This window comes from Hathewaya proteolytica DSM 3090 (genome assembly GCF_900142225.1).
GTDB classification, from domain to species: Bacteria; Bacillota; Clostridia; order Clostridiales; family Clostridiaceae; genus Hathewaya; species Hathewaya proteolytica.
In genome coordinates, this window is the sequence record NZ_FRAD01000009.1 from 57,672 (window position 1) to 115,342 (window position 57,671).

Here is a 57,671-nt window from a genome sequence, read left to right on the forward strand (position 1 = left end):
AGTAAAAGGTACGATTAGTACTATATTTTAGGAGGGAAACTATGAAAAGTAAATTATTATCTTTATTTCTTTCAGCTTTTGTTGTCATAGGTACAATGTTTTTTTTAACTAAACCTGCTAGCGCTGTTACTGCAGAAGACATCTATTATAAGAATGCCTTTGATGTTACAGCTAATGTTGTTGGATACAATTTAAAAGAACAGTGGCAGTTATCAGAGTTGCAGCAAATGATAAGTGATGCTAGAATAAAAATTAAAAAGTTAAATCCAAAATCTGATGCAATCCCTGTATTTAGTCAATTATTGGATGAACGTCAGCAAGAGGTTTTTGTGCTGTTAAAAAAACGGGTAGATAACCTTTCTATGGTGAATGAACCATATATATGCTACTATCAATATGAACTTGATGAGATAAGAACTATAATGAATGAAATAATCAAGATATGTGACAAATATCCTACTGATATTCTTGAAAAAGTTGAACAATATCAAGAAGAAAAGATCCAGAAAGCTTTAGAAGTTTTTAACCTTTGCAAAGCTAACCCTACTGAAGATAATATAAACTATGCTTCATGTGCAATATATGATTTATCCAACATCAATGAAAATCATCCTAAAAAAGCTTTTGTTGATAATTTACTTGTTGAATTTCAAAAAATACAAGAAGAATTCTACTCAAATACAAATAATAATATTAAGGAAATTTTAAAAGGTGTTTTGGATAATCCAATACTTCGAGAGGAGTTCGGGAAATACTTTGATAAAGATACCATGGGAAAACTTGCTGGTTCCTTAGAAGAAATAAAGAAATTCATAGATGACCACGACGTAGAATATATAATGGACCTAATTGAAAAAATTGAGATGAACCATTTCATCATGAAATAAATAAGTTAATAAAACAACACTGTTTAAGGTAATAACCTAAGGCAGTGTTGTTTTTTTGAATATTTTAATTCATATAGTTTTGAAATAGAAGGATATTAATTAATACTATTTTAAAATACTTATTAGAAAGGTTGGAAGTAAATGATATAATGATTGAGTAAATTATATTGACAATAAAATAACAGGACTCGGTTAATGGGAAGTAGAAAAAAATTCATTTTAAAAATGAGGAGAGGGGATGGCAAAATGGTAACAACTTGCAAGAATTGTTGCAAATTTAAGGGACTAGAAGAATTTATATCACAGCAGGATAATAAAGAGGCTGCATTGATAGCAGTTCTACACAAGGCTCAGGGCATGTATGGTTATCTGAGTGAAGAACTACAACTTTTTATAGCTGAGAAATTGGGTGTTCCAGCTTCAAAGGTGTACGGCGTGGTAAGTTTCTACTCATATTTTACTACGGAGCCTAAGGGTAAATATGTTATTAGTGTATGTACAGGAACTGCGTGCTTTGTAAGAGGAGCGGGGGATATCGTTGAGGAATTTAAGAAAAAACTTAACATTAATGTTGGACAAACTACACCAGACGGATTGTATACCCTAGATACTTTAAGATGTGTCGGCGCTTGTTCCATAGCTCCGGTAGTGCTAGTGAATGATAAAGTTTATGGTAATTTTACTAAATCACAAGTTGAAACGATTTTGAATGAGTTTAAGGAGTGATAAATAGCTATGGAAAGAATTAAAAATTATGATCAATTATTAGAAATTGTTGAAAAGTACAAAAATAATGTAGAAGTAAGAAGAGTAGCAGGAAAAATCACCATAGATAAGAATATTAAAGAGAGACAGATTCTTGTGTGTGGTGGGCCAGGGTGTAAATCTGCTAATTCATATGCCATAAAGGATGAATTAAATAAGGAAATAGAGAAAAATGGATTACAAGAAAATGTAAAGGTAATTCCAACAGGATGCTTTGGATTCTGTGCAGAGGGACCGGTTATAGAAATGGTTCCTGATAATGTTTTTTACGTAAGAGTAAAACCAGAGGATGCAGCTGAAATAATCAAAAGCCACATTATAGATGGAAAAGTGGTTGAAAGACTTGTATACGTTAATCCTGAAACAAAAGAAAAAATCGAAAATAAAGAGGAAATACCATTCTATAAGAAACAGGTTAAGATTGCTCTTAGAAACTGTGGTGTTATTGACCCTGAAAATATTGAAGATGTACTTGCTACAGGTGCCTACACTGCTTTAGGTAAAATAATCGGAAAAATGACAGCTGAAGAAGTTGTAGAAGAAGTCAAAGCTTCAGGACTTAGGGGAAGAGGGGGCGGAGGATTCCCAACAGGTAGAAAGTGGGAAATGGCTCTTAAGATTGAAAACGATACAAAGTACGTAATTTGTAATGCAGATGAAGGAGACCCAGGTGCCTTTATGGATAGGGCTATTCTAGAAGGAGACCCTCACAGTGTTCTTGAAGCCATGGCCATATGTGGATATGCTACGGGATCTAATCAAGGATTTATATACATTAGGGCAGAATATCCTTTAGCGGTTCATAGATTGAGAATAGCCATTGCCCATGCTGAGGAATTAGGTTTATTAGGAGAAGATATATTAGGAACAGGATTTAATTTTAAAATAGATATAAAATACGGTGCAGGTGCATTCGTCTGCGGTGAAGCTACAGCTCTTATTCATTCTATTGAAGGGCAAAGGGGCGAGCCAACTATGAAACCACCTCGTACATCACACAAAGGATTATGGCAGAAACCAACCTGTGTAAATAATGTTGAAACATTTGCCAATATTCCCGCTATAATTAACAAGGGAGCAAAATGGTATAGTTCCATAGGTACAGAGAGATCAAAGGGAACTAAAGTTTTTGCCTTGGCTGGTAAGGTTAATAATGTTGGCCTAGTGGAAGTTCCTATGGGAATTTCTTTAAGGGAGATTGTTTATGAAATTGGTGGAGGAACCATTGGCGGAAAGAAACTAAAAGCTGTTCAGACAGGGGGACCTTCCGGAGGATGCATTCCAACTGAGTTTATAGATATTCCTATTGAATATGATACGCTAACTGAAATTGGCTCTATGATGGGTTCTGGTGGAATGATAGTTATGGATGAAGATAACTGCATGGTGGATGTGGCTAAATTCTATCTAGATTTCACTGTGGAAGAATCTTGTGGAAAGTGTACCCCTTGTAGAATAGGGAATAAGAGATTACTTGAAACTCTAACAAAAATAACAGAGGGCAAGGGAGAAGAGAGTGACTTAACAGAGTTAGAAGAGCTTTGTGATCTTATACAAAATGCTTCTCTTTGTGGTCTTGGAACATCAGCGCCAAATCCAGTTATTAGTACACTACAATATTTTAGAGAGGAATATGAGGCACACGTTATAGATAAGAAATGTCCTGCAGGTGTCTGTAAAAATCTTTTAGCTTATAATATTACAGATAAATGTATAGGATGTACAAAATGTGCAAGAAGTTGCCCAGTAGGATGTATTACAGGCAAGGTGAAGGAAAAGCATATTATTGACCAAGATAAATGTATAAAATGTGGGGCATGTAAGGCAGCTTGTCCTGTTAATGCCATAGAAATAAAGTAAAGGAGGCGAAGGGCATGAGCATGATTAAATTAACTATAAATGGCGAGTCTGTAGAGGTTGAGAAGGGTAGTACAATTTTAGAGGCAGCCGCAAAATTAAATATTAAAATACCTACTCTTTGCCATATGTATATGGGTAATGATAGGACTAGGAATTGTAAGGGAACTTGCAGGGTTTGCCTTGTGGAGCAGGAAGGAAAGAACACACTTATACCTTCATGTTCCGTAGAAGCATATGATGGTATGGCGATTAAAACTAATACTCCTAGAGTTGTAAATGCTAGAAGAAGAATGGTAGAGCTTATACTATCTGACCACCCACAGGATTGTCTTAACTGCAAGAAAAACACTCATTGTGAACTGCAAAAGCTTGCTGCTGATTTAGGTATAACTGAAGTAAGGTACAAGGGTGAGATGTCACAGTATCCTATAGACGATAGTACAAAGGTTATTGTGAGAGATATGAATAAATGTATACAATGTAGACGTTGTGTAACTATGTGCAATGAAGTTCAGAAGGTACATGCATTGACTATGGTGGATAGAGGTTTTGAATCTACAGTATCCACCTTTTTCAACATGCCATTGTCAGGAACGGAATGTACTTATTGTGGTCAATGTATTGCAGTATGTCCAACAGGGGCTCTTGTGGTATCAAGAGATTATGACAAGGTATGGGATGTATTAGATGACCAGGATAAATATGTGGTAGTTCAGACTGCTCCTGCTGTTAGAGTAGGATTAGGAGAGGATTTTGGACTTCCTGCTGGTAGTGTTACTACAGGGAAAATGGTAGCTGCCTTGAAAAAGCTTGGATTTAGTGCAGTTTACGACACAAACTTTGCGGCAGACCTTACTATTATGGAAGAGGCAACAGAATTTATTGACAGATTCACTAAGCAGGAGAATCTACCGGTTATAACTAGTTGTTGTCCAGCATGGGTTAAATTTGCGGAAGACACATATCCAGAACTTTTAAACCATATTTCTACGTGTAAATCCCCACAACAAATGTTTGGTGCTATTGCAAAAACATATCTTGCAAAAAATTTAAATATAGATCCCCAAAATATAGTAGTTATATCCATAATGCCTTGTACAGCTAAAAAACATGAAGCTACAAGACCGGAAATGGGTAGAGATGGCATCCAAGATGTGGATTTAGTTATTACTACAAGAGAATTTGCAAAGATGGTAAAAGAAGCAGGTATAGATTTAGTTAACATAGAGCCAAAGGAATATGACGATTTGCTTGGACAATCTTCTGGAGCTGGAAACCTCTTTGGAGCTACTGGCGGAGTTATGGAAGCAGCTCTTAGAACTTCTTATGAATGGGTTACAGGAAATGCACTTGATAATGTTGAATTTAAAGATGTAAGAGGTCTTAAGGGCATCAAAGAAGCTACCATTGAGTTGTCAGGAAAAGAAGTTAATGTAGCAGTAGCAAGTTCTCTAGGTCATGCTAGAAAAATTATGGATGATATAAAGAGTGGTATATCTAAGTATGATTTTATTGAGATAATGGCGTGCCCAGGTGGATGTATAAATGGAGCGGGACAGCCATTTATTAAATCTAATTTTGATATAGTGGAAAAGAGAATGGGCGGCATTTATACTACAGATTCTGAAAAAACTCTTAGAAAAGCTCATGAGAACCCAATGATAAAGAAGTTATATGATGAGTTCCTTGAAAAACCAAACAGTGAAAAGGCTCATGAATTGCTGCATACAAAATTTGTATAAAGTAAGGTGATACTCCTTATATAGATAAATAACATAGATCGATTTTCTTGAAATAGTCTGGAAAGTCGGTCTTTTTTATCTTATGGAGTTAAAACTCCACTGAAGGTTCGAAGTCTGTTTATGACTCAATTTTTGTTTGAAGATGCCATGATTCAGCCAGTTCGTGATGTAATGGATATTTGTCCAGGAAAATTTGCAGCTGGTAACAGATATTAGTGAATTGATGATGAATATCATAGAAATAGAAAAACTTAATGAAATAGATTTATATTTATCTGATGACAACCTCATTTAATGAGGTTGTATTTCTTTATATAAAAGAAAAAATATATTGTAATGCAATAAAACATTATTGCATTATTCAAATAGAGGTGATAAACTAGCTTTAGGGAGGTGGAGAATTTCATGAAAGAAAAATTAATGAAGCATTTGGTATTATACTCATTTCTTTTAGCGGAACTAATTGGATTTACAATAGTTATTATTTTTATAGTATATAAAGATGGAAATTTTAAGGTTACACTGGAAGAAGTTAGATTTTTTTTGTTGTCAGTTTTCATTTTTGGAACTTTTATAATATACCCCATGGTACTGACCTTAATAAACTTTATTTTTCTATTCATTAAAGGGAGAAATCCAGAGGTAATAAGATGTGGTAGAATATTTGAGTATATAACCATAAGTTTAGGTATTATATTTAGTCTTTTAGCTTTCGGCATGTCTCAAATAAAGTTTGATTCTGATTGGATGGTGGTGTTATATAAAAATGAACAACACACGCCTATATTTACACAAAGCTATGTCACTATAATAGTTATTGCCATAGTTGCCATGACAGCATATTTTGTGCTTTCATCCATAAGTCTTGAAAAGATGCCGCCTTTAGTTACAGTGTGTTGTATTGCAGCTATGTACATTGGTATAATTGAATGCATTGTGTGGATTGTGCAAATAATGAAATGGGATATAATTGACATAATGCTATGTTTGTTTCCGTTAAATGGTATTATTATAGCCATAAAAATTATAAAAAATAAGGTGATTCAATGGAGAAACATGCAACATGATGAGATAAAGCTTTATAAATACAATTTTCTTAATGTGCTAAATAAAAAACTTATGAATTCTGCAACATGGCCCCTTATGGCTTTTATAATAATGTGGCCTCTTCTTGGATTTTTAATATGCATTTTATCGCTTTTTGGACAACGTCCGGATGCAGCCATAAGAGCGTGGACAGAAACTAGCGATTGGAGGTTATCACAAAGGATCTCACCACCATCTGTTTATCCTGATGGTCATTATTTATGTACTGTAGCAGCAGGCGGACATAAGGCAATAGTAAAGCCTTTACGACGGGGTATACGGCATGGTCATGAAGACATTGTGGTAAACCGTCAGCTTTGTGTAGCCAATGCTTTTGAACAAATATTAGAGGAAAAAACTCCAAGGCTCCACAGAATCATTAGAAATTTCTATGATAAGTATGGCTTCCCACTTTCAAAGTTAATTCATTCACCGTACACTGCTGATCTTATATATATGCTTATGAAACCCTTGGAGTGGATATTTTTAATAGTATTATATTTATGTGATGTAAAACCTGAAAATAGAATTGCAGTTCAGTATATAATAAAGAAATAATAGATTGATATTATTCATAATATATGATAAACTTAGTAAGAAATTAAATTAAAATTTATAGGAGGATATCAATGACTAATATGCTTTATTCTTAAATTCAGTCTTAACGTATAACAAAGAGAGTGTGTTTGCTGTGCCTAAAATTTTTTATAAGGTATGGTTATTTTGTTATATTCGTTGGTTGAAGAAGAATAAAAGCATAGTTGATACCCTACTAATTCGCATTTAAATATATTCCATATTATGGATGTATAATTGTGACTGGTGGCGTTGTATGTTATACAACACTTTTTGTTTGCAAAAAATACTAAAGGGTATAGGTGAACGATTGTTTTGCTATGCCCATTTTTTTATGCAAAAAAGAAAACATAAGGAGTGACATGGATGAAATCAGAAATAAAATCTTATTTTAAATTATTATCAAAATATCTAAAAGCTATGAAGCTACAGGTTATATTTCTAGGTGTTGTATTAGCTTGTAGCGTTGGTCTGCAGCTAGTTATACCAAAGATAACTGGTTATTTCATAGACTCTGCTACAAAGGGAGCCCCTATGAAAATATTAATATTTGCAGCCACATCATTTATTGTACTTGCCATAATTCAGCAGGTATTGGCTTTGGTATCCACTTACGTAGCACAAGTTGTAGGATGGAATGCTAGCAATGAGCTTAGAATAGACTTGATAAGGCAGTGTTTGAATTTAGATAGTAGTTTTCACAAAAGTTATAAACAGGGTGAGCTTATAGAGAGAATAGATGGAGATGTAACGGCTTTGTTCAATTTCTTTTCAAAGCTTATGCTGAATTTATTAAATAATATAGTATTAATACTGGGTATACTAGTTATGTTATTTTTTGAGGGCATATCTGTGGGAATTTCAATTACAAGCTTTGTAATAATCTCAGTAGCTATATTTATAAAAATACAAAAAAAAGCCGTGCCTATATGGACTGAAAATAGAAAAATAACATCGGAGCTTTACGGCATGCTAGGAGAAAGTATAGGAAGTACAGAAGATATTCGTACCAATGGAGCTGTTTCCTACTTTATTAATTGCTATGATAAATTTCTAAAGAAAAATTATAAAATAGAAAGAAAATCAAGCATGATGTATTACTACATGTGGAGTTCATCTATAATCCTATTTGCCATGGGAACAGCGGTGGCTTTAGGTTTGGGCGGCGTATTGATGATGAAAGGTTCTATAACCATAGGTTCGGTGTATATAATTTTCCAATATACAGAACTTTTAAATAGACCGGTTAATCAGATAAGGTTTCAGCTAGAGGATCTACAAAAGGCAGGTGCTAGTATAAAAAGAATTGAAGAGCTGTTTAATAAAGAATCAAAATTGAAAGATGGCCATTGCGAAGTTATTATGGAAGATAAAATATCCTTGGATTTAGAGAAGGTGTCTTTCAGTTATGAGGATGGTAAAAGAGTTCTTTATGACATTTCTTTTAAAGTTCCCTCGGGAAATATACTTGGCATACTAGGACGAACTGGCAGTGGAAAGACAACCTTAGCTCGTTTAATAGCAAGATTATACGACCCTGAAAGTGGAAATATAAAATTTAATAACTATGATATTAAGGATATAAAACTAGAGAACTTAAGAAAAAATATAGCCTACGTGACACAGGATGTTCAAATCTTTTGCGCTACGGTAAGAGATAATATTACATTGTTTAATCCTAATATAGAAGATGATAAAATTATGGCAATAATAGATGATATGGGATTAAGAGGTTGGGTAGATAAGTTGCCACAAGGGCTAAATACTATGTTACAAGCTGATGGTGGTGGTCTTTCCGCGGGGGAAGCTCAGTTGCTGGCATTTGTAAGAGTGTTTTTGAAGGATCCTAAAGTTGTAATATTAGATGAAGCATCCTCAAGACTAGACCCTGTCACAGAGGGACTTATGGAAAATGCGTTAAAGAAACTTTTAGATGGTAGAACTTGTATAATCATAGCTCATAGATTGGCTACTGTTGAGAGAGCAGACCAAATTATGGTTTTATCCCAGGGTAGGGTTGTAGAAAATGGGGATAGAGAAGAGTTACTTAGAGATAAAAGTTCAAAATTTCATGAGCTTTTGGAGAAGGGCATAGAGGAGGTTCTGGCATAATGGAATTAAAACAAAACTATAAAAGTATGAAAACCTACCAATTTTTGTGGGAACTAATAAAATATAAACCCTTAGTATATTTGTGCAATACTTTTTGCTGGGTGCTTGTACATCTATCACCTTTGGTGCCAGGATTGATAATAGAAAAAGTATTTAATGTTTTAGGTGATAATGCACAGGCGGTAGATAAGATATGGATGCTATGTGCTATTCTTGTAGTATTTGCTGTGATTCGTTCCTGTATAACTTATGCAGGGTTTAGGTTTGATGTGTATTATAGGTTTTCTGTGGGTGCCTTACTTAGAAAAAATATGTTGAAGGCCATTTTGGAGAAACCAGATGAAAGTAAGGTATCAACGTCTCTAGGCGAGACCTTAAATTGTTTAAGAGATGATGCAAATCTTGCAGAAGATGTAATCAGCTGGATGATAGATAGTGTAGGGGTTACGGTATTTGGTACAGTTTCTATGATAATACTTCTTGGCATAAATGTTAAGATGACTTTATTTGTATTTATGCCCTTATCCTTAATACTCATGATTGCCAAATCTCTTAGCAAAAAGATTGAGAAATACAGAAAAATTTCAAGAGAAACCACGGCTAAAGTTACTGGTGCCATGGGCGAAGTATTCAACTCGGTACAAGCTATACAGCTAGCTTGCGAAGAGGAGAATGTTCTTAATCATATAAAAAAGCTTAACAATGATAGATATAAAGCAACTTTAAGAGACACATTGCTAAATCAAGCTATGATTTCAGTGTTTGATAATGCTGTAAATATAGGTACAGGAATTATATTGCTTTTGTCTGCAAAATTGATTACAACAGGTGATTTTACTGTGGGGAATTTTGCATTGTTTGTATATTTTTTAAGTCATGTGACAGACTTCACAATGTTTCTTGGAGAAATTATGGCATATTATAAACAGGCAGGTGTTGCGTTTAGAAGGATGACCTCCGTAATGAAAGGGGAAGCAGAAAAGGAACTTGTAAAACATAGGGATTTGTATTTAGACAGGGAAGTTCCTGACATAAAAAATGATTACAAAGTTAAAAATCCACTTAAGGAATTAGAGGTAAAAGGGTTATCTTATGTTTATGAGAGCACTGGAAGAGGTATAAGGGATATTAGTTTTACAGTAAAGAAAAATACTTTTACTGTAATAACGGGCAGAATCGGTTCAGGGAAAACTGTGCTTATTAAGAGTTTGTTAGGAGTCTTGCCGAGCCAACAGGGAGAAATATATTGGAATAATCATAAGGTACATAATCCAGCTACGTTTTTTGTGCCGCCTATGGTTTCTTATACTTCTCAAATACCTAATTTGTTTAGTGATACCGTTAAAAATAATATTCTGCTTGGTATAGATGATGGGCAAGTAGATATGGATAAAATAATACATGAAGCTGTGTTTAAAGAGGATTTAGAACAGTTAGAATGTGGTATGGACACCCTTGTGGGTCCAAAGGGTGTAAAGTTGTCAGGGGGACAAAAACAAAGGTTAGCTGTGGCAAGAATGTACGCACGTAGTTCTGAAATATTTGTATTCGACGACATTTCCAGTGCCTTAGACGTAGATACAGAACTGAAATTATGGCAAAGATTGTTTGAAAGAAAAAATGCTACATGTATAGCCGTTTCTAATAGGAAGATTGCCCTTCAGAGAGCAGATAACATAATCGTACTGAAAGATGGAAAAATTGAAGCACAGGGAAAATTGGAGGAATTATTAAAAAGTTGTAGGGAAATGAAGCAAATATGGAATGACTAACCTTATTGCATGAACAAATTGATTCTTTGGAAACCATTGATAAAAACCATGTGTTAAAACCTTGACTATTATTGTAAACTGAGAGCAAAAGTTATACAATCTATGTGATAGTGTTTATTATATGTACAGGGAGAAGATTTGTATGGATATAACACAGGCAATGAATTATATAGAAAAGATGTCCTCACTGGGAAGTGTACCTGGGCTTGAAATGACCATGGAGTTATGCAGACGCCTTGGGAGCCCTCAGGAACAATTGAAATTTGTTCATATAGCAGGAACCAATGGAAAAGGGTCTACAATGACATACTTATCATCAATTTTGCAAAAACATGGTATGAGGGTAGGAAGGTATTCTTCACCAGCTGTTTTTTCCTATTTTGAAAAGTTTCAGATCAATGGAATTAATATAAATGAATCAACCTTTTTAATAATTTTAGAAAAAGTAAAAGAAGCTGCAGAAAGTATGGCATGTGAAGGACTAGGTCATCCCACAGTTTTTGAAATGGAAACTGCGTTGGCATTTCTGTATTTTAAAGAAGAACATTGTGATATTGTGCTTCTTGAGACGGGTATGGGTGGAACTTTAGATGCTACTAACATTGTAAAAAATACTTTAGTTGCGGTGATTGCCAAGGTATCCATGGATCATATGGACTTCCTTGGCAATACCATAGAAAAAATTGCGGAGAATAAGGCGGGAATTATAAAAAAGGGCTGCCATGTGGTTAGTGCAGCTCAAAGTGTGGAAGCTGAAAAAGTTATTACAAAGAAAGCCCAACAGGAGAAATGCAAAATTTCATACGTGGCCAATAAAAAGATAACTTTATATAAGTGTGAATTAAACAAGCAAGTATTTTCCTATGATTCCTACAGTAAATTAGAAATCTCTATGAATGGCACTTTTCAATTAGAAAATGCTGCGCTTTCTTTGGAGATTTGCAAAGCATTAAAGGATGAAGGCATAAATATAAGTGAGCAATCTATTAGATATGGTCTTTTAGATGCTAAGTGGCCAGGGAGATTTTCATTAATTTCAAAAAATCCTACGTTTATTGTAGACGGGGCCCACAATGAGGATGCCTCTGTGAAACTAGCTCAGTCCATTGATAAATATTTTAAAGGAAAAAAAGTAATTTATATTATGGGGATATTAAAGGACAAGGAAGTAGAAAAAATCGTGCAAAATACTGTTAGATATGCCGATATTATAATAACTGTAACTCCTCCCAATAACTTACGGGCTTTGGATGGTCATGAGCTTCAGAAAATAGTGAGTAAATATCATAAGCAGGTTATAGTGGCAGAAAGTGTAGAAAAAGCTGTTTCCATGAGTTATCATATGGCAGAAGATGATGGCGTTATAATCGCTTTTGGATCTTTGTCATATCTAGGAGCTTTAACAGAAATAGTTGAGAACATAAGGAGATAAAAATAATGATAGATAAGGAAAAAATAGAAAACGCCGTTGAAATGTTATTGCAGGGCATTGGTGAGGATCCAAATCGTGAAGGTCTTAAGGATACGCCACAGCGTATTGCTAGGATGTTCCAAGAGATTTTTGCTGGTATGGAGGAAGAGCCATCAAAGCATCTTTCAAAGACATTTCAGGTAGAAAATAATGAAATGGTAATGGAAAGGGATATTACCTTCCATTCTATGTGTGAGCATCATCTTATGCCTTTCTTTGGCAAGGTACATATTGCGTATGTACCAAATGGGAAAGTGGTAGGGATTAGCAAGCTAGCTAGAACTGTGGAGGTATTTGCTAGACGACTTCAAATTCAGGAAAAAATGACTGCCCAGATAGCCCATGCTATTATGAACGAATTAAATCCTAAAGGTGTTATGGTCATGGTAGAAGCGGAACATCTATGTATGTCCATGAGGGGAATTAAAAAGCCAGGTACTAATACAGTTACAGTGGTAAAACTAGGCGAATTCGAAGAAAATAGAGAAAAGGTAGAGGATTTCTATCGCATGCTAAGATAGCGTAGTGGAGATAAGACATGGAGAGAATTAATAAATTACTAAATCTTGTTGCATATAAAGATTATGTGGGACAGCTTGTGGATTACGAGAAGGATCGCAAATTCTGCAAACACAACATGGACCACTTTTTAAGTGTGGCCAGGATAGCGCAGATTTTGTCCTTAGAGGAGCAATTAAATATTAATGTGGAAGAAATATATGCCACAGCTTTAACTCACGATATAGGACGGCTTCAACAGTATTTAGATGGGACACCTCATGAAATAGCCAGTGCAGACATTGCTCATGGTATATTGCGTCAGGTTGGTTTTTCAGAGGAGCAGGTTGAAAGGATAAAGGAAGCAATTTTAAATCATAGAAATGAAGAGATTGCTAGAAAGCGTAATTTGTCTGGCATTATATATAGAGCAGATAAAATGAGCCGTTTTTGCCATATGTGCCAGGCGTTTCAAGAATGTCACAGAAAGGATAAGGGTATATTTTATGATTATTGGCGGTAAGCAATTTAATGTTGGTGAAAAAGCATATATTATGGGGATTTTAAATGTTACACCGGATTCATTTTCCGATGGAGGCAGTTATAAGAACATGGATGATGTATTGTACCGTGTAAAGGAAATGATAGAACAAGGAGCGGATATTATTGATATAGGTGGAGAGTCCACAAGACCTGGTCATGTACAAATATCTCAAGAAGAAGAAATAGAGAGAGTTTGTCCAGCTATAGAGGCTATAAAAAAAGAGTTTGATACTGTCATATCTCTTGATACCTATAAAGCGATGGTGGCTGAAGCTGGTATAAAATCTGGTGCAGATCTTATAAATGATATTTGGGGATTAAAGTATGATAAAGATATGGCAAAAGTCATTGCAGATTACAACGTATCCTGCTGCCTTATGCACAATAGAAATAATAAGGATTACAAGGATTTTGTAAGTGATGTTATAAATGATTTACAAGAGTGTGTGGATATAGCAAAAGAATCGGGCATAAACAGTGATAAGATAATTTTGGATCCTGGTGTGGGATTTGCTAAAAATGTAGAGCAGAATCTTAAGATTATTAACAATGTGGACAAAATAGTGCATATGGGTTATCCAGTTTTATTAGGTACATCTAGAAAGTCTTGTATAGGTCTTACTTTAGATTTAGATGTAACTCAGCGTGTGGAAGGGACCTTGGCTACATCTGTCATAGGAATCATGAAAGGATGTGCCTTTGTGCGTGTTCATGATATAAAGGAAAACGTAAGGGTTATTAGGATGACAGAAGCTATAATAAATTCAAGAATATAAGTATGTAAATATAAGTGTTTAATGGAGGAAAAGGATGAGAAATGACCATATTATTATAGATAGGCTAAAGGTCTATGGATTTCATGGAGTTTTTCAAGAGGAAAATGAGAAGGGGCAATTTTTTTATATATCAGCAGATATGGAGACTAGTCTTAGAAAAGCAGGAAAAAGCGATGAATTGGCTGAATCTACTCATTACGGTGAGGTTAGTGAACTTATAAAGAAAGTTGTAGAGGGCAGTACTAGGAAGCTCATTGAAACTGTGGCAGAGGAATGCGCTGAAAGTATCCTTAAAACCTTTCCTTTTGTGAAAAAAGTTGTGCTCTCCATATCCAAGCCTAGTGCACCCATGGCTATACCATTTTCCGATGTGCTTGTGAAAATTGAAAGGGCATGGAATAAAGTATATGTTGCTTACGGTTCTAACATGGGTGAAAAAGAAAAATACATCGAAAATGCTATGAACTCTATAAGTGAAAATGCATGCTGCAGGAATCTTAGAAAATCTAAAATATATGAAACAGAGCCCTATGGTGATGTAGCACAGGACAACTTCCTAAATGGGGTGTGTGAATTTGAGACCTTGTATTTTCCAGAGGAATTATTGCAGTACCTTCATGAGTTAGAGGAAGCTGCAGGTAGAGAAAGGATAATACATTGGGGTCCCAGGACGTTAGATTTAGATATCCTTTTTTATGAAGACTTAATTATGGAAAGTGAGGATTTAATAATACCTCATCCAGATATGCAAAATAGAAAGTTTGTCCTAGAACCCTTGAATGATCTTACACATTATTTCCAACATCCAGTGTTTCATAAATCTGTTATGGAGATGCTGGAAAGAGTTAAGTAGATTTAAAAATAATTTTTATTCCAGAATTGTACATTTTGTGTACAGGTCTATGTAGGTAATATTATTTTTGATTGCAATATCATATCTGGATACTGCAGTACAAGATGTGTTAAGTGGAGAGTTATGAATTATGTACTTGCTATTATTATAATCTCCAAGGTACATAACTACATGTCCATCTATAAATAATATATCGCCTGGTTTTAAAGTGCTTATTTTTTTTGTTTTATCTTTTGCACTTAAATCTCTGAGGTTTATACTTTTGAAATTTACTAATTCTTGTTCATCAGTATTCCTAGGAAGATATATCCCCATGGTTTTAAATGTGGAGGCTATAAAACTGGAACAATCTCGGCCATTATTAGCATCACCCCAACAGTAGGGTGTTCCTAATTGTTTAAAGGCTTGTTTAATAACATTTTCTCGGGTGTAGTCTAGGTATCCTATACTATAATCTAGATCTTTGCTTAAAGTGACAGGTTTCTTACATAGCTTGCCCTTATCATCCACCACGGGAATGTAAACTAAAGGTTTATTTTTATCACCCATAGTGTATTCTATGGGTAATTTTGTTCCCATAAAGTATTTGTATTGCATTCCTTCCTTAGTTAGCTCAGCGGCGTTTTGAAGAATCATGATAAAATCTTTGGGATTTGCAAAATAGTTTATAGAATTCAAATCTGATACGCAAATATCTTTATTTTTTACCCATCCCATATAATTGTAGGCTATTATAAAACTCCACTTTTTATCCTTACTTTCGTGCAGAATAATAATTTTCTCACATGAATCTATGGCTGTTTCTTGGAATCTATCGTGAATTATTGGTTTTCTATAATCGGCCTGAATTTCGCTGGGAAATCTTTTTAGTGAAGTTCTAGTAAGGGTAATTCCGTATTTAATATCCATGGTAGATGGCATTGAAGTCAAGGACATATTTTCTTTAATCTTATTATATGTTGAAGTTTCTATGGTATTGTTGGATTCATCATACATTGTTGAGTTTGGGAAAGTGTATTTATTGATATAGTTGAGTACGGTATTGCTAGACAAAGTATGAGGGAATTCATCTAGGTCATATAAACTTTCTATATTATCAGTATTATTTTTATTAAATATTCCTATTTGATCTTTAGTCATTATCAGTTTATTTTTATCTGAAAGAAGGTTTGTCCAATAATCATTGTCTTTTAAGTAGGAATCATGATTATTTGATTTAACTGGTTTTTCTATTGAAAGTGGTTTGATCTCAGCAAAATAATTAATAATATCATTTTTAGGTGAAGCCCTATTTGGGGTTGCTGTGATTTTTGAAACTTTTACTGGTTTTTTGTGATAAAATAAAAGATATACTACTAAAAATGAAAGTAATATAGCAAAAATACATATTATAAAGATGATTTTTTTGTGTTTGTTGGATTTTAGTTTAATCATATTATCAACGCTCCTTGGAATGTATTTAGTATAATTAAGGCTTGTTGTAAAGTCAATATGTAATATAGCCTTAACATTTCAAGCGTGTAAAGAAAATATAATTTATAGGAGGTAACTTGGCAATTTTTTTGCTAAATACGGCATATGGAAAATGGAAAATTTCAAATTTATACAGGTGATGGTAAAGGAAAAACTACAGCTGCCATGGGACTTGCTTTGCGAGCAGTAGGCGCTGGTATGAAAGTGTACATTGGTCAATTTATAAAGGACATGGAGTACAGCGAAATAAAAATAATGAAGTCATTCCCTCAGGTTACTGTGGAGCTGTATGGTACGGGGAAAGGCTGTCTAATATTTCGTGAGCCAGATAAAGAAGATATAAATTGTGCACAGCAAGGGCTTGAAAAAGCGTGTGAGGCTATGATGTCGGGTAAATATGACATGGTCATCATGGATGAGATAAATGTGGCTTGTTCATTAAACCTTTTGACACCTACTGAACTAATGGAAACAGTAAAAATGCGACCAGACAATGTGGAACTGGTGTTTACAGGAAGAGGTGCTACAGAGGATATTATAAAGCTTGCAGACCTTGTGACAGAAATGAAAGAAGTAAAGCATTATTATAGAACGGGTCTTATGGCTAGAGATGGTATAGAAAGATAGATAAAATAATAAAACAGCGTTTTGTCTTTTAGTAGATGAAACGCTGTTTTTAGTGTTGCTAACACAATTATATATTCTCAATTTGCCAGTCAATAGGTGTTTTTCCTATGGAAACTAGAAAATCATTGGTCTTGGAGAAGGGCTTACTAGCGAAGAAGCCTCGGCTAGCTGACAAGGGGCTAGGATGCACGGACTTTATAATAAGGTGCTTTGGATTTGTTATTAATTTTATTTTTGACTGTGCATTATTTCCCCACAAAATAAATACAATGGGGTCTTCACGCTTGTTTAGAAGTTGGATGATTGCATCGGTAAACTGTTCCCATCCTTTGTTTTTGTGAGAGTTTGCTATGCCGCCACGGACTGTAAGCACTGTGTTTAAAAGCAGAACTCCCTGATCTGCCCACTTCTTTAAATATCCGTTGTTTGGTATGTAACAACCAAGGTCGTTGTGAAGTTCTTTGTAGATGTTTACAAGAGATGGGGGAGCAGGCACACCTGGTTTTACAGAGAAACTGAGACCATGAGCTTGACCTGGGCCATGATAGGGATCTTGGCCAAGTATTACTGCCTTTACGTCCTTGTATGCTGTGTAATTTAGTGCATTAAAAATATCGTACATATCTGGGTAAATAGTTTTAGTTTTATACTCATTATACAAGAAATTGTGAAGGTTAATATAATATTCCTTATGAAATTCATTTTTTATAAGATCTTGCCAATCATTTTTAAAAGTTATCATTTTTCATCACCAATTTAAATTATATCAGCAATTTGCAAAAAGAAAAGGGAAAGTATATTATTCCTATTCATATAATGCATATATATTGAAAAATTGGAGTGGATAATTGAAATGAAGAGAATACTTATTATAACTACTTCTCTAACGGGAATGGGGCATAAAAGCGCCTCAGATTCCATTGAAGGTGAGTTGTCATCATATAAAGATTTGTATGTCAAAACTATAGAAGGTTTTGAACTGGGCAGTGAATGGTACAAGGCGCAAAGTCAGATATACAGTAAATCTGTCAAGTTATCCTATGATTTATGGCATTTCTTATGGGTTACTAGTGATATAGGGTATAAAGAAATAAATATGTATATTTCAAAAAAAATAGAGAAAAAATTTTTAGCCACAGTAAAAGAAGTAAAACCCGATTTGATTCTTACAGTACAGCCTATGTTTGTAGGTTCTATTTTAAACATTATGGAACATTATTATATGGACATCCCTTTTGGCGTTTGCATCACTGACATTGTGAGTATATCGAACTTTTGGACAGATAAAAGGGCCAATTTTGTCATTTGTCCCACAGAGGAATGCAAGGAAGCCTGCTTGGTTAGAGGTGTGGATGAGAAAAGAATTCAATCCTTGTCTTATCCATTAAGGCCTCAATTTTTGAAAGTTCTAGATAAATCTATGGATTTTAGAATACAATTTATGAAAAGATGTGAATTGAAAAATCAAGTAAATATTCTCATGGTGGCAGGTGGAGATGGCACTGCAAATTTCTACGATATTTGTGACAAAATAAGAAAAAAGCTTTCTCATAAGTACAAATTCTCCATTACTATTGTTACGGGAAGAAATATGGTTCTTAAAGCTGAATTAGAGAAAAAATTTAAAGTTTGGGGAAAGGATAAGAGGTTTTATATTACAGTTAAAGGATTTGTGAAGAATATGGAACATGAATATATGAATAATAACATAGGAATTTTAAGAGCAAGTCCTGGTGTTATGATGGAAGGCGTTGCGTGTAGACTACCTATGATTTTCTTTGATTATATTCCAGGTCAAGAAAGTGGCAATGGTGAGTTTGCCCAAAAAAATGGTATAGGAACTTTGTGTAGTTCTAGTGAAGAAATTATAAATAAAATCGAAAATTATATAGGTGAGGATTTTAAAGTTATGAAAGATATGATTTATAGGCAAAATGAATTTTATCACAAGTATTTAAACAAACCCCTAGGGAAATATCTATATGATTTTATAAATAATAAAACTACACTTTAATTAATTTAGTTATAATATTTAAAATATTATAAAGACGTGATATAATAGTAACCGTAATTATAATTAGAATTTATTCAAAAATAGGGAGGAAAAGGAATGATAACATGTAATAAGTGTGGAAAACCCATAGAAGGTAATGAAGAAAAATGTCCTCACTGTGGCAGTGACATAGACGCAATGGATGTATACAAACAGTGGAATAGTAATGATGAGAGTTTTGTTTTGGAAGGTCAGGGCAAGGGTAAAAAAGTTGTAGTTATATGTATTGCTGCTGTGGTGTTTGTAGCTATCGGTATATTTATGGTGATTTTCATGCAGAAGTCATCCTTAAACCAGGATAACATTAAAAAAACATCTTCTACTGTAGATGGCAATTATAAACCTGGAATGGATTTTCAAATGGGAAATGAAAAAAAAGATGATGGAAAAAAAGTTGAGGAAGACAAAGGCCATGAGGTAACCGGTGAAACTCCAGAAGAGGGTGGTAAGGGTAAGGTTGAGAAAGAGCCACAAAATGACATGATTATGAAATACAAAGGTATATCCAATAAAAATATAGTTGAAACAATTTACAAAGCTGATGATACATTGAGACAAGTCGTATTTTCAACGTCTCAAGTTTCTAAAGAAGGCAATACATTAGAATTTGATGGTATAGAGTATGTTAAATTAAGTGATAGTTTTGATACAAGAACTAAAGCTAAGGGAGTTTTGTCTCAATTCATATGTTCAGAGAAAATAAATGAGATTTTAGGATCTTATATTTTTAAGGAGAAAGATGGAAAATTATATGCTATATACGGCAACAATAGTTCTCTTATGGATATTTTAAAAACTACTGTGGTTGAGAGAAAAGAGTTGGAAGATGGAATAGATGTTAAGCTTAATGGCAATGATGATACAGATGAGAATAGAAATTTTGAAGGAAAGGTATCCTTGGAAAATGGAAAACTAGTAGTATGTAAATGGAACTTTTTTTAATTAATGTAACACTTGAAACAGTTATTCACATATAGTATGATAAATTAATAAAAGATATTATGATGAGGAGGAGCAAGCGCTTGTTTGCATAATGTGAATATGAAGCACGATGACAGTTTTTTTATAGGTTTGTTGAAAAGTGAAGTTGTTCCGGCGCTAGGATGTACTGAGCCCATAGCTGTTGCATTGGCGTCTGCCAAGGCCAGGGAAGTACTTGGTTACGAACCAGACAGAATAGACGTGGTGGTGAGCCACAATATATTGAAAAATGGCATGGGAGTTGGGATCCCCGGAACTGGCATGGTTGGTTTGCACATAGCAGCGGCTTTAGGTGTTATTGGAGGAAATGCTGATGCAGTACTAGAGGTGCTTAAGGATATCAGCCCTAAACATATCGAAAAAGCAAAGGAATATGTAAAGGAAAGCAAGGTAACGGTGAAATCTCAGGATACTGAGAGCAAGTTGTATGTTCAAGTTTCATGTTATTTTAATGAACATTCAAGCTGTGTTACCATAGAGCAATGTCATAGCAATATAACATCTATAGTTGTAGACGGCAAGGAGATGTTAAAAAGGCAGTGTTCAAAAGATAAAAATCAAGGTAGTAAAGATGTAGAAGTTTATCATGAGGACACCTCTCATACTAATATCAAGGAAATATACAATTTTGCAACTGCAGTAGAGTTTGAAAAAATAGAATTTATCCTTCAGGGCGCTGTTATGAATAAAACCGTGGCTCTTGAGGGATTAAAAAATAACTATGGTTTAAAAGTTGGAAAGACTTTAAAGGATAAAATTGATAAGCACATCCTTAGTGATGATATCCAAAATAGAGCAATGGCAATGACAGCTGCTGCTTCCGATGCAAGAATGGCTGGGTGTATGCTTCCTGTAATGAGCAATTCAGGTAGTGGAAATCAGGGGATTACGGTGATGATGCCGGTGGTGGTTGTTGCAGAACATCTAAATGTTTCAGAAGAAAAATTGGCAAGGGCACTTGTAATCGCAAATTTAGTTGCTATACATATAAAATCCTATCTTGGAAGGTTATCTGCTTTGTGTGGGTGCGTTGTAGCATCTTCAGGAGCCAGTGCTGGTATAGTGTATCTTATGGATGGTGACGAAACAAAAATAGAATACGCTATCAAAAATATGACTGGAAACATAGCTGGAATGATTTGCGATGGTGCTAAAACAGGATGCGCTCTAAAGGTTTCAACTGGTGTAAGTGCTGCTATTCAGTCGGCATTGTTAGCTATGGATGGCATTGAAATATCATATAACGATGGTATTATCGACCGTGACATAGAGAAAACCATAGAGAACCTTGCCAAAATAGGCAGGGATGGTATGACTAAAACTGACGAATTAATTTTAGACATTATGACTTGCAAATAATAATATCAATTGACATAAGGAGGATGTATTGTGAGTATTCGTATTGGAATATTAGGTTATGGAAACCTTGGAAAAGGTGTTGAATCGGCTATAAAACAGAATGATGATATGGAATTAGTTGCGGTGTTTTCAAGAAGAGGCGACAAGGGAATAGACATAAGGGACGAAAATGCAAAGGTTTGTTCCACTGAGGAAATTTTACAGTATAAAGACAAAATTGATGTACTTATAATCTGCGGAGGGAGTGCTACAGACCTTCCAAAACAGACACCTGAATATGCAAGGTATTTTAATGTAGTTGACAGTTTTGATACACATCACAATATACCTTCTCACTTTAAAGTTGTGGACGAAGCGTCTAAAGAAGGTCATAATATTGCCATTATATCTGTGGGATGGGATCCAGGTATGTTTTCAATAAATAGACTTATGGGAAATGCCATATTGCCGAAAGGAAGAGACTATACTTTTTGGGGCAAGGGTGTAAGTCAAGGGCATTCGGATGCTATAAGGAGAATCGAAGGTGTTAAGGATGCAAAACAGTATACCATTCCGGTGGAATCTTCCTTAAAATCTGTGAGAAGAGGAGAAAATCCTGAGCTTACTGTAAGGCAAAAACACACTAGACAGTGTTACGTTGTAGCTAAAGATGGCGCGGACAAGAATGAAATTGAACAGGAAATTAAAAATATGCCAAACTATTTTGTTGAGTATGATACAACTGTACACTTTATAACAGAAGAAGAACTTAAAAGGGACCACAGTGGAATTCCACATGGTGGATTTGTCATAAGAAGTGGCAGAACAGGGTGGAAAGATCAAAATAATGAGATTGTGGAGTACAGTCTTCAGCTAGATTCAAACCCAGAATTTACAGGCTCTATTCTTGTAACTTATGCTAGAGCTGCCTATAGATTAAGAAATGAAGGTCATATTGGTTGTAAAACTGTTTTTGATATAGCTCCAGCATATCTTATCAATTTAACTGGGGATGAAATAAGAGAGAAATTATTATAAGCAACCACCTTGTGTATTTTACACAAATGAATTAAAATAATAAACAGTGTGAAATTATAAGAGACTAGAAGGGGGAAATTTAGGATATGATGAAATACAAAGAAGAATTTATAGAGCTTATGGTAGAAGCCAATGTTTTAAGATTTGGAGATTTTACAGCTAAAAGTGGCAGGAAAACTCCTTATTTTATAAATACTGGCAATTATAAGTTTGGTGCTCATATTAGTAAACTTGGAGAATTTTATGCAGATTGCTATCATGAATTTTTAAAGGATGATGTGAATCTGTTATTTGGACCTGCATATAAGGGTATACCACTTGTAGTATCTGCTTCTGTAGCATTGTCCAACAAATATAAAGTAAATGCCCCAATATGTTTTAATAGGAAAGAAGCAAAGGATCACGGTGAAGGTGGAATTTTTGTAGGTAAAGCCCCTGAAAGTGGTGACAATATCGTTATAATTGAAGACGTAATTACTGCAGGAACTGCCATAAGAGAAAGTATGGATATCTTTAAAAACGTGCCAGGAGTAAATGTGACAGATTTGATAATTGCTGTGGATAGAAAAGAAAAGGGTAAAAAAGGAAATAAATCTACTCTTCAAGAGTTAGAAGAAGAATTCGGTATAAAGGTACATCCTATTGTAACTATAGATGACATTCTTGAATATCTATACAATAAGGAGATAAACGGAAAAGTGTATATTGATGACACTATGAAGGCTAGAATTGAAAAATATCTTAGCGAATATGGTGCAGTATAGGTTTTGAGGAGAATAAATATGGCACATTATTTTATTAATGACGAATTATTGCCTCATGATTACAAGGAAATTAGATACGGCTTTAAAGGTAATGGTCTTTGTTTTATCACAGATTCCGGTGTGTTTTCAAAGGATCATGTAGATGAAGGTACGGATATTCTCATAAATAATCTACCACTGTTAGATGGTAAGGTACTGGATTTGGGATGTGGATATGGATGCGTGGGAATCACATTAAAAAAAGCCTACCCAAATATAGATATTACCATGGCAGATGTGAATAAAAGGGCTATAGAGCTAGTAGAAAAAAATTGCCAAATAAATAACATAGAAAATGCCCAAATAATTCAAAGCAATTGTTTTGACAGTATAGAAGGTGAATTTGATTATATAATACTTAATCCACCAATAAGAGCTGGTAAACAAGTAGTTTTTAAAATGTACGAGGAAGCCTTTTCACATTTAAAAAATGGTGGAAAGTTTATATTTGTTATGAATAAAAAACATGGACTTGCAAGCTCACTAGAAAAAATAGAATCTCTGTTTGGAACATATGATTATTTATATAAAAAAAAGGGATGGAATGTAATTCAGGCTAAGAGGCAATAAGAAATAGTCATGGCATAAACTAAAAAGGAAGCATAACTACTTATAGGTTATACTTCCTTTTCGTATATACAAAAATATTTGAAGGAAAGGTGATATAAGATGAGGTACCCCAATTTTTTAAATAAGGGTGATACAGTGGGAGTAACAGCTACTAGTGCAGGTGTTGGATACAAAATTAATAATTATAATAAGTCCATAGAGAATATAAGGGCACAAGGCTATAACATTAGAGAAACTGAAAATGTAAGAAAAAATGATATTTTCAGTTCAAGTCCCAAGGAGAGAGGGCTGCAACTTAAAGATTTATTTCAGGATCCAAAGGTTAAAATCATAATCTGTGCCACAGGTGGAATGTTTCAATTTGATATGATGCCTTATATTGACTATGAAGTTATAGACCGAAATGAAAAATGGGTAATGGGTTATTCAGACCCCACATCTCTTTTGTATACAATAACTACAAAGTTAGATATAGCAACACTTTATGGCAATAATGCATCCTCCTTTGATCAAAATAAAATTCACGAGAGTCTTGAAAATTGTTTTGAAATAGTAAAAGGTAATATGGTAAAACAATATAGCTTTGAACACTATGAAAAAAAAGGCAGTGGGAAAGATGATTTTTCTGGATACAATTTAACAGAAAGAGTGGAGTGGCTTAAATTAAGGGGTCATGAGAACTTTAAGGGAAGATGTATAGGTGGATGCCTAGAGGTATTGTGCAACTTAGTAGGTACTGAATACGATTATACAAAGGTATTTCTTGAAAAATATAAGGATAATGGCATAGTGTGGTATTTGGATGTGTGCGAGATGGACAGTGCCCATTTATACCTTGCCTTATTGCAGCTAAAGTACGCTGGTTGGTTTAAACACAGCAAGGCCTTTGTCTTTGGAAGGGTAGCAATTAAAAATGAAGTGTTTGGAATGACATACAGTGAAGCAATATTAAGAGCTCTCTATGATATAGAAAACATATCAATAATAATGGATGCTGATATTGGGCACGTAGCTCCTAAAATGACCATGATAAATGGGGCAATAATTCAGGTAAATTGGAATGAGGGAAAAGGGGATATTTCATTTAGTCTAAAATAAAAATAAAGCTTGAAAATATTATTTTCAAGCTTTATTTAAAATCTAAGTAAGATAAAAGTTATGTGAAATGTATAAAAGTATAAGTGCTTATCTATTGTTTCCAAAATAACATAAAAGTATTACGTCTGGGCCAGCATGGGTACCAATAACAGGTCCTATGGTGGTTATGTGGAATTTAACATCTGGGTATTTTTCTAAAAGCAAGCTTTGAAGATATACTGCATCTTCTTCACAATCTCCATGAGCAATAAATACGTAATTTGATTTGTCGCCATCCCAACCTTTTTCAAAGGTTTCTACGATTTTATGAATAGAATTTTTCCTTCCCCTAACTTTTGTAACTGGGACAAGGTGACCTGTAGGATCTACGTGAAGTATTGGGTTGATTTTAAAAGCTGTTCCGAGAAATGCTTGTGTAGATGACAATCTTCCACTTCTTTTAAGGTACATAAGGTCTTTTACACTAAACCAATGGCATATTTGGTTTTTTGCATGCTCTACCCATTGGTATAGTTCATCTATACTCATACCCTCAAGTTGTTTCTCAACTGCAGTTTGAACCAAAAGTCCTTGACCTGCAGAGGCACAAAGCGAGTCGCATATATATAATTTCCTATTTGGGTATTTCTCTTTAAGTTCCGAAGCACTAATGCAAGCTGAATTGTACGTTGAACTTAACGCCGATGAAAACGCTATATATAATATATCTTGCCCCTCACTCAGGTATCTTTCAAATACTTCATTGTATGTATTTGGAGATATCTGAGAAGTGTTGTAAGCAATCCCTTCTCTCAAATCATTGTAAAAGTCGTGAATATGAAAATCTTTGTTATCTACGTAAGAGATTTCGTGCTCTTTTAATGTAAGAGGTATAGACATAACGTGTAGATGGTTACACTCTAGTAAAGAATCTTTTAAGTCTGCTGTGCTATCCGTTATAATTTGGCAGATGCTCATTTATGGTTCCTCCTTAAAATTGCCTAATATACTTATATTATAATATTAATAATATAGCAATGTAAATCAAATATTAAACATTGCATATATTATTAATGTAAGCGTCAGATAAATTGGGGGTAGTTCAATGGAAATTATTATGAAACACATTAATAGAAATTATTCTGTTGGCAGAAAAATAAAGGCTGAATTTATTGTTATACACGAAACTGACAACAAAAGAAGAGGGGCTGATGCTGAAGCCCACTATAGATATTGGAATAGTAATACTTCAGCCAATACAAGTGTTCACTATGTAGTTGATGATAAAAAAGCAATACAGCTGCTACACCATGATGAGAAAGCGTGGCATGTGGGGGACAATGTTGGATACTCTAAGATTACTAACAATAATTCTATTGGCATAGAAATTTGCGTTAATGAGGATGGTGATTTTGAAAAGGCATATCTTAATTGTACTGAATTAGTTGCCATTATAATGAAGCAAAGCAATATACCCATAGAAAATGTGGTAAGACACTTTGATGCCAGTGGGAAAAATTGTCCGAGAAATATTATAAAAAATAATTTGTGGGAAAGGTTTAAAGAAGAAGTTCTAAGAAAATTTAATAAGACGGAGAAAATTCATTTTAATCAGCAGACTAAGTGGATACAAATCCTTGCAAACCAATTAAATATAAAAGACATGAATAATCAAAGTCTAGTTGTGGACGGAATATTAGGAGAGAGGACTTTGCATGCCATAAAAAAGCTTCCAGTGCTGAAAAAATGGTGTAGCTATGCTGTGGCAGTGAAGCACATTCAAAATCTGTTAGGCATAAATGCTGATGGAATTTTCGGAGATAAAACTGAACAGAAAGTAAAGGCTTGGCAAAAATCCAAATTGCTAATTGAAGATGGGGTTGTAGGCTATGACACGTGGAAAAGCTTTTCAGAATAAAATCAACTAAATAAATTGCATTAAATTAAAAATATGGCTACACATTCATACAAAATAGGATATGTAGTCATATTTTGTAAAAAGTACAGAAAAAATAGTAGTCTAATTTAAAAAAGTGTTAATGTTTACAATAATGTATTGAAAAAAACTATAGTTTAAGTCATAATTATAAGGATATAGGAGGTGGTAAGTGTGAGGAAAATTACTTTGAAAAAATTATTTAATATGGAATTGGATATTACAGAAGGCGTTATATGGAAACAAATAATGATATTTTTTATACCTATCTTATTTGGAAGTTTTTTTCAACAGTTATACAATACGGTAGATGCCATAATTGTAGGTAATTTTTTGGGAAAGGAAGCATTGTCCGCTGTGGGAGGAGCTACAGGAACCCTCATTGATTTAATGGTAGGATTCTTTGTTAGTTTGTCTGCAGGTGCTACAGTGATAATTTCTCAGTATTATGGTGCTAGAAAAGACAGAGAAGTTTCTCAAGCTGTCCATACGTCTATTGCCCTGGCAATTGCAGGTGGATTTATACTTATGATTGTAAATTTCTTTGTTACTCCATTTGCCTTGAAAGTCATGAAAGTACCAGAGGAAATTATGGATTATTCACTAATATATATAAGAATTTATTTCATAGGATTAATACCCAATCTTATATACAATATAGGTTCCGCAATATTAAGAGCTGTGGGGGACTCAACTAGGCCTTTAATATTTTTAATTGTAGCATGTCTTACAAATATAGTATTGGATCTTCTTTTTGTAGTAGTTTTCAAGTGGGGCGTTGCAGGAGTTGCTATTGCAACTATTGTTTCACAACTTGTTAGTTCAGTCCTTGTTATATTGGTCCTTGCAAGGTCACAGCAATGTTATAGACTTTATTTTCATAAAATTAAATTTTATAAGAACAGATTTAATGAAATAATAAGAATAGGGGTACCAAACGGCATACAATCTATTATGTACAGTTCGTCTAATATTCTAGTTCAAGTGGCTATTAATACCTTAGGAACTAATACCATAGCAGCGTGGACAGCCTTTGCGAAAATGGATAGTATTTTCTGGATGATGATAGGAGCTTTCTCAGTTTCCATAACCACTTTTGCTGGTCAGAACTTTGGTGCAAAAAAATATACCAGAGTTAAAAAAGGAATAAACCAATGTTTAGGACTTACTGCTTTGGGCACAATAATTATGAGTTTAATATATGTATTTTTCGGCAAGTATATATTCTATATATTTAACCAAGATGCTGAAGTTATTGAAAAAGGCATGATAATTCTAAGGTGGATAAGTCCTACGTATATAACCTTTATTTGCGTTGATATTATAGCAGGAGGATTGCGTGGAATGGGTATTTCAGTAATACCTACTGTAATGACTGCCGTAGGAATATGTTTATTCAGAGTTGTATGGGTATTTTTTGTAGTACCTCTTAACAGAACTATACCTACTATAGCTTTGTGCTACCCACTGAGCTGGACATTGACATCAATAATGTTTATTGCATACTATATTTACTTTTGGAAAAAGAATAAGAATAAGTACGTAGATATAAACTAGTCTTTTTAATTTAAAGCAATTGTTACTTTAAATTATCATGATATATTATATAATAGAGTTATGTAATATTAGTGAAGAAAAATATAGTTAAACATTTATATGTGATAAGAGGAAAATTGATGGATAATATAGAAAACAAGTGTGATTTTATAGATGTTAAGAGTATGTCCTTGGAAGAGTTAAAAGAGGAAAGTAAAAGAATACGAAATTTCCTTGTAAATGAAGTCTCCAAAACTGGTGGCCATTTGGCTTCTAATCTAGGAGTAGTAGAGCTTACATTGAGTCTGCACAAGGTGTTTGATTTTGACCAAGATAAAATTGTTTGGGATGTGGGTCACCAATCCTATGTTCATAAATTGATAACTGGTAGAAAACAAGGTTTTAAGCAATTAAGAGAATATGGTGGAATGAGCGGATTTCCTAAAACTTGCGAGAGCCAGTATGACTTTTTTAACACGGGCCACAGTTCTACTTCTATTTCCGCTGCTTTAGGCATGGCACGAGCTAGGGATCTAGAAGGTAAGGATCACGACGTTATAGCTGTTATAGGAGATGGAGCTTTGACAGGCGGTATGGCCATGGAGGCGCTAAATGACGTTGCGTACAATAAGACTAATATGATTATAGTTTTAAATGATAATCAAATGTCTATATCAAAAAATGTGGGAGGAGTCTCTGCATATCTTTCAAAACTAAGGTATGCACCTCGATACAATAGATTTAAAAACAATTTCAACAAAACTCTTAACAAAATACCTGTTATGGGGAAAAAGATAATATCAGGCCTGGAAAAATTAAAGGGTGGCATTAAACAGATAGTGGTTCCAGTGATGTATTTTGAAGATTTAGGTGTTAAGTATTTTGGTCCAATAGATGGCCACAATGTGAAGGATTTGGTGGAGGTTTTCGAAAGTGCAAAGCTGATAAATGGACCTGTAGTTATACATGTTATAACAAAAAAAGGCAAGGGATATGAGTTTGCAGAGCTGAATCCTAATAAGTTTCATGGTATTGGGGCTTTTAATCCTGAGGACGGTGAAATTATTGGTAAAAATCACAATACATACTCAAAGGAATTTGGAAATTATATAATAGAATGTGCCCAAATCAATACTAAATTAGTTGCCATAACTGCAGCTATGCCAGACGGTACTGGTTTGTCAAAGTTTTCTAAGATTTTTCCTAAAAGATTTTTTGATGTGGGTATTGCAGAACAACATGCTGTAACTTTAGCTGCTGGCATGGCATCACAAGGGCTTAGACCGATTTTTGCTGTATATTCTACTTTTCTTCAGCGCTCCTACGATCAGATTCTCCACGATGTGTGTTTGCAAAATCTTCCTGTTATATTTGCCATAGATAGAGCCGGGATAGTAGGTAAAGATGGAGAAACTCATCAAGGTATTTTTGATTTGTCCTACCTAAACAATATACCCAATATGGTTATTGTATGTCCAAAATGCGTAGAAGAAATCAGTGTGCTGTTGGATTGGGCGTTGCAGCATAATGGTCCAGTTGCCATAAGATACCCTAGAGGTGGCGACTGCAGCTCGGTAAAGCTGACTCCAAGAGCTACTGTAGAGTTGGCAACTTATGAGAAAATATGTGGTGCATCAGCAATTAAAGTTATTGCCACTGGGAAAATGGTGGAATTAGCTGTAATTACAAAGCAGTTATTAGAGAAGGAAAATATAGAGATAGAGATTATAAATGCTAGCTTTGTGAAACCAGTAGATAAAAATATGATTAGAGAGATTAGCAAATCATCCACTCATGTCATAACCATGGAGGACAACGTGATAATAGGAGGTATGGGATCTCTTATACTTCAAGAACTCAATAACTGTAGGTACGAAGGTCAATTTATGAGCTTTGGATATGAAGATACATTCATACCTCACGGTTCTCCGGAGTTGCTGTACGATTTGTATGGATTGAGCCCAAAAAAGATGGCGGAGAGAATCATCAATTTTGTGGAGGGAAAATAAATGAACAATAATATGGGGTACATTAATATAATCAATGCTTATGAAAACAACTTAAAGAATGTCACTGTAAGCATTCCAAAGAAAAAAATAACAGTGTTTACTGGAGTGTCTGGATCGGGGAAATCTTCTCTTTGTTTTGATACTATTGCGGCAGAATCTAGGCGGGAACTGAATTCTACTTTCCCTACCTTTGTACAACAATACTTGCCTAAGTATGGAAGGCCCAAAGTTGAGAGAATCGAGAACTTGCCTGTTACCATCGTAATAGATCAAAAAAAACCTGTGGCCAACGCTAGATCTACAGTGGGTACATATACTGATATTTTCCCTTTAATTAGGCTTTTATTTTCAAGAGTGGGTAAGCCCTTCGTAGGATATTCAGATAGTTTTTCCTTCAACCATCCTAATGGTCAATGTGCAAGATGTGAGGGATTAGGTCAAGTAGTGGATCTAGATGTGCACAAGTTAGTGGACTTTAACAAATGCCTTAATGACGAAGGTGTAATAGACTACCCTGCTTTCACAACGGGGGCGTGGCGATGGAAAAGATATGCTTATAGTGGGCTTTTTGATTTAAATAAGAAGATTAAGGATTATTCAAAGGAAGAGTTAGATTTATTTCTTTACTCACCACAGATAAGATTAAAAAATCCTCCATCTAATTGGCCTAAATCTGCAAAGTTTGAGGGGATATATCCCAGAATGTATAGAAGTGTAATTAACACAAAAGAAGGACAAATGAGAGAAAAAGTTCTAGAAAGAATGGTGACAAAGGGAACTTGCCCAGAGTGCCATGGGACTAGGTTAAATGAAAAAATAAGAAGTTGTAAAATAAATGGTAAAAACATAGCAGAAGTTGCTGAAATGCCAATTCCAGAGGCTATTAGGTTCATGGAAGGCATAGAGGATCCCAGGGGCTATGACTTAAAACGAGAAATATGTGGAAGGCTTAAAGCCCTTGTGGAAATAGGGTTATCATACTTATCTCTAAGCAGAGGAACAGGAACTTTGTCAGGAGGAGAAGCACAGAGAATAAAAATAGCAAAATATATAAATTCAGCTTTGACTGATATGGTATATGTTTTAGACGAACCAAGTGCAGGACTGCATCCCAGGGATATACAGTTATTAAAGGATTCAATTGTGAAACTTAAGGAACATGGGAACACAGTTCTAATTGTGGAACATCATAGGGAAATAATAAAGATGGCAGATTATATTGTTGATATGGGACCAGGTGGTGGCAGTCAGGGTGGCAATGTAGTGTTTACTGGAAGTTATGATGGATTGCTAAAAAGTGAAAGTGCCACTGGCATTGCTATGAAAGAAGGGAGTGAATTTAAAGCTACTCTTCGAAAACCTAAGGGATGGATAGATATAAACTCAGCTGACCTTCACAACCTAAAAAATATAAATGTAAAGCTTCCATTGGGGGTTATGGCTGTTATAGCTGGTGTAGCTGGCTCGGGTAAGAGTTCACTGATGGAGTACTTTTTGAGAGACCATGGGAATAATGTTATCTTCATAGGACAAAAAGACATTGGCATAAACATAAAATCAACTCCCGCCACTTATTTGGAAATAGCAGAAGATATAAGGGAAATTTTTGCGAAAAGTAATAAAGTAAAAAAATCCATCTTCAGTTTCAATTCTGAAGGTGCTTGTCCTGCCTGCAAGGGTAAGGGCGTAATTATATCAGAAATGGCTTTTATGGATTCAGTAGAAACGGTGTGTGAGCTTTGCAATGGCAACAGATATAGCAAAGATGTTTTGATGTATGAATATAAAGGGAAAAATATTTCTCAAGTAATGGATTTCACAGTAAAAGAAGCAATTGAGTTTTTTAAGGGAGAAAAATTTATCCATAAGCTAAATTGTCTTCAACGAGTAGGTCTTGAGTACATCCATCTAAATCAATCCATGACAACATTGTCTGGTGGGGAACTTCAAAGAGTAAAATTGGCCAGTGAGTTAGGAAAAAAGGGAGAGATCTTTATAATGGATGAGCCAACCAATGGACTTCACCTAAAAGACATAAAAAAACTCATGATTTTATTCAATGAAATGGTGGATGAGGGAAATTCACTTTTCTTAATTGAGCACAGCACGGATGTTATGAAAAATGCAGATTATATTATAGAACTTGGCCCCAAAGGCGGAAATGAAGGTGGAGAGCTTTTATTTGCAGGAGTGCCTAGGGATATGAGTCAAAGCCCTTCTTCCATGACAAAAGAATATATGTAAGAAGATAAAATACAAATGTTAAAAACAGCTATGGTTAACCAAGGGTTAATAATAGCTGTTTTTTCCTACAAGGTAGCTTAGTAGTTCTGGTATATTAGCAGCGCAGTGAGTTGGGTTGCATGACTTTAATTCTTCTACAGAACCGTATCCATATGAAACACCAATTGAATCTATATTGCACTTTTTAGCACCTTCTATATCAAATTTTCTGTCACCGATCATGATAGCTTCTGCAGGATTGAATATATTGTTCTCTTTTAGAGCATAATTAATTATATCTTCCTTTTCAGATCTAAGTCCGTCAAGAGTACTACCTGAGATGTAGGTGAAGTATTTGTGTATATCAAAGTGTTTTAAAATTTGTTCTGAAAAAATGGTGGGTTTTGAAGTGGCAAGTATGATTGTTTTGTTTAAGCTTTTTAAAATATGTAACATGCTAGTCACACCGTCATATAGCTTGTTTTCATATATGCCCTTTTCTTTAAAGTAAACCCTATAAGCCTCTATTGCTTTATCGGCAACGCTTTCTGACATATGGAAAAACTCCATAAAGGATTGCTTTAGAGGGGGACCTATTACCCGTCGCAATTCACTTTTGTCTTTGATTTGTATATTAAATTGCTCTAGGGCATACTGAAAGGAATTCATTATACCTTCACCGGAATCTGTAAGTGTTCCATCTAAGTCAAAAAGCATGTATTTTTTTTGTAAAGATCCATGTTTCATAAACATTACCTCATAATTATAAAATTTGTTTACATACATATTCTATCACATACACAGAAAAATTAAAATTATTGTAGATATATTTTTGAACCTGCTTTATAATTAAGAAAGTAATAATAATAAGTAGGTTAGATTATTTAGGAGGTTTCTCACATGAAAATTGAGGATAAGATAATAAGTTCCATAAGAATACACGCTGTGGAAGCTATTGAAAAAGCGAATTCAGGTCACCCAGGACTACCGTTGGGTGCAGCTCCTATGGCTTATACATTATGGGATAAGATTATGAACTTCAACCCTGAAAATCCAAAATGGGAAAACAGAGACAGATTTATACTGTCAGCGGGTCACGGTTCAGCATTGCTGTATTCGCTATTAAACACTTTTGGATACGACATAACAAAGGAAGATTTAATGAATTTCAGGCAATGGGGAAGTAAAACTCCAGGACATCCTGAATATGGTCACACTGTTGGAGTAGAAGTTACTACAGGTCCTTTAGGTCAGGGTATCGCAAATGGTGTTGGTATGGCTATGGCTGAGGCACACCTTGCACAGAAGTTCAATAGAGAGCATTTTAATGTTGTGGATCACTATACATATGTTTTAGCTGGTGACGGATGTATGATGGAAGGAATTGCATCAGAGGCAGCATCACTTGCAGGTACCCTAGGATTGGGGAAATTAGTTGTTTTATATGATTCAAATAACATTACTATCGAAGGCAATACCAATATTGCTTTCAGAGAAGATGTTGCAAAGAGATTTGAGGCTTATGGATGGGGAGTATTAAAAGTTGAAGATGGCAATGATATATCAGCCTTGGAAAAAGCTCTTATGGAAGCTAAGGAAGATGGGGAAAGACCAACTCTTGTAGTTGTAAATACCACCATTGGATATGGTGCTCCTAAGCAGGGTACATCTGGAATACACGGGTCGCCACTAGGAGATGGCATGACTTGCACAAAAAAATTCTTCCAGTGGGAGGAAGAGCCTTTTGAAACTTGTGAAGAAGTGAGAGAGTTTACAAAGGAGAAAAAAAACCAGGGAGTAAAAAAAGAATCTTCTTGGAATAGTATGTTTAGTGAATACGCTTCAAAGTATCCTGAACTTGCAGCAGAATGGAAACAGTGGTTTTCAAAGGAGATGCCAAAGTTAGAGGAAATTGAAGAATTGTGGTCTTATGAGAAATCTGTAGCCACTAGAGCAGCTTCTGGAACTATGATAAATAAGCTTACCCAATATATACCAAACTTATTTGGCGGATCAGCAGACTTAGCACCTTCCAATAACACTAATATGAAAGATAAGGGAGACTTCTCCAAAGAAGATAGAAGTGGATGTAATATACATTTTGGTATTAGAGAACACGCTATGGCTGCCATTGCAAATGGTATAGTACTGCACGGTGGTTTGCGCACATTTGTAGCTACATTCTTTGTTTTCTGCGATTACATGAAGCCTTCAATGAGATTATCTGCTTTAATGAAGCTTCCAGTTGTATATATCCTTACACACGATAGTATCGGTGTGGGCGAGGATGGTCCAACTCACGAGCCAATAGAGCACTTAGCATCTCTTAGAAGCATTCCAAATTTTACAGTATTTAGACCAGCAGATGCTAGAGAAACGACTGCTGCATGGATAGCAGCTTTAAATAGAAATGATGGACCAACAGGAATTGTTCTATCAAGACAATCCTTGCCATTGCTTAACGGTACTGGACAAAATGCTTTCAAGGGAGCATATATATTAAATGATAGTGAAAAAGAAACACCAGATATGCTACTTATGGCTTCAGGTTCAGAAGTTCAGCTAATACTTGAAGCGCAAAAGCAACTAAAAGAAAAGGGAATAGATGCAAGAGTAATTAGCATGCCTTCCTTTGAAGTGTTTGAAGAACAAACAGAAGAATACAAGGAAAGCGTGATGCCAAAGTCTGTAAGAAAGAGAATGGCTGTGGAAGCAGCTTCTTCTATGGGATGGCACAAGTACGTCGGAATAGATGGGAAAATATTATCAATAGATACCTTCGGAGCATCAGCCCCAGGAGAGGTTTTATTTGATAAATTCGGATTTAAAACAGAAAATATAGTTGCAATGGCAACGGATGAAATATAGCAAAAAACAACCTCGGATATAATCTGGGGTTGTTTTACTCTTATGCTGTATTATTACTTAAATGTTATAATAGAATTAAGTGGAAAGTGTGTATTAAATTATGTGCAAATTATATTTGAATATGATACAATTAAAATATATGTGTATTTGGGGAGGAGTTTATGATCGAAGTAATTAATGTAGGAAAAAATTATTACAATAGACGTGATAAAAAAAAATATAGTATTATATCAAATATAAACTTTAAAATAGAGCCAGGGGATATTATTGGGCTTGTTGGCAAAAATGGTGTTGGAAAGTCCACATTATTATCTATTATTGCTAGTATAACAGAAAATTACGATGGAGAAGTGTTGTACAACGGGGAAAATATAAAAAAACAACTTGTATCATATAGATCTAAAGTTGGGTATGTACCACAAAACGCAGTTTTGTTTGACGAATTAACAGTAAAAGAGAATTTAGATTTTTTTCAAAACGTGCAGGAATTAGATCAAGAAGTGAAGGATATGATATATGCTCTTGAGTTAGAAATATACATGGACAAAAAAGTGAAGATATTGTCTGGAGGAATAAAAAATAGAGTAAATATTGCTGTAGCAATGATGAATAACCCTAAAATATTAATAATGGACGAGCCTCTTGTAGGCATTTCACTGGGCATAAAACGAAATGTATTTAATATGTTGAAAGAGTTTTCTGAGGAGGGAAAATATATAATTATGTCTACCCATGAACTAGATACTCTTGAAAATATATGCTCCCACCTTATTATTGTAAAAGAGGAGGGTAGCATTCAATTTAAACCCATGAAAGAGATAATGGCTGAAGCATACGCCCAAAAGGTAGATTTGATTGAATATCTTCACATTATAGGGGGTATATAGTGAGTATATGGAGACTCCTTAAACTCGATTTTTGGAGATATGTTAAAAATAAAAAAATGTTTATAGTCATAACAGTAATGCCCCTTATTGCACTACTATGCACTGTTTTATTCATTAATTGTATATCAAATGTGACAAATTCTAAGCTTAACGTGGGAGTGCTGAATGAGGATAATAATGAAGATATGGATTTAATAGTAAATATTGCAAATCAATCACCTTCTGTTAAGGAAAATGTGAACTTAATTCAGTATACAGATTTTCAAACTATGAAAAGACATGTGGGCAACAAAGAATTACATTGTGCTATTAAAATTCCTAGGGGATTTATTCAAAATATATACGATAATAATGAAGGACAAGTTGAATTTTACAATGCTGAAAATCCGGGGATTAAGGTAATTGCTCTTCGGAGTATGGTAAATGATTTTGTAAAATTGGGAAATTACATGAGAGAAAGCCTTGAGAACTTATGGCAGTCCATGGATGACCTGCATATTTCAAATAAAGAAAAGATAAGCGTATATAATAAGACGGCAGAAAAGCTTATTGTCAGCATGTTAGCTAGGGATAATATGTTTCAATATAAAAGCAGCATAACCTTGGTGACATACTACCTTGTGTACTTCGTTGTGATTTTTATGTATATAAATTTTTTTTCTATGTATAGAAACATTACTTGTGAGGATGAACAAGCTATAATTGAGAGGTTAAAACTGTATAATTGCACAGAATCTAAATATATTTTTAGTAAATGCTTTATATGTTTTACTATTCAGATGTTGGTAAATGTCATTATCCTAGGAGTTCCCTTGTATATTTTAAAGGTTAAATTAATATATATACTTATAAATGTACTTTTGATTACTTTATTTAATGGGATAGTGGTTTTTACGGTAATAAAAATGTTCCACAAAGTTAAGTGCTTTTTTCTAATTGCAAATTTCTTTGTGGTTTATATAATTTTATGCAGTGGATATGAAAAAATAAACCCACTGAAGATCAGTACTAATGCAATTTTGAATTTTTTTAAAGGTAAACCAATGCTTCACTATTATCATAATATAATTAATGCAATATTATTTATGGCTATCATAAATGTATTATTTGAAGGAACTAAAAAAATATTAGAAAGTTTAAGGAAGGTGTGATTTAATGAAAAATTATTCTAGTAAAAAGAAACTTATAATTGGGATAAGCACCCTAGCTTTACTATGTATTGTTGCCATAGTTTTGTCGATGAATGTGTTTGGCCTTTTTATGAGCCCTGCTGAAAAGGTGTTGGAAGGTTTTAAAAACGAAATGAGTGATCCAAGCAAGCATGCTAGTATGTCAATATCAGTAAGCGGTATGGAAAAGTTAGAACTGCCTGAGGTTCTAAATAGAGTAAGTTTAAAGGCAGAATCAGCAAGAACAGAGAATAAGTCTTATTCTAAGATGGCTTTGCTTTTAAATAACTCATCTGTTATAGATTTTGATGTTCTTTTAAAGGGAACTGATTTATTTATAGGCATGGGTGACAAGCCATTGTGTATTAATATGAAAGAAATTTTATCATCGAAAGCATCCAAAAATAATTTTTTAGAGGGCATTGATTTTAATGATATTTTCGGAAAAAAATACGATAATGCTATTCTTAAGGAACTAGAAGACAAAGTAAAAAAAGTAGGCGATAAACATGTTATAGAAATAGATGCGAAATCGTTGTTAAAGCTTATAGACCGTGTCTTTGAGGTAGCTCAGAAGGATGAGGAGATTGCCGACAAGTTGTATGATGCGCTTGTGAAAATAAAGGCTAATGCCCTTAAGGAAAAACTTGATTTAGGAGAGGAATTCCATGCTTTTCTAGATGAACCAAAGGATAATGTTATAAATAGCATTAAGGCTGCTATTTCAATGGCAAGGGTATCTTTAGGGCAAGCTCAAAACAATATTCCTGCCGAATTGCAATTTAAAATCAAAATAGAAGTAGGAGCTTTAAATAGAATAAAAAATGCCAATGTAGATATCAGCATTCAAGGGGTAGGTATTAATTTAAAGATAGACAATTCTGCTAAGGTTGAAATTAAGGATTACACTAGAGAAAAGTCTACAGTTATTGAAAATGTGTCTTCTAATAATGAACAGATAAGCTCTGAAGTTGAAAATTATTTTGTTAAGGCAATAGACAAGATAATTACCAATAAACAGGTTATAGAAGAGTTGGATAAGTTGGGGGTATTTAATGAGTATAAAGCTATGACTGGAATTTCCGACACAGCTGAATTGATAAATGCTCTAAAGGAACCTTTTATGGAGCAGATGAAAAACAGTATTAGAGAGGGAATGAAAAATATAAAGTAGTTTTAGTCCATGTATTTTTTCACCCTTATTAAGATAAAGTATAGGAATTTGATACACTGTAAAATAATTAAAAGGGGATAAAATAAGGTGCATAAATCAAATAATTATAAATCTTATGTTGGAATTTTTGTATTGATAATGGCATTTGTAGTTGTATCCAATATTTTGATAAATCTTTATATAATGGTCATAGATAAATCTAATAAAGCTTTAAGTATAAATATACAGGATAATGACAAAACATCTTTATCAAGTGAATTAGCAGATGAGATAAGAGCAAAAAATAAGGGGGCTATAATATACAACGAACAAGATGGCATAGAATCTGTGGCAAAAGGTAATACAGATCTATTTATCATAATAAATAGGGATTTTGAAAGCAAAATTAAATTAGGAAGTTTTAATGATGTTATCACTGTGTACACATCTTTTAATCCTTCTCAAAGCAAAATACTCTTGGAAACTGTGTCAAAAGAAGTCTTGAAATTTTGGACAAATGCAAAGATAAAAAAGGATAATAAGGATTTGCGCATAAAGTGGAATCAAGTGTATGGGGAAACAAAGCAGAATATTTCCCTTAGGAATGTCACTGTAATAACTGATGACGGTGGAAATATAGACCAAATAAAATCTGATAAAGATGACATAACACCAAACAGAAATGATATAAAAATTAAAGTTAATATAATCATATTATTTCTTAGTGCTAACGGATTACTTTATTTCTTCTCTAAACGAATAATGGTTCACAAACTTAAAGGATTAAAAACTAGGGTTGAACTATTTAAAGTTGGTGGAAAAACTCTTTATAGAAATAATTTTTTTACTTTCCTTATAGTTGTTTCCCTTGAAAGCATACTTGTATATTCCGTAGTGCTGAGTATATATGGAGCAAGTTTAGGGTTTATACTAATGTTATTTTTGAAGTTTATAGCTTATCAGCTGGCTGTCTTTATTGTCACTGGCTTTACATTGAAAGTGAGTAAATCCATGGCTGTATATTACGCCCTTAACACGTCCTTTGCATTAATCTGTGGCATGATTATAATCATGTGGGTGTTTATCTGATGGCTAGCAGTTGTAACACACCATACTCTCAGAGGAAGGCGTGTCTATTGTATTCAAAGGGGAGGATTTTATGAGTTTTTTTGCCTTAAAATTATTTGCTGTTGTTACCATGTTTATTGATCATATAGGGGCTTTCCTCTTCCCTAAAATAGGGATTTTGCGAACAATAGGAAGGTTGTCATTTCCCATATTTGCCTTTTGTATTGCAAATGGGTATAAACATACAAAAAATAAGTTTGTTTATATGATGAGGCTAGCTGCTTGCGGTGTTATATCCATAATTCCCTATTCCTATGTTCATTATGGCTATGACAATATAAAATGGCATAATAACATTTTCTTTACTTTGTTTCTCGGTTTGCTCTGTATATTCTTTTTTGAAAATGCAAAGAAGAAGAGAGATGGATTGAATAATTTAATAAACATATGTTCTGCTGTCATGGTTTTTGTATGCCTTTCTCTGGGGAATTATCTCGACGTAGAGTATGGACTTTTAGGGGTAGCACTTGTATTGTTGTATCATTTTGGAATAGAATCTCGTTTAGGCATAGTTTTAGCTTCTATATGGGGAAATCTATTAATGGAAATAGAGTTTTGTATGTCATATGGAAGATTCCCTTTCTCAAACTTAAAAAAACTTAGTGATGTGTTTGATGTATATTTCTATTGGAATAAAATTAGTGGCTTTAAGTATGGAATAGGTCAGTGGTTTGGAATGTTTGCGGCTATACCATTATGCTTTTATAATGGAAAGAAGGGGTACTCGTCTAAGTGGGTACAATACGCGTTTTATCTTTTCTATCCAGTGCACTTACTTCTAATAGGTTTAATATATAGATTAATCTTTATCTAGAGATTTGTATAAAAAAAGTTCAGCTAAAAAACTGAACTTTTTTTTATTATTAGTCGTTGGCTAAGTTGTCAAAATATCCTTGAATGAAAATAACGGGAGTACCCTTGTCTCCGCTGCCAGAGGTTAAATCACATAAAGAACCTATAAGATCTGTAAGGCGTCTTGGTGTTGTACCTTGAGTAACCATGGATCCCTTCAAATCTGAGTCTTTATTTGATATGTATTCTTTTATTGCACAATTAAGCTCTTCACCTTTTAGATTAGCAAAATCATTGTCTGCTAAATATTTTAATTTAACTTCATTAGGCTGTCCTTCAAGACCACTTGTGTATCCAGGAGAAACTACAGGGTCAGCTAGTTCCCAAATCTTGCCTGCAGGATCTTTGAAAGCTCCATCCCCATATACAAGGACTTCAACTTTCTTTCCTGTCTTTTCTAGCATAATTTTTTGAACATCCTCTGCAAAAACTTTTGAATCTCTTGGGAAAAGTTTTACGGTGGATTCAGTAGCTTTGTTTGAACCTAATAATCCATAGTGCTCATTGTAGCCGCTGCTTTCTATGGAAGAGGTCATTATATCGTCAAGGCCAAGGACTTTTTCTGCACCTGCTGCCTTTAAAATTCTTTTGCTTCTAGCTCTAGTATGAATATCACAAGTAAGAACGTTTTTAGTGTAATTTAGTATGGTTCTTGCATCATTGGCAAATATAACTTCTACATCTGCTCCTTCTTCCTTTATAATAGAAGAATAGTATTCCACATAATCTACACCTGTGAACTCATGTTTTTTGTATCCAAAGAATTCTCTGTATTGTTTTTCAGTAAGTACATCTGTCCATGGGTTTATGTTTTTTTCATCAAGTTCGTCTAAAGTTACAAGATGATTTCCAACTTCATCAGAAGGGTAGCTAAGCATAAGGTAAATTTTCTTTACTCCTCTGGCGATTCCCCTAAGGCAAATGGCAAATCTGTTCCTGCTTAAAATAGGGAATATAACACCTAATTCTTCTCCACCAAATTTGTTTTTAATATCACACGCAATATGATCTATGCTGGCATAATTACCTTGGGCTCTTGCAACTACTGATTCTGTTACGCCAATGATATCTCTGTCATTAATATGAAAGTTTTCACATTGTGCAGCTTTTAAAACGGAGTCTGCTACCATATTAGCTAAATTATCACCCTGTTTTATGATTTCAGTTCTTATACCTCTTGAAATAGTACCAACAGTTCTTGACATTTTTCATACCACCTTTATTTATTTTAAATTAAGCCTGCATTTATATTGTACAATGTTATATAATATAAGTAAAATCATTAATAGTTATTTTAGATATAAGATGTACTTATATCTATTTAAGGATGGATAAAATGAAATTTGATGTAAATTTAGAGCTTTATAAAATATTTAAAACTGTGGCAGAGCAAGGTTCATTTTCTTTGGCTGCAAAAAAAATGTACATATCGCAGCCGGCTGTAAGTCAAGCCATTAATCAGCTGGAGAGCCAGCTTTCTGTTACCTTGTTTAAAAGAACCTCTAGAGGGGTTTCGCTAACTTCAGAGGGCAATATGCTATTTCAATATGTAGAATCAGGGCTTAATACCATTGAGGCTGGAGAGGAAAAGCTATTCAATATGACAAAGTTATATTGTGGTGAGATTAAGATAAGTGCCGGAGATACCCTTGTGAAGCATTATTTAATGCCCTATTTGGGCAGATTTAATCAGCTATATCCAGATATAAAAGTTAAGGTTATAAATAGAACCTCCATTGAATCGATTGAACTAGTAAAAGCTGGTACAGTAGATATGGCTTTTGTAAACTTGCCTGTGGAAGACTTAGATTTAAATATAGAATCTTGTTTAAAGGTGCACGATATTTTCGTGGCAGGAAAAAAGTTCAAAGAAGCTGGGGAAAAAGTCATAAGCTATGAAGACTTGTCTAGATACCCACTGGTTATGTTAGAACAGGAATCTAGTTCTAGAAGGTATGTAAGCAATTGTTTTCTAAAGGAAGGAATAATCCTTGAACCGGAGATCCAATTAGGGTCCTATGATTTGCTAACGGAATTCGCACAAATTGGATTTGGCATATCATGTGTGGTGGAGGAATTCTCCCGAAAAGATATAGAAAATATGAATCTTACAAAGGTAAATCTTGCAAAGCCAATTAAAGCAAGAGAAATTGGTATGTGCTACTTGAAGAATTCGCCATTGTCTTTGGCCTCAAAGGCTTTTGCCCACATTATTAGCGGTAAAATATAAGTATTTCATTGACAAATTTTTATACATAGACTAGAATTGTAGTGTCTAACGTGTCCGTTAGAAGTATAATGTAGATTTAAATTACAGGAAAAGGGGAGCATTTATTATGGAAGAAAATAAAAAAGTTATATTTAGCGGAATTCAGCCTTCTGGTGATCTTACACTAGGAAATTATCTTGGAGCCCTTAAGAACTGGGTTAAATTCCAAGATGAATACGAGTGCTATTTCTGCGTTGTGGATTTGCATGCTATAACAGTAAATCAGGAGCCAGCAAAGCTTAGGAAGAAAACACTTGAGCTTTTATCTATATACATTGCAGCTGGAATAGATCCATACAAAAACACATTATTTATTCAGTCACATGTTCCGGCACACTCAGAAGCTTCATGGCTTTTAACCTGTAATTCATATATGGGAGAACTGGGTAGAATGACTCAGTACAAGGATAAATCTAAAAAAGCAGGAGAAAATGTAGGTGCTGGTTTATTTGTTTACCCTGTACTTATGGCCGCAGATATCCTTTTATACCAGACAGATCTTGTACCAGTTGGCAAAGACCAAGTTCAGCATTTGGAATTGGCAAGGGATTTAGGCGAAAGATTTAATCGACTTTACAGTCCTACCTTTAAGATACCAGAAGGTTACATCCCAAAAGAAGGGGCAAAGATAATGAGCCTTCAAGATCCAACAAAGAAGATGTCAAAATCAGACGACAACCCAAACGGTGCAATTTTAATCATGGATCCTCCAGAAGTAATTAGAAGAAAAATAGGAAGAGCTGTTACAGATAGTTTAGGTGTGGTTAAATTCTGCGAGGAACAAGCAGGAGTATCTAATCTTATGAATATTTTAAGTTGCATCACTGGAATGGATATGGAGCAAATTGAAAGCAAATATGAAGGTCAGGGATATGCACAATTTAAAATTGATGTGGCAGAAGCAATAATTGGAGAACTTGAACCTATACAGAATAGAGTAAAGGAATTAATTGAAAATAAATCTGAATTAGAGGAAATATATAAAAAAGGCGCTGAAAAGGCAAATTACATTGCAAAGAAAACTCTTCGAAAGATGCAAAAAAAGGTAGGCTTTATACCAAATATTTAAAAATTCTATTCAAACTAATATTAGTTTATTATCTGAAAGGAAAAAATGATGCAAGATTTGATTGAAAAAATTAACAAAAGAAGAACTTTTGCAATTATATCCCATCCTGATGCGGGTAAAACAACTCTTACAGAGAAGCTTTTATTATTTGGTGGTGCAATAAGAGAAGCTGGGTCTGTAAAAGCCAGAAGATCAGCTAAGCATGCTGTGTCAGATTGGATGGAGATAGAAAAGCAAAGGGGTATTTCTGTAACATCCTCAGTATTACAATTTCGATACGATGACTTTTATATAAACATACTGGATACGCCTGGACATCAGGATTTCAGTGAGGATACTTACAGAACTTTAATGGCAGCAGATAGTGCTGTAATGGTGGTAGATGGAGCAAAGGGTGTTGAGGCTCAAACGCGAAAGCTTTTCCAGGTTTGTAGTATGAGAGAGATACCTATATTTACATTTGTAAACAAATTAGATAGAGAAATAAGAGATCCTTTTGAGCTCTTAGAGGATATTGAAAATGAACTTGGAATTAAATCCTACCCATTAAATTGGCCTATTGGATGTGGCAGAGAGTTTAAAGGTGTATACAACAGAGAGACAGAAACAATTCAGCTTTTTGATGGTGGTAACCATGGACACTCATTGACTAACTCCACCTTTGTGGACTTTCACGATGAAAATATTGAGGAAATACTAGGTACATCTTTCTACAATAAACTCCTTGAGGATGTTGAACTTCTTGACATCGCTGGAAATGAGTTCGATTATGATAAAGTGAAGGATGGAAGGTTGACACCGGTTTTATTTGGTAGCGCCCTTACTAATTTTGGCGTAGAACCTTTCTTGAAGGAATTTTTAAGATACAGCGTTCCACCTCTTTCACGTGAAAGCGATAAGGGGGAGATTGAGGCTACAAAACCAGAGTTCTCAGCGTTTGTTTTCAAAATACAGGCCAATATGAACAAGGCCCACAGGGATAGGATTGCTTTTATGAGGATATGCTCAGGAAAGTTTGAAAAGGGTATGGAAGTTTTTCACGTTCAGGGCAATGAAAAAGTTAGGTTATCTCAGCCACAGCAATTTCTAGCACAAGATAGAGAAATTGTTGAAGAGGCATATGCAGGTGATATAATTGGAGTGTTTGATCCGGGGATTTTTAGCATAGGAGACACCTTGTGCAAGGCTTCCGATAAATTCAAATTTCATGGAATACCAACATTCGCACCAGAGAATTTTGCTAGGGTTAAGCCCATAGACACTATGAAAAGGAAGCAGTTTGATAAGGGTATAACCCAAATTGCCCAAGAAGGTGCTATACAGGTCTTTAAAGATCCTTTTATAGGTATAGAAGAACTTATAATTGGCGTAGTAGGTGTACTACAATTTGAAGTTCTAGAGTATAGGCTTAAAAATGAATACAATGTGGATATCAAGCTAGAGATGTTACCATATAGAAATATAAGATGGATAGAGAAAACACCAGTTAAAGCAAATAAGCTTAGCATTACATCTGATACAAAATATGTTAAAGATTTAAAGGACAGAGACATACTTATATTCCAAAGTGATTGGGGAATAGGGTGGGCGTTAGAACATAATGAAGGATTAGTGTTATCCAATGTGGGTAAAGCCGAATAGTATATTGCATAGTCAATCCGTATATAGGAATCCTGTATATACGGATTTTTGGCTATAAATATAATTCTAAGAAATAATTTGAGGGGATAATATGAATGAAAAAAAATTAAAAGGGTTATTGAAACGAGAAGAGAATCCAAAATTAGACTTCAAATTAAAACTAGATTTAAGCACTGAAAGCGGTAAAAAGGAATTGGCAAAGGATATCTGTGCTATGGCAAACACAAGAGGTGGCAGGGGCTATATTGTTGTGGGTGTAGAGGACAAAACAAAGCGCATCGTGGGAATACAGTATGGTGACCTTAAAGAGGAGTCAATTCAACAAATTGTAAGTTCAAGGTGTGAACCACCTATTCCTGTTATTTTAGATTTTGTTCCCTATGGAGGTAAAATTCTAGGGGTTATAACAATTCTCAATGGTGATCAGGAACCCTATCAGGTAAGGGACAATGGAGCTTTTTATATAAGAAGGGGTTCTACCAGTGATGTTATGCGAAAGGAAGAAATAGTAACTGCACTTGCTTACTCCCTGACCTTAAACCCTGAACTTTGTCCTGTACCAAGGGCGGATATAAAACACCTTGACATGGATTTAATTAAGAAGTATTTTAAACTACAGGGTTTTTATGAAATAAGTGATGCTGCCATGGAATCGCTGATGATTAACTCAGGTATAGCGGTGCTTGATAAGGACAGTTTGCAGATGATACCCACCATGGGCGCTTTATTGGTTTTTTCATCCTATAATAATATTTATTTGCCTCAAAATCAGATAAAGATTGTGTTAAAAGATGAAGAAGAGGACAAAATAATAATAATTAAAGGTAAATTATTGGATATGGTAGAGGAAACCGATGCGTATCTTAGAACTGTAATGCCATCTGATTATCCCATAAGGGCTATTACTGAAGGTTTAAAGAATGCGGTAATGTACAGGGATTACACCTTGTATGATAAGGTGATTTGTATAAATATTAGCAAAAAATTTGTTGAAGTTATAAGTCCTGGATGTTTAAATAAAAAGAAAGGGTGGCAGAGGGATAGTTACATTAAAAGAAATATGTGGATGTATGAAAAACTTATTGTATTGGATGAGGAGAAAAAATTCCTGGATGCTGGAAGAGGATTTGATATCATGAAAAAATCTTTTGAAGGAAAGCATAATAAGGTCATGTTTTTTAACTCTAAAAAATACAATTATTTCAGAATCCTTTACCCTGGAATTGAAAGCTATAGAGAATTGTAATATAATGCTTTTATAGATAAGGAAAATGAGGAGGATAAACATGGAAGATAAAAATGTATTTGATGTGCTTCAAGAAAGAGGTTATATCAAACAAGTGACTCATGATGAAGTGAGAGATATTCTTGGAAAGGAAAAAATAACATTTTATATAGGGTTTGACCCAACGGCTGATAGCTTACACGTTGGTCACTTTATTGCCATGATGTTCATGGCCCATATGCAAAGGGCAGGACATAGACCTATTGCTCTTGTAGGAGGCGGAACGGCTGTAATCGGGGATCCATCTGGAAGAACTGATATGAGAAAAATGCTGACTAGAGAACAAATAGATCACAACGTGGAGTGCATAAAAAAACAGCTTTCAAGATTAATCGACTTCTCAGATGATAAGGCTATTATGGTGAATAATGCAGATTGGCTGCTAGATCTAAATTATGTTGAGTTTATAAGAGACATAGGAATGCATTTTTCAGTTAATAAAATGCTGACAGCTGAGTGCTTTAAACAGAGATTGGAAAAAGGTCTTTCTTTTTTAGAATTCAATTACATGCTTATGCAAGCCTATGATTTTCTTGAACTAAATAAGAGATATGGCTGTACAATGGAATTGGGAGGAGATGATCAGTGGTCCAATATGCTTGCTGGTGCTGATCTTATAAGAAGAAAAGAATCTAAACTTGCTTTTGCAATGACCTGCACTCTTTTAACTAACAGTGAGGGAAAGAAAATGGGTAAGACTGCCAATGGTGCACTTTGGCTAGATGCAGAAAAAACTTCTCCATATGAATTTTATCAATACTGGAGAAATGTGGACGATAAAGATGTTGAGAAATGTCTTTCTCTTCTTACATTTGTCCCAATGGACGAGGTAAAGAAACTCGCTTCTCTTGAAGGTTCTCAGATAAATGAGGCTAAGAAAGTGCTTGCTTTTGAAGTAACTAAATTAATACACGGGGAAGAGGAGGCAAAAAAGGCTCAAGATGCTGCAGAAGCACTTTTTGGTGCAGGTGGGGATATGAGCAATGCTCCAACCATTGAGGTTACTTCAGAAGAGTTAGAAGGAACACTTTTAGACATATTGTTAAAGGGTGAGGCTATTCCATCGAAAAAAGAGGGAAGAAGGCTAATTGAACAGGGTGGCTTATTTGTAAACGATGAAAAGGTTACAGATCCAAACTTTAAGTTTATTACAGAGTCCTTTAATAATGGCGAGGCCCTTGTAAAAAAAGGTAAGAAAAAGTATTATAGGATTATTTTAAAATAATTATTTTCATAAGGAAAGGGCGCGTAGCAATAACTACACGTTCTTTTTTTCGGTATTTTTTCAATTGTCCCCCTAATCCCTTAATGTGTGTATGTAAATATACGATAATTAAAAAGAGAGTATAATGAAAAATATTATGGAGGAAATTTCTATGGCGAAAATAGTTGGAATTAATTCTGTCAATTATATAGATAAAAGGAAGTTGGAGAGTAAATTGTCCTTCAAAGAGGGAGAAAAATTTTTTGCCAAAGTATGTTCCTCCAATAAAAATACTGGTGAAGTGATTTTAAAACTCCCCAATGGGTGGGAGTTTAAAGCGGAACTTTCCGATGCGGCTTTAAAAGATAATATGGAGTTTATGGAGGGGAAGGTTCTAAAATTCAAAGTAGAGGATTTTTCCAATGGCAAAATACAGTTAAGCCTTCCAGAGGAAATATCCAATGAAGAGTTAAATAGTTCCTTGAAAAATATATTGGGAAGGCTTAATTTGCCAGGAACTCAGGAAAATGTAGAACTCTTAGAAAAAATGATAAAACACGATATAACTCTAGATAAGGATAATATATTTTTATTTAAAAATCTTATGTTTATTAAACAAAGAATAAATCAAGGAACAGAAGAAATAGACAATCTCACAAATTTATTTCTTATGAAGTGCAATATAAATGAAGGCACGGAAGAATCAGAGTTTATAAAGAGCAATCTTCGAGAATTCTTTACAGCTTTAAATGAGATAGACAACGATGTTTTACTTAGTTTAAAGGAAAATAATTTGGATGTTCTATCAAAAGATAATATTAAGAGTATGGTGGATTTGAATGAGGGAACTCACATTATTGAGAAAAGCATAGAAGAAATACTTCAGGGTCTTAGGGATTGTGATGAAAATAATAAAATTTATAAAAGTAATGAAGATTTACAGTTTAATACTTCACAAAAAGTTAGCAGTGAGGTAAAACAGAATTTAAATATAAAAGATGTGAATATGGAGGTTTATAAAGAAGTAAATGACTTAATAGAAAGTGATGAAGCAAATGATATCAAAAAGGAAATGGAAAAGTTTCTTTTAGAACTTAACTCTGGGGTTGAAGACATTGGAGATACAAAAGAGAAGAAAAGCCTCCCAATTGTGCCAGATAACTTAAAAGATAAAATCAGCCATGGGGATTCTCTAAACACAAAAGAAAATCCAGAAGTTAAGGAGAATTTAAAAGTATCTAAGGAAGCTATTAATCAGCTATCAAGTATAATAAAAGATAATAGTGATATAAGAGAAAACATCGTAAAAAAGCTAGATTTTCAAAAGGAATTTAATTTAAATGGCAAGGGCACAAGCAATAATTTAGTTGAATCTCCTGTGCTAAATCTTGCGGATATTGAAGCTATGGACATTAGTCAGTCTGTAAAGAAGATATTGATTAACAGTCTTGCTGTAAAAGAGACTATAGGCGGCAATATAAATGAAATAAAAAAGTTAATAATTGAGCTAATGAATATAAAAGAAAATGTAGATGAAACTTCACAAAAAAGTGTTATGCACTCTATAAAAGAGTCAATAAACAACTTGAAAGTCATTAATTCTATTACGGATCAGTATTATTATCTTGATACTCCTTTAAATATTAACAATAAAAAACACGATTTTAAACTCATTATAAAAAACAATAATAAAAAGGGTCATGAATTTGATACAAAATGCATAAAAATATTTGCCAGTATTAAGGGTCCTAAAATAGGATGCGTGGATAATTTTATAACTATAAACAATACAAACATGCAAATAAGAATATGCTGTAATAAAAAATATATGAAGTCAATAAGTAATAGGAAATCTGAATTAATTGAATCTATAAGTCTTATTGGGTATACTCCTACCGTCATAGTAGAGGAGAGAAAGGAATCAACCAATCTATCAAACTCTGCAGAGTTTTTCCAAGAACAGACTTTTACTATGATAAATCAACTTGTTTAGGGTACCATAGCTTATTGTCTTTGAAGGGAGAGACGTTGTCTATGAAGACCAACAAAAATCAAAAAAATCAAAAGGCGGCAGCTTTAAAGTACAATACAGGATATGAAGCGCCTGTGGTTACTGCTGCAGGTGCGGGATTTATTGCGGAAAAAATCATAGAAAAAGCCAGTGAGAACAATGTTCCCATAGTAGAAAATAAAGAATTAGCAGAGCTCCTTACAAAGACTGAGATAGGGGATAGCATACCAGCAGAATTGTATGATGCAGTGGCTAGAATCCTCGCCTATGTGCTAGATATAGATAATTCATTATAGTTAGGATTTATAATGAAATCTGTGGTATAATAAGGTGTATTTATTTGTTAAAGTAAGGAGATAACTATGGCATTGTGGGCAATTTCTGATTTGCATTTATCATTGACGTCGGATAAGCCAATGGATGTTTTCGGCGAAAATTGGATAGATCATGAGGAAAAGATTAAGAAAAATTGGATTGAAAATATAAAAAAAGAAGACACTGTAATAATAGCAGGTGATATATCTTGGTCGATGTATATGGAGGATGGGTTATCTGATTTAAATTGGATACATGAACTACCGGGTCGAAAAATACTTGTAAGAGGAAATCATGATTATTGGTGGCAGAGCATCACCAAGTTGAACTCACTATACGATGATATGTACTTTATACAGAATAACTTTTATACATATGGAGAATACGCAATATGTGGAACTAGGTTGTGGAACTTACCAGGCACTTCTGGTTTTACGGAACACGACATGAAAATATTTAATAGGGAATGCATCCGATTAAGATTGTCTTTAGATGCTGCAAAAAAGAAGGGATTCTCAAAAATAATCGCAGTGGTACATTTTCCACCAGTGTATATGGAGTACAATGAAAATGACGTAATTCGCATTTTTAAAGAATATGGTGTAGAAAAAGTAATATATGGACATTTGCATGGATACGCTTTAAAACACTCCTTTGAGCAGGAAGTTGATAACATTGAATACATAAATACATCTTGCGATCATCTGGATTTTAATCCAAAATATATATTATAAGCCTTGAATGTAAAACATTCAAGGCTTTTTCAAAAGGGGGAGAATTATATCGATGTTTGTTTGCATAAGTCTTTTTGGGTCCTAGCCATATTTTTTAAGGATTGTTTTATTCCCGGTGCTACAATGACCTTTCCAAACCAGGAGATTGCTTTTTCGTTGTTGCCTAATCTTCGATTTAGTTCACCAATTAAGTATCTCAGGGTATGAATGTCCATGCCGTATACTGGCAAGGCCTCGTTGGTGTAGCATAGTTCAAAACCTTTAAGAGCTTGTTCTAAAAAGAATTTTTCGTGATTTTCAAAGTCCTCGTCACAACTTATTCTGTACATCCAAGCTATTTTTAAACATATCATTGCCTTTTTGCTAGAGCGAGATTTAGATTCTACTGCGCTAATAAGACAAAGTTTATACTTTTCCAGTGCCACTGCAGTGGTATATGCAATGGAATAGTTCTTCTTTTTCCATTTGGAACATATGTTTTCCTTTATTAAGTCAATTTCATAATCTTTTAAGTTGAAAAAATCTGATTTCATTGCAGCATAACCGCAATTTTCGCAAACCCAAGGATCGTATAGATAAGGATTAATTTTATCGTAATGTATATATAAATCGCTATCTCTAGATTTGATTTTATAGTAAGAGGCTTTTACAGCTAACACTTTAAAAGTTGTATTACATACCGGGCAAGTGACTGTCTTAAAATAAAGCATATCTTCTAAAGGAGTTGTGTGTTTTTTTTCTGTGGTTTCTATTTTCTTCTCCTCGCTTTCATAAATATTAATGTTCGTATATTCAAATCCAAGGGGACATAAGTCGTCAAAAACATTTTTCATAGCATCACCTTATAGTAATTAGTTATAGAATAAATTCCAATTTTGTAGTACAATATATATGGTTTTGTTTAGAGGTGAGTATATTAATAAAAAAAGGAAATTAATTCTTAAAAAACTCAGGGTATATATAATTGTATTATCGTCATTATAAAGAGATACTTTATATATAGCGGAAAATTCCCAGAGGAGGTTGTGCAATGGCTAGTAAAGATTGGAAAAGCATACTGATGCCCTACGAGCAAGCAGTAGATGAACTTAAAATAAAGTTTAAGAGTATTAGAAAAGAATTTCAAAAATCTAATCAGTATTCACCTATAGAATTTGTTACTGGTAGAGTAAAAGATATATCAAGTATTTTGGAAAAGGCCAATAATTTTGAAATGCCCATAGATAGAATTACCTACGAAATGGAGGATATAGCAGGCATAAGAGTTATGTGCCAATTTGTAGATGATATAGAGAGAGTTGTGGATATTATCCGTGAAAGAAAGGATATGCAGATAATATACGAAAAAGATTACATAAAGAATGTGAAAAATAGTGGATATAGGAGTTATCATATAATTATAAAATACCCCATATACATGGCTGAGGGGAAAAAGGAAATTCTAGCGGAGATTCAAATTAGGACTCTTGCCATGAATTTCTGGGCTACTGTAGAGCATTCCTTAAATTATAAATACAAGCACGCAATTCCTGAAGGCGTGAAGGAAAAACTTAAAGCAGCAGCAGATGCGGCTTTTAAGCTAGACACTGAGATGATGGAGATAAAAGAAGAGATAAAGGACGCACAGAGACTTTTTGAAGTTAAATCCGATTTAATTTCTGACATCATGGACAACATTAGTGAACTAGGATACTTGGGGAAGCATACTGAGGTTCTGAGGTACCGAGAACAACTGAGCACACTGTTAAATGAAGGCGATATTTTTCAGCTCACAGAACTACTTAACACTACGAAAAAATTAATTCAAATTTATAAGCTACAATAAACAGTAATTTTAAGCCGTACATACCTAAAAGATTTAAACTAAAGGTATATACGGCCTTTTTTCATGACGTTAAATTGTGACTTAGTTTGCCACTATGTTTACCAAACGTCCTTTAATTACAATAACCTTTCGAACTGTTTTGCCCTCTAATGCCTCAGCTATAGCTGGTGTAGCCAGACAAGCTGCCTTTATGCTTTCTTCATCAGAGTCAGAAGCAACATTTATTCTTGCCTTTATTTTGCCGTTAATTTGGATTGCTATTTCTATTTCATCCTTTACAAGGGCCTTAGGATCAAATTCAGGCCATTTTTCATTAAAAACAGAATAGTCCATTCCAAGAATCTCCCAGCGTTCTTCTGAAAAATGTGGCGCAAATGGAGCTAGGAGTCTTATGTAATCGGCTAACACTTCTTTTAGGAAGGTAAAGTTTTTAGTGCTTTCTTTTGCGTACTTGGAAAGAGCGTTCATAAATTCCATAAGTCTAGCTATGGAGGTGTTGAACTGGAATATTTCTGTATCATCAGTTATAGACTTTATGGAATTATGTCTCCAGAAATTAAGTTCTTTTTCAGCATCGTCCATGGTATCTTTATTATTTTTATGCTCTTTTATTTCTTCAGCAAGTGAATCAAGGGTTCTTTCTACTCTATCTATGAATTTTCCCATAGATTTTATGCCATCGTCGCTCCAAGCTCCACCTTCTGTATAACCAAAACCAAACATAAGGTACATTCTAAATACATCAGCACCGTACTCTTTAATGTAATCATCTGGTGAAATGGTATTTCCCTTTGATTTGCTCATTTTTAGTCCGTCTGGTCCAAGAATAAGCCCTTGGTGTGTAAGTGAAATAAACGGTTCATCAAATTTAAGATAACCCATGTCTCTAAGAGCTTTTGTGATGAATCTTGCATATAGAAGATGCATACATGCATGTTCTGGTCCACCAACATATTTATCTACAGGTAGAAGTTCATTTATGATTTCAGGGTCAAAGGCCTTTTCACTGTTTTTGTTGTCAGCATATCTAAGATAATACCATGAGGAACAGACAAAAGTATCGAGAGTATCCACGTCTCTCAAAGCATCAGCACCACAACATGGACAAGTAGTATGAATAAATTCGTCACATTTTGCAAGAGGTGATTTTCCATCAGGTGTAAATTCCACGTTGTAAGGAAGTTTTACAGGAAGTTGATCCTCTGGTACAGGTACTATGCCACATTTATCGCAGTAGACAACGGGTATTGGAGCACCCCAATATCTTTGTCTTGAAACAAGCCAATCTCTCAATCTATAATTAACTTTTCTATTACCAGCTTTAAGCTCTATAAGTTTATCTGTAATGGATGACTTTGCTTTTTCCGACTCCATACCATCAAATTCACCACTGTTTACAAGAGTTCCACTTTCAGTGTAAGGTAGAGCTTCTCCACCTTCTACAACTCTGTTAATTGGAAGGTTGTATTTTGTAGCAAAGGCAAAATCTCTTTCATCATGGGCAGGAACAGCCATAACTGCACCAGTTCCATAAGTGTTTAGTACATAATCACCAACCCATACAGGTACTTTTTTATTGTTTATAGGATTTATAGCATAAGAACCTGTAAATATGCCTGTCTTTTCCCTTGTAATAGATTGTCTTTCTATTTCAGATTGTTTTTTAGCTGATTCTCTATATTCTTCTACAGCCGATTTATTTTCAGCAACAGTTATTTTATCTACTAGTTCGTTTTCAGGAGCAAGTACTACATAAGAAACACCGAACAGAGTGTCTGGCCTTGTTGTAAATACATTGAATTTGATGTCAGAATTATCTATGCTAAATGTAACTTCAGTGCCTGTAGATTTTCCAATCCAATGTTTTTGCATAGCTTTTGTCTTTTCAGGCCAGTCAAGGTCATCAAGCTTTTCAAGTAATTCATCAGCATAGTCTGTTATTTTCAAGAACCATTGAGTAAGATTTTTCTTTGTAACTGCAGTAGAACATCTTTCGCATATTCCATCTATAACTTGTTCGTTGGCAAGGACTGTATTACATGATGGACACCAGTTGACAGGTGCATTTTTTCTATAGGCAAGCCCTTTTTTGTATAGTTCAAGGAACAGCCATTGTGTCCATTTATAATAATCTTCATTGCAAGTTACAACTTCGTTTTCCCAATTAAACATAGCACCTATGGATTTAAGTTGTTCCTCCATTTTTGCGATGTTTTTGAATGTAGAATCTTTTGGATGAATACCTGTTTTTATAGCATAGTTTTCAGCAGGAAGTCCAAAAGCATCAAATCCCATAGGCTGAAATACATTATAACCCCTCATTTTTTTAAATCTTGCCCAAGAATCTACGGGTCCATAGTTAAACCAGTGTCCAGCATGTAGCTGGCTACCAGATGGGTAAGAGAACATCTCTAAAGTGTAAAGTTTTTTGCCAGGCTTTGAAGAATCAAATTTGTAAAGCTGAGTTTCTTCCCATTTTTTCTGCCATTTTGCATCAATTTTTGTACTATAATTACTCATGTTTTTTACCTCCGTGTATATTTTTCAGCGAAATCATAAACAAAAATCTAATCTTTAGGTGGAGTTTTAAATACATTAAATCAAGTTTTGAATAAAAAAATAAAACCTCCATCTCAAAAAAAAGAGACGAAGGTTATGTTTCGCGGTACCACTCTAATTGGATATAAATATCCCACTTAATTCTTTAACGGTGAAAACCGTATCTATTTTTGCATAGATAAGCTCCCAGGCAAGTTCGTATATTACTGTACTGTTTTACACCATACAACAGCTCTCTTAAACATTTACTATACTACTACTCCTGTTCATAACATTTTTATATTCGTTTTATTAATTCGCTATAATATCATATTATAGTTTAAACAAAAATCACTGTCAATACATTCTGTGAAGTTTGAATGAAGATAAGTAAATATGTATGGATTATTAACATATAACTGTGAAAAAAGAAGATATAGATTATAGTCTAGTGTTTCACAAATAACACGAATTAAATTATGATTTTTGTAATAATTATTCGTAAAAAAGAACATAAAGGTAAATATGAACAATTTTTTAATATTCTTTTCGTAAGTTTTTAAATTCAATTGATTTATGTTAAAAAATTTGGTACAATATAAATTGGGTGAGTTAATATTTGTAAAATAATATCGTGATTAACGAGATTATTTTAAGTAGTATAATAATTTAAAATTTAGAATGGAGGATTTTTATGGATATCAAATTATCTATGATTCAAACACTAGCATTGGCAATTGTATGTTACTATTTAGGTCTCTTCACAAAGAGAAAAATCTCAATACTAGATAAGTTCTGCATACCTTCACCTGTAATTGGAGGGCTTATCTTTGCTATAATCAATTTCGCACTTAGACAGTTTAACATCGTTATCATTAGTCTAGATGTAACATTACAAGATCCATTTATGCTTGTGTTCTTTACTACCATTGGACTTGGCGCTAGTTTAAGTATTCTTAAAAAAGGTGGGAAAGCAGTTTTACTCTTTTCTTTATGTGCTGTTGGCCTAGTTGTTTTACAAGATATAGTAGGAATTTCATTGGCAAAATTAATCGGAGCAAATCCTTTAATGGGATTAATAGCAGGGTCTGTAACAATGACTGGTGGACACGCAACCGGAGCTACTTGGGGTAAATTGTTTGAAGCAAATTACGGCTTTGTAGGTGCTTCTGCCACAGCAGTAGCTGCAGCTACCTTTGGATTAATTGGTGGAAGTATTATTGGAGGGCCTATTGCTAGAAAACTTATACAAAAAAATAATTTAAAGACCAACTCAGAAGAGTTTAAAGAAGTAGATGTAAATGAGGGTCACCATAGAGATAAAATAAACTATAAGTCTATATTTGATACTATGAGTGTTATATTTATATGTATGGGACTTGGTTCTGTTCTTCAAATAGTAGTATCTAAATTAGGCATTGTTCTTCCATCATATATCTATCCTATGCTTGTTGCCAGTGTAGTAGTAAATATAGGAGAGGGAACAAAGAAGTATAAGATAAATGAAAAGTGCGTTGATTTGCTTGGCAACATAGGATTGAATGTATTCTTATCCATGGCCCTTATGAATTTAAAGCTATGGGAATTGAAGGATACAGCAGGACCACTTATGATAATATTGATAGGACAGACTTTACTTATGGCTATGTTTAGTTACTTTGTCACATTTAGAGTTATGGGAAAAGACTATGATGCAGCAGTTATATCAGCAGGACACTGTGGATTTGGTATGGGAGCTACACCAAATGGCATGGCAAACATGGATGCCATAACTACTAAATATGGACCGTCTCCTAAAGCCTTTTTCGTACTGCCTGTTGTAGGTGCTTTCCTGGTGGATTTCCTTAATTCAACCATAATAGGTGTCTTAGCAAATATACTTACAAAATAAGTTTTTAGTTACATATGAATTAAAAAAAGAAGTGTTTTCACCAGAAAAATGGTGTAGCACTTCTTTTTGCTATTTACTTTATGTGTTTTAGAATGTGTTTATTACTATAATTTACAAACTGTGTTAGCAAGTAATCAAGAACAAAACACGCCACATCAAATACTAGAACAAAATAGTATATTGGTATGGTTGTAATATTTTTTACAAGTAAAGTTTGAACTAGATAA

General features: G+C 34.1%; 48 protein-coding genes and 1 other annotated feature (1 of these 49 only partly in view). Of the genes, 40 read left to right on the forward strand and 8 right to left on the reverse strand.

What is annotated here, in order from left to right; genetic code table 11:
* Positions 1-41: 41 nt before the first annotated feature.
* From BUA73_RS06250 to folK, 12 genes are all read left to right on the forward strand, one after another.
* Positions 42-887: a hypothetical protein gene (locus BUA73_RS06250; protein ID WP_072903292.1), complete on the forward strand. Its 846-nt coding sequence runs from the start codon at positions 42-44 to the stop codon at positions 885-887.
* Positions 888-1,133: 246 nt separating this feature from the next.
* A complete protein-coding gene (gene nuoE / locus BUA73_RS06255) occupies positions 1,134-1,613 on the forward strand; it encodes an NADH-quinone oxidoreductase subunit NuoE (RefSeq protein WP_072903357.1) in 480 nt (159 codons plus the stop codon).
* 9 nt (positions 1,614-1,622) lie between these two features.
* Complete coding sequence (locus BUA73_RS06260; RefSeq protein WP_072903293.1) at positions 1,623-3,512, forward strand: NADH-ubiquinone oxidoreductase-F iron-sulfur binding region domain-containing protein; 1,890 nt, start codon at positions 1,623-1,625, stop codon at positions 3,510-3,512.
* A gap of 14 nt (positions 3,513-3,526) precedes the next feature.
* Positions 3,527-5,254 carry an NADH-dependent [FeFe] hydrogenase, group A6 gene (locus tag BUA73_RS06265; protein WP_072903294.1) on the forward strand — a complete coding sequence of 576 codons (1,728 nt, stop codon included), beginning with the start codon at positions 3,527-3,529 and terminating at the stop codon, positions 5,252-5,254.
* 405 nt (positions 5,255-5,659) lie between these two features.
* Positions 5,660-6,898, forward strand: a complete 1,239-nt coding sequence (locus tag BUA73_RS06270) for a DUF6688 domain-containing protein (protein WP_072903295.1) — start codon at positions 5,660-5,662, stop codon at positions 6,896-6,898.
* 384 nt (positions 6,899-7,282) lie between these two features.
* Positions 7,283-9,028, forward strand: coding sequence for an ABC transporter ATP-binding protein (locus BUA73_RS06275; RefSeq protein ID WP_072903296.1), 1,746 nt, complete (start codon positions 7,283-7,285; stop codon positions 9,026-9,028).
* Entirely contained in the window at positions 9,028-10,800 is a 1,773-nt protein-coding gene (locus BUA73_RS06280; RefSeq protein ID WP_084672110.1) for an ABC transporter ATP-binding protein, read from the forward strand. The genes BUA73_RS06275 and BUA73_RS06280 overlap by 1 nt, the downstream gene beginning before the upstream one ends.
* A gap of 142 nt (positions 10,801-10,942) precedes the next feature.
* Complete coding sequence (locus BUA73_RS06285; RefSeq protein ID WP_072903297.1) at positions 10,943-12,232, forward strand: bifunctional folylpolyglutamate synthase/dihydrofolate synthase; 1,290 nt, start codon at positions 10,943-10,945, stop codon at positions 12,230-12,232.
* Positions 12,233-12,240: 8 nt separating this feature from the next.
* The gene (folE, locus tag BUA73_RS06290; RefSeq protein WP_341465308.1) at positions 12,241-12,792 is read left to right on the forward strand and encodes a GTP cyclohydrolase I FolE; all 552 of its coding nucleotides are present in this window, start codon (positions 12,241-12,243) and stop codon (positions 12,790-12,792) included.
* A 17-nt stretch (positions 12,793-12,809) separates the two neighbouring features.
* Complete coding sequence (locus BUA73_RS06295) at positions 12,810-13,292, forward strand: HD domain-containing protein (RefSeq protein ID WP_072903299.1); 483 nt, start codon at positions 12,810-12,812, stop codon at positions 13,290-13,292.
* Positions 13,276-14,088, forward strand: coding sequence for a dihydropteroate synthase (gene folP / locus BUA73_RS06300; RefSeq protein ID WP_072903300.1), 813 nt, complete (start codon positions 13,276-13,278; stop codon positions 14,086-14,088). The genes BUA73_RS06295 and folP overlap by 17 nt, the downstream gene beginning before the upstream one ends.
* Before the next feature lie 34 nt (positions 14,089-14,122).
* The gene (gene folK, locus BUA73_RS06305; RefSeq protein WP_072903301.1) at positions 14,123-14,941 is read left to right on the forward strand and encodes a 2-amino-4-hydroxy-6-hydroxymethyldihydropteridine diphosphokinase; all 819 of its coding nucleotides are present in this window, start codon (positions 14,123-14,125) and stop codon (positions 14,939-14,941) included.
* 15 nt (positions 14,942-14,956) lie between these two features.
* Here the strand turns inward: folK and BUA73_RS06310 are convergent, their stop codons facing one another.
* On the reverse strand, positions 14,957-16,375 hold the full coding sequence (locus BUA73_RS06310; protein ID WP_072903302.1) for an NlpC/P60 family protein: 1,419 nt from the start codon (positions 16,373-16,375) through the stop codon (positions 14,957-14,959).
* Positions 16,376-16,519: 144 nt separating this feature from the next.
* On the opposite strand from BUA73_RS06310, the gene BUA73_RS06315 reads away from it, so the two are divergent.
* Positions 16,520-17,041, forward strand: coding sequence for a cob(I)yrinic acid a,c-diamide adenosyltransferase (locus BUA73_RS06315; protein ID WP_072903303.1), 522 nt, complete (start codon positions 16,520-16,522; stop codon positions 17,039-17,041).
* A 67-nt stretch (positions 17,042-17,108) separates the two neighbouring features.
* Here BUA73_RS06315 and BUA73_RS06320 read toward each other — a convergent pair whose 3' ends face one another.
* Positions 17,109-17,783 carry a uracil-DNA glycosylase gene (locus BUA73_RS06320; protein WP_072903304.1) on the reverse strand — a complete coding sequence of 225 codons (675 nt, stop codon included), beginning with the start codon at positions 17,781-17,783 and terminating at the stop codon, positions 17,109-17,111.
* Positions 17,784-17,894: 111 nt separating this feature from the next.
* On the opposite strand from BUA73_RS06320, the gene BUA73_RS06325 reads away from it, so the two are divergent.
* The 7 genes from BUA73_RS06325 to BUA73_RS06355 all read left to right on the forward strand — a co-directional run bounded on the left by BUA73_RS06325 (position 17,895) and on the right by BUA73_RS06355 (position 24,922).
* Entirely contained in the window at positions 17,895-19,055 is a 1,161-nt protein-coding gene (locus BUA73_RS06325) for an MGDG synthase family glycosyltransferase (RefSeq protein ID WP_072903305.1), read from the forward strand.
* 96 nt (positions 19,056-19,151) lie between these two features.
* Entirely contained in the window at positions 19,152-20,036 is an 885-nt protein-coding gene (locus BUA73_RS06330; protein ID WP_072903306.1) for a DL-endopeptidase inhibitor IseA family protein, read from the forward strand.
* Positions 20,037-20,129: 93 nt separating this feature from the next.
* On the forward strand, positions 20,130-21,434 hold the full coding sequence (locus BUA73_RS06335) for an L-cysteine desulfidase family protein (RefSeq protein ID WP_242942344.1): 1,305 nt from the start codon (positions 20,130-20,132) through the stop codon (positions 21,432-21,434).
* 30 nt (positions 21,435-21,464) lie between these two features.
* Positions 21,465-22,451 (forward strand): diaminopimelate dehydrogenase, encoded by a 987-nt coding sequence (locus BUA73_RS06340; RefSeq protein WP_072903308.1) that lies wholly within the window; start codon positions 21,465-21,467, stop codon positions 22,449-22,451.
* Positions 22,452-22,537: 86 nt separating this feature from the next.
* A complete protein-coding gene (gene pyrE, locus BUA73_RS06345; RefSeq protein WP_072903309.1) occupies positions 22,538-23,215 on the forward strand; it encodes an orotate phosphoribosyltransferase in 678 nt (225 codons plus the stop codon).
* An 18-nt stretch (positions 23,216-23,233) separates the two neighbouring features.
* Complete coding sequence (locus BUA73_RS06350) at positions 23,234-23,824, forward strand: class I SAM-dependent methyltransferase (protein ID WP_072903310.1); 591 nt, start codon at positions 23,234-23,236, stop codon at positions 23,822-23,824.
* Positions 23,825-23,923: 99 nt separating this feature from the next.
* Positions 23,924-24,922, forward strand: a complete 999-nt coding sequence (locus BUA73_RS06355) for a S66 family peptidase (protein WP_072903311.1) — start codon at positions 23,924-23,926, stop codon at positions 24,920-24,922.
* Between the two features lie 87 nt (positions 24,923-25,009).
* On the opposite strand, the gene BUA73_RS06360 is transcribed toward BUA73_RS06355, so the two are convergent.
* Positions 25,010-25,879 (reverse strand): DegV family protein, encoded by an 870-nt coding sequence (locus BUA73_RS06360; RefSeq protein WP_072903312.1) that lies wholly within the window; start codon positions 25,877-25,879, stop codon positions 25,010-25,012.
* A gap of 127 nt (positions 25,880-26,006) precedes the next feature.
* Here BUA73_RS06360 and BUA73_RS14070 point away from each other — a divergent pair, with 127 nt between their 5' ends.
* The 4 genes from BUA73_RS14070 to BUA73_RS06380 all read left to right on the forward strand — a co-directional run bounded on the left by BUA73_RS14070 (position 26,007) and on the right by BUA73_RS06380 (position 32,626).
* Positions 26,007-26,819: a peptidoglycan recognition protein family protein gene (locus BUA73_RS14070; protein ID WP_072903313.1), complete on the forward strand. Its 813-nt coding sequence runs from the start codon at positions 26,007-26,009 to the stop codon at positions 26,817-26,819.
* Positions 26,820-27,011: 192 nt separating this feature from the next.
* On the forward strand, positions 27,012-28,394 hold the full coding sequence (locus BUA73_RS06370; RefSeq protein WP_341465306.1) for an MATE family efflux transporter: 1,383 nt from the start codon (positions 27,012-27,014) through the stop codon (positions 28,392-28,394).
* Positions 28,395-28,510: 116 nt separating this feature from the next.
* Positions 28,511-30,382, forward strand: a complete 1,872-nt coding sequence (dxs, locus tag BUA73_RS06375) for a 1-deoxy-D-xylulose-5-phosphate synthase (protein WP_178139232.1) — start codon at positions 28,511-28,513, stop codon at positions 30,380-30,382.
* Positions 30,383-32,626 carry an ATP-binding cassette domain-containing protein gene (locus tag BUA73_RS06380; RefSeq protein ID WP_072903315.1) on the forward strand — a complete coding sequence of 748 codons (2,244 nt, stop codon included), beginning with the start codon at positions 30,383-30,385 and terminating at the stop codon, positions 32,624-32,626.
* Between the two features lie 45 nt (positions 32,627-32,671).
* Here BUA73_RS06380 and BUA73_RS06385 read toward each other — a convergent pair whose 3' ends face one another.
* The gene (locus BUA73_RS06385; RefSeq protein WP_072903316.1) at positions 32,672-33,352 is read right to left on the reverse strand and encodes an HAD family hydrolase; all 681 of its coding nucleotides are present in this window, start codon (positions 33,350-33,352) and stop codon (positions 32,672-32,674) included.
* 153 nt (positions 33,353-33,505) lie between these two features.
* Here BUA73_RS06385 and tkt point away from each other — a divergent pair, with 153 nt between their 5' ends.
* The 6 genes from tkt (at position 33,506) to BUA73_RS06415 (ending at position 40,624) form a co-directional block, all read left to right on the forward strand.
* Positions 33,506-35,473: a transketolase gene (gene tkt / locus BUA73_RS06390; RefSeq protein WP_072903317.1), complete on the forward strand. Its 1,968-nt coding sequence runs from the start codon at positions 33,506-33,508 to the stop codon at positions 35,471-35,473.
* Positions 35,474-35,634: 161 nt separating this feature from the next.
* Positions 35,635-36,360 carry an ABC transporter ATP-binding protein gene (locus BUA73_RS06395; RefSeq protein WP_072903318.1) on the forward strand — a complete coding sequence of 242 codons (726 nt, stop codon included), beginning with the start codon at positions 35,635-35,637 and terminating at the stop codon, positions 36,358-36,360.
* Positions 36,360-37,511, forward strand: a complete 1,152-nt coding sequence (locus tag BUA73_RS06400) for an ABC transporter permease (RefSeq protein WP_072903319.1) — start codon at positions 36,360-36,362, stop codon at positions 37,509-37,511. Before BUA73_RS06395 ends, BUA73_RS06400 begins: the two co-directional genes overlap by 1 nt.
* A 4-nt stretch (positions 37,512-37,515) precedes the next feature.
* Positions 37,516-38,703: a hypothetical protein gene (locus tag BUA73_RS06405; RefSeq protein ID WP_072903320.1), complete on the forward strand. Its 1,188-nt coding sequence runs from the start codon at positions 37,516-37,518 to the stop codon at positions 38,701-38,703.
* Between the two features lie 87 nt (positions 38,704-38,790).
* Entirely contained in the window at positions 38,791-39,771 is a 981-nt protein-coding gene (locus BUA73_RS06410) for an ABC transporter permease (RefSeq protein WP_072903321.1), read from the forward strand.
* 70 nt (positions 39,772-39,841) lie between these two features.
* Entirely contained in the window at positions 39,842-40,624 is a 783-nt protein-coding gene (locus BUA73_RS06415; protein WP_072903322.1) for a TraX family protein, read from the forward strand.
* A gap of 49 nt (positions 40,625-40,673) precedes the next feature.
* Here the strand turns inward: BUA73_RS06415 and BUA73_RS06420 are convergent, their stop codons facing one another.
* On the reverse strand, positions 40,674-41,867 hold the full coding sequence (locus BUA73_RS06420; protein WP_072903323.1) for a coenzyme F420-0:L-glutamate ligase: 1,194 nt from the start codon (positions 41,865-41,867) through the stop codon (positions 40,674-40,676).
* Positions 41,868-41,998: 131 nt separating this feature from the next.
* Between BUA73_RS06420 and BUA73_RS06425 the strand changes: the two genes are divergently transcribed.
* The 8 genes from BUA73_RS06425 (at position 41,999) to BUA73_RS06460 (ending at position 51,190) form a co-directional block, all read left to right on the forward strand.
* Complete coding sequence (locus BUA73_RS06425) at positions 41,999-42,892, forward strand: LysR family transcriptional regulator (protein WP_072903324.1); 894 nt, start codon at positions 41,999-42,001, stop codon at positions 42,890-42,892.
* Between the two features lie 106 nt (positions 42,893-42,998).
* Positions 42,999-44,000 carry a tryptophan--tRNA ligase gene (gene trpS / locus BUA73_RS06430; protein WP_072903325.1) on the forward strand — a complete coding sequence of 334 codons (1,002 nt, stop codon included), beginning with the start codon at positions 42,999-43,001 and terminating at the stop codon, positions 43,998-44,000.
* Positions 44,001-44,048: 48 nt separating this feature from the next.
* Positions 44,049-45,641 (forward strand): peptide chain release factor 3, encoded by a 1,593-nt coding sequence (locus BUA73_RS06435; protein WP_072903326.1) that lies wholly within the window; start codon positions 44,049-44,051, stop codon positions 45,639-45,641.
* A gap of 91 nt (positions 45,642-45,732) precedes the next feature.
* Positions 45,733-46,887, forward strand: a complete 1,155-nt coding sequence (locus tag BUA73_RS06440; RefSeq protein ID WP_072903327.1) for an AlbA family DNA-binding domain-containing protein — start codon at positions 45,733-45,735, stop codon at positions 46,885-46,887.
* A gap of 40 nt (positions 46,888-46,927) precedes the next feature.
* Positions 46,928-48,151: a tyrosine--tRNA ligase gene (gene tyrS, locus BUA73_RS06445; protein WP_072903328.1), complete on the forward strand. Its 1,224-nt coding sequence runs from the start codon at positions 46,928-46,930 to the stop codon at positions 48,149-48,151.
* Positions 48,152-48,302: 151 nt separating this feature from the next.
* Positions 48,303-50,123: a ring-infected erythrocyte surface antigen domain-containing protein gene (locus BUA73_RS06450; RefSeq protein ID WP_143146981.1), complete on the forward strand. Its 1,821-nt coding sequence runs from the start codon at positions 48,303-48,305 to the stop codon at positions 50,121-50,123.
* Between the two features lie 41 nt (positions 50,124-50,164).
* Positions 50,165-50,437, forward strand: a complete 273-nt coding sequence (locus BUA73_RS06455) for an EscU/YscU/HrcU family type III secretion system export apparatus switch protein (protein WP_072903330.1) — start codon at positions 50,165-50,167, stop codon at positions 50,435-50,437.
* A 66-nt stretch (positions 50,438-50,503) separates the two neighbouring features.
* A complete protein-coding gene (locus tag BUA73_RS06460; RefSeq protein ID WP_072903331.1) occupies positions 50,504-51,190 on the forward strand; it encodes a metallophosphoesterase in 687 nt (228 codons plus the stop codon).
* A 44-nt stretch (positions 51,191-51,234) separates the two neighbouring features.
* On the opposite strand, the gene BUA73_RS06465 is transcribed toward BUA73_RS06460, so the two are convergent.
* Positions 51,235-52,023 carry a DUF2225 domain-containing protein gene (locus BUA73_RS06465; RefSeq protein ID WP_072903332.1) on the reverse strand — a complete coding sequence of 263 codons (789 nt, stop codon included), beginning with the start codon at positions 52,021-52,023 and terminating at the stop codon, positions 51,235-51,237.
* Between the two features lie 197 nt (positions 52,024-52,220).
* Between BUA73_RS06465 and yjbM the strand changes: the two genes are divergently transcribed.
* Positions 52,221-53,015, forward strand: a complete 795-nt coding sequence (yjbM, locus tag BUA73_RS06470) for a GTP diphosphokinase (RefSeq protein WP_072903333.1) — start codon at positions 52,221-52,223, stop codon at positions 53,013-53,015.
* Between the two features lie 81 nt (positions 53,016-53,096).
* Here yjbM and leuS read toward each other — a convergent pair whose 3' ends face one another.
* Complete coding sequence (gene leuS, locus BUA73_RS06475) at positions 53,097-55,535, reverse strand: leucine--tRNA ligase (RefSeq protein WP_072903334.1); 2,439 nt, start codon at positions 55,533-55,535, stop codon at positions 53,097-53,099.
* Between the two features lie 119 nt (positions 55,536-55,654).
* Positions 55,655-55,853: a binding site (T-box leader), on the reverse strand.
* A gap of 394 nt (positions 55,854-56,247) precedes the next feature.
* Between leuS and gltS the strand changes: the two genes are divergently transcribed.
* A complete protein-coding gene (gene gltS / locus BUA73_RS06480; RefSeq protein WP_072903335.1) occupies positions 56,248-57,444 on the forward strand; it encodes a sodium/glutamate symporter in 1,197 nt (398 codons plus the stop codon).
* Between the two features lie 73 nt (positions 57,445-57,517).
* Here gltS and BUA73_RS06485 read toward each other — a convergent pair whose 3' ends face one another.
* A protein-coding gene (locus BUA73_RS06485; RefSeq protein WP_072903336.1) for a hypothetical protein crosses the window boundary here: on the reverse strand, positions 57,518-57,671 show its 3' portion. 362 nt of this gene lie beyond the right edge of the window; only the last 154 of its 516 coding nucleotides appear in the window; the start codon falls outside the window, past its right edge; its stop codon occupies positions 57,518-57,520.

Bases quoted from the DNA above. Each gene is read 5' to 3' on its own strand.
- BUA73_RS06250 (WP_072903292.1), top strand. From the start codon at position 42: ATGAAAAGTAAATTATTATCTTTATTTCTTTCAGCTTTTGTTGTCATA.
- nuoE (WP_072903357.1), top strand. From the start codon at position 1,134: ATGGTAACAACTTGCAAGAATTGTTGCAAATTTAAGGGACTAGAAGAA.
- BUA73_RS06260 (WP_072903293.1), top strand. From the start codon at position 1,623: ATGGAAAGAATTAAAAATTATGATCAATTATTAGAAATTGTTGAAAAG.
- BUA73_RS06265 (WP_072903294.1), top strand. From the start codon at position 3,527: ATGAGCATGATTAAATTAACTATAAATGGCGAGTCTGTAGAGGTTGAG.
- BUA73_RS06270 (WP_072903295.1), top strand. From the start codon at position 5,660: ATGAAAGAAAAATTAATGAAGCATTTGGTATTATACTCATTTCTTTTA.
- BUA73_RS06275 (WP_072903296.1), top strand. From the start codon at position 7,283: ATGAAATCAGAAATAAAATCTTATTTTAAATTATTATCAAAATATCTA.
- BUA73_RS06280 (WP_084672110.1), top strand. From the start codon at position 9,028: ATGGAATTAAAACAAAACTATAAAAGTATGAAAACCTACCAATTTTTG.
- BUA73_RS06285 (WP_072903297.1), top strand. From the start codon at position 10,943: ATGGATATAACACAGGCAATGAATTATATAGAAAAGATGTCCTCACTG.
- BUA73_RS06295 (WP_072903299.1), top strand. From the start codon at position 12,810: ATGGAGAGAATTAATAAATTACTAAATCTTGTTGCATATAAAGATTAT.
- folP (WP_072903300.1), top strand. From the start codon at position 13,276: ATGATTATTGGCGGTAAGCAATTTAATGTTGGTGAAAAAGCATATATT.
- folK (WP_072903301.1), top strand. From the start codon at position 14,123: ATGAGAAATGACCATATTATTATAGATAGGCTAAAGGTCTATGGATTT.
- BUA73_RS06310 (WP_072903302.1), bottom strand. From the start codon at position 16,375: ATGATTAAACTAAAATCCAACAAACACAAAAAAATCATCTTTATAATA.
- BUA73_RS06315 (WP_072903303.1), top strand. From the start codon at position 16,520: ATGGAAAATGGAAAATTTCAAATTTATACAGGTGATGGTAAAGGAAAA.
- BUA73_RS06320 (WP_072903304.1), bottom strand. From the start codon at position 17,783: ATGATAACTTTTAAAAATGATTGGCAAGATCTTATAAAAAATGAATTT.
- BUA73_RS06325 (WP_072903305.1), top strand. From the start codon at position 17,895: ATGAAGAGAATACTTATTATAACTACTTCTCTAACGGGAATGGGGCAT.
- BUA73_RS06330 (WP_072903306.1), top strand. From the start codon at position 19,152: ATGATAACATGTAATAAGTGTGGAAAACCCATAGAAGGTAATGAAGAA.
- pyrE (WP_072903309.1), top strand. From the start codon at position 22,538: ATGATGAAATACAAAGAAGAATTTATAGAGCTTATGGTAGAAGCCAAT.
- BUA73_RS06350 (WP_072903310.1), top strand. From the start codon at position 23,234: ATGGCACATTATTTTATTAATGACGAATTATTGCCTCATGATTACAAG.
- BUA73_RS06355 (WP_072903311.1), top strand. From the start codon at position 23,924: ATGAGGTACCCCAATTTTTTAAATAAGGGTGATACAGTGGGAGTAACA.
- BUA73_RS06360 (WP_072903312.1), bottom strand. From the start codon at position 25,879: ATGAGCATCTGCCAAATTATAACGGATAGCACAGCAGACTTAAAAGAT.
- BUA73_RS14070 (WP_072903313.1), top strand. From the start codon at position 26,007: ATGGAAATTATTATGAAACACATTAATAGAAATTATTCTGTTGGCAGA.
- BUA73_RS06380 (WP_072903315.1), top strand. From the start codon at position 30,383: ATGAACAATAATATGGGGTACATTAATATAATCAATGCTTATGAAAAC.
- BUA73_RS06385 (WP_072903316.1), bottom strand. From the start codon at position 33,352: ATGAAACATGGATCTTTACAAAAAAAATACATGCTTTTTGACTTAGAT.
- tkt (WP_072903317.1), top strand. From the start codon at position 33,506: ATGAAAATTGAGGATAAGATAATAAGTTCCATAAGAATACACGCTGTG.
- BUA73_RS06395 (WP_072903318.1), top strand. From the start codon at position 35,635: ATGATCGAAGTAATTAATGTAGGAAAAAATTATTACAATAGACGTGAT.
- BUA73_RS06405 (WP_072903320.1), top strand. From the start codon at position 37,516: ATGAAAAATTATTCTAGTAAAAAGAAACTTATAATTGGGATAAGCACC.
- BUA73_RS06415 (WP_072903322.1), top strand. From the start codon at position 39,842: ATGAGTTTTTTTGCCTTAAAATTATTTGCTGTTGTTACCATGTTTATT.
- BUA73_RS06420 (WP_072903323.1), bottom strand. From the start codon at position 41,867: ATGTCAAGAACTGTTGGTACTATTTCAAGAGGTATAAGAACTGAAATC.
- BUA73_RS06425 (WP_072903324.1), top strand. From the start codon at position 41,999: ATGAAATTTGATGTAAATTTAGAGCTTTATAAAATATTTAAAACTGTG.
- trpS (WP_072903325.1), top strand. From the start codon at position 42,999: ATGGAAGAAAATAAAAAAGTTATATTTAGCGGAATTCAGCCTTCTGGT.
- BUA73_RS06435 (WP_072903326.1), top strand. From the start codon at position 44,049: ATGCAAGATTTGATTGAAAAAATTAACAAAAGAAGAACTTTTGCAATT.
- BUA73_RS06440 (WP_072903327.1), top strand. From the start codon at position 45,733: ATGAATGAAAAAAAATTAAAAGGGTTATTGAAACGAGAAGAGAATCCA.
- tyrS (WP_072903328.1), top strand. From the start codon at position 46,928: ATGGAAGATAAAAATGTATTTGATGTGCTTCAAGAAAGAGGTTATATC.
- BUA73_RS06450 (WP_143146981.1), top strand. From the start codon at position 48,303: ATGGCGAAAATAGTTGGAATTAATTCTGTCAATTATATAGATAAAAGG.
- BUA73_RS06455 (WP_072903330.1), top strand. From the start codon at position 50,165: ATGAAGACCAACAAAAATCAAAAAAATCAAAAGGCGGCAGCTTTAAAG.
- BUA73_RS06460 (WP_072903331.1), top strand. From the start codon at position 50,504: ATGGCATTGTGGGCAATTTCTGATTTGCATTTATCATTGACGTCGGAT.
- BUA73_RS06465 (WP_072903332.1), bottom strand. From the start codon at position 52,023: ATGAAAAATGTTTTTGACGACTTATGTCCCCTTGGATTTGAATATACG.
- yjbM (WP_072903333.1), top strand. From the start codon at position 52,221: ATGGCTAGTAAAGATTGGAAAAGCATACTGATGCCCTACGAGCAAGCA.
- leuS (WP_072903334.1), bottom strand. From the start codon at position 55,535: ATGAGTAATTATAGTACAAAAATTGATGCAAAATGGCAGAAAAAATGG.
- gltS (WP_072903335.1), top strand. From the start codon at position 56,248: ATGGATATCAAATTATCTATGATTCAAACACTAGCATTGGCAATTGTA.